Source organism: Pseudoxanthomonas kaohsiungensis, from assembly GCF_010211765.1.
Classification (GTDB): Bacteria; Pseudomonadota; Gammaproteobacteria; order Xanthomonadales; family Xanthomonadaceae; genus Pseudoxanthomonas; species Pseudoxanthomonas kaohsiungensis.
This window is the reverse complement of sequence record NZ_PDWO01000005.1, coordinates 112342-167832: the sequence shown is the minus strand read 5'-3', so window position 1 is coordinate 167832 and position 55491 is coordinate 112342. Positions and strand designations below refer to the sequence as shown.

The window sequence follows — 55491 nt, the reverse complement described above, 5'->3', positions numbered from 1 at the left end:
CATCCCTGTCCGTACTCGCGGCCGTGGCACGTCCCTGTGCCACTTGCCCCGGATAGCGGAGACACGGCGTCCTCTGCAACGTCGCGACCATCGCTTCTACCACTTGGGCGAAAAGCCGTTGCGCAACAACGTACGGCCATTGTCTTCGGAGCTCGGAAAGAAGCCCTGGCCCCACAGCCCGCAGAAGACGCGGCGGGCCGGGGGTGTCGTAGCAGCGGCCATGGATGGCCGCGGTAGCGAGTGCGTACAGGGATATACGCCCGATCGGCTACGACACCCCCGGCCTGCCGCGGCTCCACCCGAAGCCCGCCACACCAGCGCCGCTGCCTTGCCTTTGCCTTTACGCGAACGCTCAGAACGCGCAGCAAACACACCCCGTTCAATCCAGCCGCTTGCGGAACCGCAGGATCGCCGCGGTCATCATCACCGTGGTGAAGGCCACCAGCGCCAGCACGTCCGGCCACAGCTCCCACAGGCTGGCGCCCCGCAGCATGATCCCACGCACCAGGCGCAGGAAGTGGGTCAGCGGCAGCAGCTCGGCGAGCCACTGCACCACCACCGGCATGCCGGCGAACGGAAACATGAAGCCGGACAGCAGGATCGAGGGCAGGAACACGAAGAAGGTGATCTGCATGGCCTGGAACTGCGACCTGGCCTGGGTGGAGATCAGCAGGCCCAGCGCCAGGTTGGCCACGATCAGCAACGCGGCGGCCAGGTACACGTGCAGCACGTGCCCGACCATCGGCACCTGGAACAGCCACAGGCCCAGCAGCAGCACCAGCGTGGTCTGCACCAGGCCGATGACGACGTACGGCAGCACCTTGCCGACCATCAGCTCGGCGCTGCTGACCGGCGTGGCGATCAGCAGCTCCATGTTGCCGCGTTCGCGCTCGCGCACGATCGACACGCCGGTGAACAGGACCATGGTCATGGTCAGGATCACGCCGACCAGCCCCGGCACGATGTTCACCGCCGAGCGCCGTTCGGGATTGAAGAACGCGACCACGCTGATCGGCGCCTGCGACAGCAGCCGCGTCGCCGGCGAAGCCGCCCCTGCCGTGTCGGCCACGGGCACCTGCGCCAGCTGGGCGGCCGCGCTCTGCATGGCATTGTCGCTGCCGTCGACCAGGATCTGCACCTGTTCGCGGCCCTCGGCACGGCGGCGCTCGAAGTCGGCCGGGACCACGATCCCGATCCCGATCTCGCCGCGGCGGATGGCATCCATCAGCTGTTGCGGGGTCTGCTCGAAGCGCACCGGCTTCACCACCGTGGTCGCGACGATGTCCATCACCAGCGCGCGCGAGGCGGCGGTATCGGCCTGGTCGGCGATCCCGGCCGGCAAGTCGCGCAGGTTGGTGTTGATCGCATAGCCGAACAGCAGCAGCTGCATCACCGGGATGCCGACGATCATGGCCAGGGTGATCCGGTCGCGACGCATCTGCCGCAACTCCTTGAGCATCACCGCCCGGAGCCGACGCCCGTTCACGCCGCCGCTTCCTCCGCCAGGCGCCGGCGCGTCGCCGATACGAACACGTCCTCCAGGCTTGGCGCGACCGGTTCCACCTGCGCTTGCATGCCGGCCTCGTGCAGCGCCGCGTGCACACCGTCGGCGGCGCCGGCCGTGCCGTCCAGCAGCACCCGAAGGCTGTTGCCGATCTGGGCCACGCTGACCACGCCGGGCGCGCCGACCAGCGCGGCCCTGGCGCGCCGCGGCTCGGCGGCCTGCACCGCCAGCGTGCGCCCCGACAGCGCACCGGTCAGCTCGGCCGGCGAGCCGTCGGCGACGAGCACGCCACGGTCCAGGATCGCCAGCCGGTGGCAGCGCTCGGCTTCGTCCATGTAATGGGTGGACACCAGCAGCGTGGTGCCCGCGTCGGCCAGTTCGAACAGCTTCTCCCAGAAGTCGCGCCGCGATTCGGGATCGACCGCGCTGGTGGGTTCGTCCAGGAACAGCAGCTCGGGCTCGTGGATCACCGCACCGGCCAGGGCCAGGCGCTGCTTCTGGCCGCCGCTCATGGTGCCGGCCAACTGCTTCTGCCGGTCGGTGAAGTGGTACTGCTCGACCAGCTGATCGATCCGCCGGCGCGCGTGGTCCCTGGGCAGGTCCTGCACGGCGGCCAGGAATTCCAGGTTCTCGCGCACGCTCAGGTCCTCGAACAGCGAGAACTTCTGGGTCATGTAGCCGATGCGGCTGCGCAGTGCCTCGGCCTGCTCCGGGATGCGCAGTCCGAGCACCTCGATCTGGCCTTCGCTCGGCGTGAGCAGGCCGCAGAGCATGCGGATGGTGGTCGACTTGCCCGAGCCGTTGGGCCCGAGGAATCCGTAGACATTGCGCCGCGGCACCTGCAGGTCGACGTGGTCGACCGCGACCAGTGCGCCGAAACGCCGGGTGAGGCCGCGTGCGCGAATCGCGATGCCGTCGCCAGCGGACGCCGGCGGTGGCGCGGCTGGCACGTCAGGGGACGCCATCGAATTCCACCCGCACCGGCAGGCCGGCCGGCAGGCCCGCCGCCCCGGCCTCCAGTGCCACCTCGGCCAGGTAGCTCAGTCGCGCCGCGTCGCGCCCGGTCAGGGCGTAGTACGGCGTGAACACCGGCTCGCTGCGGATCATGCGCACGCGGCCGGCGTAGTCGGCGGGCCGGCCGCCTTCGACATGCACGCGCACCGTGTCGCCGACCTTCACCCGCGCACGCAGCGGCTCGGGCACGTAGATTCGCGCGTGCGGTGCTTCGCCGACCAGCAGCACCGCCAGCGGAGCCCCAATCGGCGCCTGGTCGCCGAGCCGGTACGGCAGGCTGTCCACGCGGCCGTCGCGCGGCGCGGCAACCTCAAGCTTGTCCAGCAGCGCTTCGAGGTCGCTCGCATGCGCCTGCGCACCCGCCAATGCCGCCTCGCCCTGCCCCAGTTGTTCCTTGCGGGTGCCACGCTCCAGTTCCAGCAACCCCTGCCGGGCGGCGGCCACCTGCGCTTGCGCGTTGTCCGCGTCTGCGCGAGCGCGATCGACCATCGCCGCCGAGACCAGTTGCTGGCGACCCAGCGGCTGCAGGCGCGTGTAGTAGGTGCTGGCGTCCTTGGCCTGCGCCTGGGCGGCGACCAGTTCGGCGCGCGCCCGGGCGATGGCTTCGGTGCGCGGACCGGCCTGCAGTTCGGCCAGCGCCTGGCCGCTTTGCTGCGCCTGGGCACGGGCGACTTCCAGCTGCGCCCGGGTACGCACCGGATCCAGCCGCAGCAGGACATCGCCGGCCTTCACCGCCTGCCCCTCGCGCACCTGCACCTCCACGATCCGCTCGACGACCGGTGCCGGCAGCGCGATCCGGTCCCACTCCAGCGTGCCCAGGGCCTGCGGCGCTTCGCGCCCGCACGCGGCCAGCGCAAGGCAGGCGAGCAGGGTCACGGGTCGGATCAGGCCGAAGCGGACCCGCTCAGGTCGGACCAGAGCGGGTCGGATCGGATCGGATCGCTTCAGTTCATGCATCGGGAAGCTCCAGGCCACGGTCGAGCAGCGCCAGCGCATGCCGGCGCAGATCGTCCACGCCGAGGTCGTCGGCGTCGAACAGCCGGCGCCAGATCGGCGCGCCGGCGGCGGGAAACAGGGTCAGGCCGATCAGCGACACCATCAGCAGGCGCGGATCGAGGTCGGGATTGAGCTCGCCGCGTTGCTGCGCGGCCGCGAAGCGGGTCGCCATGAGCTGGGCGATCGGCGGCGCCACGCGTTCGGTGAGCAGGCCGCGCAGTGCGCCGCCCTCGCTGACCACCTCGCGCACCCACAGCGGCGGCAACCACGGGTGGCGGGCGATCACCGCGGCCATGCCGTTGACGAACGCGGCCACGAGCGCGGCGATGTCGTCGTCGACGCGCTGCAGCGACTCGCGCAGCGGCGCGGTGGCCGGCAGTACGCGCTCATCCACGACCGCGTCGAGCAACTGGGCGCGGTCGCCGAAGTAGTAGTGCAGCAGCGCCGGGGTTACCTCCGCATGGCGGGCGATGTCGCGCAGGGAGGTGGCGGCGATGCCATTGGCCGCATAGCAGGCCAGCGCCGAATCGAGCAGGCGCGGACGCAGGTCGGGGGCATCGGGACCGGGGCGCCCGCGGGCGCGGCGCGGCGCGCGCGCCGGTGCGATGGGCTTGGCCGGCCGGTTGGCCGGGGCGCGCTTGCCGCGCGAAGGCGGTGGGGTCGTGGCTGGCATGGCGGCATATTTAATCCTACGATTAATTAATTGCAAGCACCGTTCGTCGGCCGCCTCGCTTGGCCCCCCGGCGCCCGCGCGCTACCCTCTCCTCCCCGCTCCCGCCGACATCCGCACGACCCACGCGTGCGAACCATGCCCGCCCTTTCCCGACGCGATTTCACCCTCGAACCCGCCGATACCGAGCGCCTGGCCAACCTGGCCGGCCCGTTCGACGAACACCTGCGCCAGATCGAACTGCGCCTGGGCGTGGAGATCGCCAACCGCGGCAACGTCTACCGCGTCAGCGGCGACGAGGACGCGGCCGCCAGCGCCGAGCACCTGCTGCGCGCGCTCTACGCCGAGACGGCCGAGACCACCTTCGACAGCCACGCCATCCACCTGCGCCTGAACGAGGCCAACGTCGACCAGCTCGACGACGACGGCTACCAGCCGCAGGACGTGGCCGTGCGCGTGCGCCGCGGCACGATCCGCGGCCGTGGCGCCAACCAGGCGCGCTACCTGCACGCCATCGCCAGCCACGACATCAACTTCGGCATCGGCCCGGCCGGTACCGGCAAGACCTTCCTGGCCGTGGCCATGGCCGTGGATGCGCTGAACGAATCGCGCGTGCAGCGGCTGGTGCTGGTCCGCCCGGCGGTGGAGGCCGGCGAGAAGCTCGGCTTCCTGCCCGGCGACCTCACCCAGAAGGTCGACCCCTACCTGCGCCCGCTGTACGACGCCCTGTACGAGATGCTCGGGGTGGAGAAGGTGGTCAAGCTGCTGGAGAAGAACGTCATCGAGATCGCGCCGCTGGCATACATGCGCGGACGCACGCTCAACGACGCGTTCGTGATCCTCGACGAAGCGCAGAACACCACCATCGAGCAGATGAAGATGTTCCTGACCCGGCTGGGCTTCGGCAGCACCGCGGTGGTCACCGGCGACATGACCCAGATCGACCTGCCCAAGCACGTGAAGTCCGGCCTGAAGGACGCGATCGACGTGCTGCGCGGCGTGGAAGGCGTGAGCTTCACCTTCTTCGAGGCACGCGACGTGGTCCGCCACCCGCTGGTGGCGCGCATCGTCAACGCCTACGACCGCCGCGACGCGCAGGACCGGGAGACCGGGCCGGCATGAATCCCCTACCCCCGCTGTCCGGCACCGGCAGGAGCCCGCCATGACCAAGGGTCCCGTGCGCCTCGACGTCTCCGTCAGCTACGCCGCCCCGCGCACCGGGGTGCCGGCGGCGACCAGTTTCCGCAAGTGGGTCGCCGCCGCGCTCAGGGGCCGCATCCGCGAGGCCGACCTGGCGATCCGCATCGTCGGCGCCAAGGAAGGACGCGCGCTGAACCGCCACTACCGCGGCAAGGACTATGCGACGAACGTGCTCAGCTTCCCGGCCGAACTGCCCGAAGGCGTGAAGATGCCGCTGCTGGGCGACCTGGTGATCTGCGCGCCGGTGGTGGCGCGCGAGGCGAAGGAGCAGCACAAGCTGGCGGTCGCGCACTACGCGCACCTGACCGTCCACGGCGTCCTGCACCTGCTGGGCTGGGACCACGACGACGACAAGGAAGCCGAGGCGATGGAGCAGCTCGAGCGCGACATCCTCGCCGAACTCGGCCTGCCCGATCCCTATGCGGAGGAATGAACCGCCCATGCTGCGCACCGCCCTGCTCGCCTTCGCCCTGTCTCCCGCCGTCGCGGCCGCCGCGGACGGCGCCGCCACGAAGGCAGCGGCCCCGGACCTGTCCGCACTGATCGAATGCCGCCTCGGGCACGCCGACTTCATGGCCTACATGCCGGTGCTGCAGGACCCGTTGAAGGCGGTGGCGCTGGGCTGGCGGCCACTGCCGCAGTCCAATCCGTTCATGGTCGAGTACCGCTTGAACGCGCCCGTGACCGTGTTCGGCCGCAGCAGCGACCACATCGCCTTCGCCGGCGAAGGCGTGGTGGCGGTGCTCGACCTGCCCGATCCGCGCGTGCTGGCGCGCGAGCTGCAGCTGGAAACGGCGATCGACACGCCGCAGAAGGTACTGGCGGGCAAGGAAGCGCGCGCCACCGTGCTCGACGGGCCGGATGGCAGCCCCGGCTGGGTCGAAACCGCCGTGATCACCGCCTCCAACGTCGACTCGCATCCGGGCCAGACCCTGGCCGGCTGCAGCTACAGCCTGGATGCCCCCGAACCGGCGGAACCTGCCGAGCCGGCCGCCGCTCCCGCCACCACCGCGGCGCCCTCGCCCGGCGGCGCCCAACCGCGCTAGACTTCCGTGACGACGCCCGGGTTGCCGGGTCGCCGCATTCCCACCGCGCAGTTCTCTCCAACGAATGTCCGAAGACGACAGTAGTCGCACCGCGCCGGAGCCGCATGAGCGCCGGCGCTCATGGCTGGAGCGGATCAGTTCCGCGTTCTCCGGCGAACCCGACACGCGCGAGGAACTCGTCGCGATCCTGCGCGATGCCCAGGGCGACGGCCTGATCGACGCCGACACGCTGCGGATGATGGAAGGCGCGATCTCGGTGTCGGAGCTGACCGTGGGCGACGTGATGGTCTCGCGCTCGCAGATGGTCTCGCTGCCGGCCAGCGCCCGGTTCCTCGACCTGATGAAGCAGGTGGTCGAGTCCGGCCACTCGCGCTTCCCGGTTCACGGCGACGACCGCGACGAGATCCTCGGCATCCTGCTGGCCAAGGACCTGCTGCGCGGCGTGGTGGCCGACAACGGCCCCGGCGACATCCACGGCCTGTTGCGCCCGGCGGTGCTGATCCCGGAATCCAAGAAGCTCAACCTGCTGCTGAAGGAATTCCGCCTCTCGCGCAACCACATGGCGATCGTGGTCGACGAGTACGGCGGCGTCGCCGGCCTGGTCACGATCGAGGACGTGCTCGAGCAGATCGTCGGCAAGATCGACGACGAGCACGACGACGCCGAGGACGACAGCGCGCTGATCGCCGCCCAGGCCGACGGCCAGTACGTGGTCGACGCGCTCACCCCGATCGGCGATTTCAACGAGCGCTTCGGCGCCGGTTTCCCGGACGACGAATACGACACCATCGGTGGCCTGGTCACCGAGGCGATCGGCCACCTGCCCGAGGTCGGCGAGGAGCTGACGCTGGACCGCTTCGAGTTCCGCGTGATCCGCGCCGATGCGCGCCGCGTGCGCGCGTTCCAGGTGGCGGTGATGGCGCCGGACCCGCAGGACGCCGACTGATGCGGCTGCACGACGGGCGCCGGCCACGTTGGCCGGCCGTGCTGGCCCGACCGCTCGCCTGGATGCTGGTGCTGGCGATGTTGCTGGCGATGCCACCGCTGGCGCTGGCCGCCGCCGCGCCGCGGATCGGGGTGATGACGATGCAACCGGGCGAGGTGTTCTTCGAACGCTTCGGCCACGACGCGATCGTGGTCGTGGACCCGGACAGCGGCGAGGCGGTCTCGTACAACTTCGGCTTCTTCGATCCGTCGGAGCCGGACTTCCTGTCGCGCTTCATCCGCGGCGAGATGATGTACCACCTGGTGGCGCTGCCGGCCACGCAGGACCTGGCGCAGTACCAGGCGGCCGGTCGCGGCGTGAGCATGCAGTGGCTGGACCTGGAACCGGACCAGGCGCGCGCGCTCGCCGCCCTGCTCGCCGAACGAGCCAGGCCCGAGAACTCGCGCTACCGCTACGACTACTTCACCGCCAACTGCGCCACCCAGGTACGCGACGCGCTCGATACCGCGATGGGCGGCGCGCTGAAGGCGCAGCTGGCCGGACGTTCGCGCGGCAATACCTATCGCAGCGAGGCGGTACGCCTGGCCAGTCCGGCGCCATGGATGTGGCTGGGCTTCGACCTCGGGCTGGGGCCTTACGCCGACCGCGCGCTGTCGCGCTGGGAGGAGGCGTTCGTGCCGATGCGCCTGGCCGACAGCCTGCGCGAGGCGCGCAACCGCCAGGGCCGGCCGCTGGTCCAGTCCGAACAGGAACTGCTGCCGCACCTGGTCGCGCCGGAGCCGGTCGAGGCGCCGCGGCGCTGGTGGCCCTGGCTGCTGGCCGGCCTGTCGCTCGCCGCGGCGATCTTCGCGGCGCGCCGCCGTCCTCGCCTGCTCGCCGGATTCGCGCTGCCGCTATGGCTGCTGTGCGGACTGGCCGGCGCGCTGCTGGTGTTCCTGTGGGGCTTCACCGCGCACCAGGCGGGCTGGGCCAACCGCAACCTGTTCCTGCTCAGTCCGCTGTGCCTGCTGCTGCTGCCGGGAGGGATCGCCCTGCTGCGCCGGCGCGTACCCGGGCGGCTGTTCCGCCCGCTGCTGTGGGCGGTGGCCGCGATCGCGATGCTCGGCTGGATCCTGCAGTGGCTGAGCCTGCAGCCGCAGTACAACCTGTCGTGGATCGCGCTGCTGCTGCCGGTCCACGTGGCCCTGGCGCTGGCCCTGGGGCGTCGCTCCCGGTAGGAGCCGATCCTCATCGGCGACCCGGCGCCCGTCGGCACGGGCGACGCCCTCGTCGGGCCGGCGTCCCGGTCGCCCATGAGGATGGGCTCCTACACGGGCGTCGACCGTCGCGGTTGTAGGAGCCGATCCTCATCGGCGACCCGGCGCCCGTCGGCACGGGCGACGCCCTCGTCGGGCCAGCGCCCCGGTCGCCCATGAGGATGGGCTCCTACGCGGGCGTCGACCGTCGCGGTTGTAGGAGCCGATCCTCATCGGCGACCCGGCGCCCGTCGGCACGGGCAACGGCCTCGTTGGGCCATCACCCCGGTCGCCCATGAGGATGGGCTCCTACAACACGGGGGAAGCGGGCCCACCGGCTTCCGGTACCGAATTGCTGGCACGGCTTGCCCGCCACAGCGACCCGGCGCAGGATTCGAAGCATGGACCATCCCCACGTTTCCGCCCTTTCCGCCAATCCCGCCTGCGTCATCAACTGCGTCTGGTACGACGGCGAGGGCCAACGCCACGACCTGCCGCTGGAGCAGCTCAGCGAAACGCTGCAGGAGGGCGCGCCCGGATTCGCCTGGGTCGGGCTCTACGAGCCGGCCAACGCGGTGCTGGCGCAGTTGCAGGAGGAGCTCGGCCTGCACCCGCTGGCGGTCGAGGACGCGCGCAACGCGCACCAGCGGCCGAAGGTCGAGGCCTACGGCGACACCCTGTTCCTGGCGGTGCACACCGCGCAGATGGTCGACGGCCAGATCCGCTACGGCGAAACCCATGCCTTCCTCGGCGCGCGCTTCCTGCTGACCGTGCGCCATGGCGGCTCGCTGTCCTACGCGCCGGCGCGCAGCCGGATGGAGCGCGAGCCGGAGCTGCTCAAGCTGGGCCCGGCGATGGGCCTGTACGCGGTGCTCGACCTGATCGTGGACAACTACGCGCCGATCGTCGACGAGCATCGCGACACCCTGCACGCGCTCGAGCGCGACATCTTCTCCGACACCTACCGGCGCGCGATCGTCGTGCGCCTGTACGACCTCAAGCGCGACCTCACCTATATGCGCGTAGCGGTGTCGCCGCTGCAGGACGTACTGGCGCAGGTGATGCGCAGCCAGGTGGCGCAGGGCCTGCTGATCCGCGAGGAAGTCCGCGTGTACCTGCGCGACGTCCACGACCACGTGCTGCGGATCAACGACACCATCGACACCATGCGCGACATGCTCGGCACCGCGCTGAGCGTGAACCTGTCGCTGGTGACGCTGGCCCAGGGTGAAACAGTCAAGCGGCTCGGCGCCTGGGCCGCGCTGCTGGCAGCCCCGACCCTGGTCACCAGCTGGTATGGCATGAACTTCGCGCACATGCCCGAACTGGAGCCGAAGATCGCCTATCCGTTGCTGATCGTTGCGGTCGCCGGGATCTGCGTAGTGCTGTACCGGCTGTTCAAGCGGGCGCGCTGGCTGTGAGGGCGCGCACTTCGGGGCACGCTCCTTCACGCCGTTTGTGATGCTGCAACCGCACATGCGACCAAAGTCTTAGCGCGCCGCGCGCGTGTTTGATTGACCTTCGCGGCGCACGGGACGACCCTTGTCCGATCCCCCTGGAGGCTCCCATGAAAGCTTTCTCCCAAATCGGCTGGGCCGCGCTCGCCCTGCTCGGCGCGTTCTGCCTGGGCACCGTGGCGCTGCGCCAGGGCGAACAGATCAGCGCGCTGTGGATCGTGGTGGCGGCGGTGTCGATCTACCTGGTCGCCTATCGCTACTACAGCCTGTACATCGCCAGGAACGTGATGGGGCTGGACCCGCGCCGGGCCACGCCCGCGCACATCCACAACGACGGCCTGGACTACGTGCCCACCAACAAGCACGTGCTGTTCGGCCACCACTTCGCCGCCATCGCCGGCGCCGGCCCGCTGGTCGGCCCCGTGCTCGCCGCGCAGATGGGTTACCTGCCCGGCATGCTCTGGCTGATCGCCGGCGTGGTCCTGGCCGGCGCGGTGCAGGACTTCATGGTCCTGTTCATCTCCAGCCGCCGCGACGGCCGCTCGCTGGGCGACCTGGTGCGCGAGGAGATGGGACCGGTGGCCGGCACCATCGCCCTGTTCGGCGCGTTCCTGATCATGATCATCATCCTGGCCGTGCTGGCCATGATCGTGGTGAAGGCCCTGGCCGAGAGTCCGTGGGGCATGTTCACGGTGATCGCGACGATGCCGATCGCGATCTTCATGGGCATCTACATGCGCTACATCCGCCCGGGGCGGATCGGCGAGATCTCGGTGGTCGGCATCGTCCTGCTGCTGCTGGCGATCTGGTTCGGCGGCAAGGTCGGCGCGCACCCGACCTGGGGCCCGGCCTTCACTTTCACCGGCACCCAGATCACCTGGATGCTGATCGGGTACGGCTTCGTCGCCGCCGTCCTGCCGGTGTGGCTGCTGCTGGCCCCGCGCGACTACCTGTCGACCTTCCTCAAGATCGGCGTGATCGTGGCCCTGGCCATCGGAATAGTGATAGCCAGCCCGGAAGTGACCTCGCTGAAGATGCCCGCGCTGACCCAGTTCGCCAGCACCGGCGACGGCCCGGTGTGGAAGGGCGGGTTGTTCCCGTTCCTGTTCATCACCATCGCCTGCGGCGCGGTGTCGGGATTCCATGCGCTGATCGCCTCGGGCACCACGCCGAAACTGCTGGCCAACGAAACCCACGCCCGCTACATCGGTTACGGCGGCATGCTGATGGAGTCGTTCGTGGCGATCATGGCGCTGGTGGCCGCTTCGATCATCGAGCCGGGCGTGTATTTCGCGATGAACAGCCCGGCCGCGGCGGTCGGCACCGAGGTGGCCGACGTGGCCGCCAAGGTCAGCAGCTGGGGCTTCGTGGTCACGCCTGAGGTGCTCACCCAGACCGCCAAGGACATCGGCGAGCACACCATCATCTCCCGTGCCGGCGGCGCGCCGACGCTGGCGGTGGGCATCGCGGTGATCCTGCACGACGCCCTCCCGGGCGGCGATGCGATGATGGCGTTCTGGTACCACTTCGCGATCCTGTTCGAGGCGCTGTTCATCCTCACCGCGGTCGATGCGGGCACGCGCGCGGGCCGCTTCATGCTGCAGGACCTGCTGGGCAGCTTCGTGCCGGCGCTGCGCCGGACCGAGTCGTGGGGCGCCAACGTGATCGGCACCGCCGGATGCGTCGCGCTGTGGGGCTACTTCCTCTACCAGGGCGTGGTCGACCCGCTGGGCGGCATCAACACCCTGTGGCCGCTGTTCGGCATCGCCAACCAGATGCTGGCAGGGATCGCGCTGATGCTGTGCACGGTGGTGCTGTTCAAGATGAAGCGCGACCGCTACGCGTGGGTCACGATCGTGCCGACGATCTGGCTGCTGATCTGCACCACCTGGGCCGGCCTGATCAAGATCTTCGACGCCAACCCCGCGGTCGGCTTCGTCGCCCAGGCCCGCAAGTACCAGCAGGCGATCGCCGACGGGCAGCTGCTGGGCACCGCCAAGACCGTGGGCCAGATGAACCAGGTGGTGGTCAACAGCTACGTCAACACCGCGCTGACCGTGCTGTTCCTGTTCGTGGTGTTCAGCGTGCTGGTGTATGCGATCCGCGCCATCGCCAAGGCCCGACGCAGCAGCGAGCGGACCGACCGCGAGACGCCGTTCGTCGCCCTCGGCGACGACCAGGTCAAGGCCTGGCTGTAAGGAGATCACCATGGGTACCCAGCTCGTCCCGCTCGACCACTTCGCCACGCACAGGCGCGTGTGGCGGAGGCTGGTCCAGACCGCCCGGCTGTGCTGCGGCGTGCCGGACTACGACAACTACGTCCGGCACGTGCTGGAGAAGCATCCGGACCGCGAGCCGATGGACTACAAGACCTTCTTCCGCGAACGCCAGGAGGCCCGCTTCGGCGGGCGCTCGGGCTTCCGCTGCTGCTGAGCGGAATGCCCCGCTAAAAAGGCAAAGGGGCGAAGCCGGTGGCTTCGCCCCTTCCTGCCTCCGGCGCCGCGCAACCGCGGGCCCGAGCGCACTCCCGCGCCGGTCAGCGCGGCGGCACCGGCAGCGATCCTAACCCGCCATGCCCCGCAGCACGATGCCCGTGATGTAGGCGCAGTAGGTCCCCAGCGCATACCCGAACACCGCCAGCAGCACCGCCACCGGCGCCAGCGAAGGATGGAACGCGCTGGCGACGACCGGGGCGGAGGCCGCCGCGCCGATGTTGGCCTGCGAGCCCACCGCGGCGAAGAAGAGCGGCGCCCTGATCAGCTTGGCCACGATGAAGAGCAGCAGGCCGTGGGTCGCGATCCAGATCGCGCCCAGCAGGAACAGCCATGGCCGGTCGACCAGCGCCTTCAGGTCCATGTGCATGCCGATGGTGGCGATCAGGATGTAGAGCATCGCCGTGCCGACCTTCGAGGCGCCGGCGCCCTCCATCTGCCGGGCCCGGGTGAAGCTGAGCAGCAGGCCGACCGTGGTGGCGATGACGACCATCCAGAAGAAGGTGGAGGTCAGGCTGAAGTCCTCGAGCCGCCATTCCGGCGGCAAGGTCTTGATCCATTCCACCAGCGGCGTGGCCAGGAAGTGCGCCAGGCCCGTCGTGCCCAGGCCGATGCCCAGGATGATCATCAGGTCGGTCAACGTGGGATTGCGCGCGTGCTGCGCCTGGTAGCTCTCCATGCGCTCGCGGAGCTCGTCGATCATGCGCGTGTCCGCCCCCATCCATCGGTCGATCTTCGCCGCGCGCGGGATCAGGAACAGCAGGAACGCCATCCATACGTTCGCGACCAGGATGTCCACCGCGACGAACTGGCCGAACAGCGTGGAGTCGACCGCGAACACCTCCTTCATCGCCGCCTGGTTGGCGCCACCGCCGATCCAGCTGCCTGCCAGCGTCGCCATGCCGCTCCAGGTGTCGCCGGCCACGGTCTCCGGGTGGATGACGCCTAGGGCGGTGAACGACACGACGGCGCCGAGCATGACGCCCACCGTGCCGGTGAGGAACATGATGATGGCCTTCGGCCCCAGGCGCAGGATCGCGCCCAGGTCGATGGCGATGCAGAACAGCGCCAGCGAGCTCGGCAGCATGTAGTCGCGCGCCATCGCGTAGAGGCCGGACGCATTGCCGTCGATCAGGCCGATGCTGTTGTAGATCGCCGGGAGCAGGTAGCACATCAGCAGCGCCGGCACGACAGCGTAGAACTTCTTCCACGCGCCGGCGGGGCGCGCGGCACCCCAGAAGACGAAGGCCAGCGTGGCGGCCAGCAGGCCCATCACGACGGCATCGTTCTGGATCAGCGCAGTGGACGGTGCGGCGGCTTCTATCGCCATCGGTCTGGATCTCCCTGGGTCATGGAAGGAGGGCCGGCGACCGCCGGCCCTCCCCGTATTTCACTGGCCGATGTGCTGCTTCAGCCAGGCGTTGACCGTGTCGTGCCACAGCGCGCTGTTGGCCGGCTTGAGCACCCAGTGGTTCTCGTCCGGGAAGTACAGCAGCTTCGATTCGATGCCCTTGCGCTGCAGCGCGGTGAACGTCGACAGGCCCTGGTCGACCGGCACGCGGTAGTCCTTCTCGCCCTGCACCACCAGCATCGGCACCTTCCACTTGGCGACATGGTTGACCGGGTTGAACTTCTCGTAGTTGCCGGGCTGGTCGAACGGGGTGCCCCGGTTTTCCCACTCGGTGAACCACAGTTCCTCGGTCACGTAGCCCATCGAGCGGGTGTCGAACACGCCGTCGTGGTTGACCAGGCACTTGAACGGCGCGTTGCCCTTGTCGTCGAACCAGTTGCCGGCGATCCAGTTGATCATGTAGCCGCCGTAGCTGGCGCCGAGCGCGCAGGCGCGATCGCCGTCCAGGAACGGGAACTGCGCCTGCGCCGCCGCCCAGCCCTTCTGCAGGTCGACCAGCGGCTTGCCGCCCCAGTCGCCGCTGATCGAGTCGGTGAAGGCCTGGCCGTAGCCGGTGGATCCATGGAAATCGATCATCACCACCGCGTAGCCCTGGCCGGCATAGGTCTGCGGATTCCAGCGGTAGCTCCAGCCGTCGCCGAAGCTGCCCTGCGGGCCGCCGTGGATCAGGAACGCCACCGGATAGGTCTTGCCCGCCTCGTAGTTCCACGGCTTGACCACGTAGCCGTGCACGGTCTCGCCGTTCCAGCCCGCGAAACTGAACTGCTGGTAGTCGCCGAACGCCACGTCCTGCAGCACCTCGCCCGCGGCCGGCGTGATCGCACGCAGCGCGCCGGTGTCGGACAGCGAAGTGGCGAACAGCTGGTCGCCGCTGGCCAGCGTGTTGCGCGTGAACACCAGCGTGTCGCCGGCGATGCCGAAGGCGGAGATGCTACCGTCGCCGACCACCTTCTCGACCTTGCCGGTGGCGATGTCGACCGCGAACAGCGGGTGCTGGCCCATGTCCTGGGCGGTGGTGTAGATCGTGCGTCCGTCGGCCGACAGGGTGATGCCGTCGGCGCTGCGGTCCCAGCCGGGCGCGATCTCGCGGGTGGCGCCTGTGGCCATGTCGCGCGCCATCAGCGCGAAGCGGTCGGCCTCGAAGCCGGGGCGCTTCATCGCGCGGTAGTACAGGGTCCTGCCGTCGGCGCTGAACACCGGGCCGGTGTCCCAGGCGCGGTTCTGGCCCTGCGGACCGGGCGAGGCCGCCTTCGGGCCGGTGCGGTCGTCGAAGGTGAGGCTCTTAAGCGGTTGGCCGACGCGGTATTCGTAGAGGTCGAAATCGGTCGACCACGCTTCCTTGCGGTCGGCGCGGCGCATCGCGAACACGATCGACTCGCCGTCCGGCGACCAGGTGTACTCGTCGTTGCCGCCGAACGGCTTGGACGGCACGTTGCCCGGGCCCGGCGAACCGGTCGACGAGTCGACCAGGAACACGCCCTGCGCATTCTTGCCGGTGGACGGCGTGGTCACGAACAGGCGGTTGTGGCGTCCGTCCTCCCAGGTGTCCCAGTGGCGCACGAACAGCTGGTCGTAGACCACGCCGCTGGACTGGGACGCCTTGCGCCGGTCGAGCCGCTTGACCGTGCAATCGAGGTCGGCGCCGCAATCGGGAAAGACTTCCATGCTGACCGCCAGCCGCCGGCCATCGGGCGCGACCTTGAAGCTGCCGACGTCGAGCGGCAGGTGCGTCGCCTGCCGCGGGGCACCACCCGTCGCCGGCATCACGTACACCTGCTGGCTGCCCGATTGCGCGCTGAGGAAGTACAGCCACTGGCCGTCGGCCGAGAACGCCGGCGAGTTGACGTTCCAGCCGACCGGGCTGAGGCGCTTGGGCGGGGCCAGGTCGCGGGTGCGGAGATCGCGGATCCAGAGCGAGGTGGAGGCCTTGCCCAGGTCCTGGCCGCTGCCGCCGAGCATCTCGCGCTTGGCGAACACCAGCAGGCTGCCATCGGGCGAGAGCACCGGCGAGGACACGCGGTCCAGCTTCTGCAGGTCGCGCACGTCGAAGCCGCGGGCGGCCTCGGCCGGGGCGGCATGGACCGCCCCGAGCGCGGCCGCCAGGGCCAGCGGCAGGATCGGGGCGATGGACTTGAAAGCAGGCTTCATCCGGGGCTCCAGCACGGGCAAACCCCGGATGGTAGGCGCTGGCGGTGGACCGGGCAAAGGCGGAAGGTCATGCCTGCCCGGCGCATCCGGACCGGTGCGGCGTCAGCCGCCCGGCGCGACCGCGGCCTTGCGCGTGGACACGCGGTACAGCAGCCAGCCCACCAGCGCCAGCACCACCAGGCCCAGCCATTGCGCGGCCGCCTCGCCCAGGTGCAGGTGCTGCGGCAGGGCCAGCACGTCGGCGCGTCCCGTCATCACGATCGGGACCGCGATGGCGATGCCCATCAGCGCCTCGCCGGTGATCAGGCCGGCCGCATAGAGCGTGCCGGGCCGGTGGATGCGGTCGCGCGCCTCCTCGTCGCCGGCGCGCAGGCCGTGGAAGCGCTCGACGAAATGCGCGATCAGGCCGCCGAGGAAGATCGGCACCATCAGCTCCAGCGGCAGGTAGATGCCGATGGCCGCGGCCAGCACCGGCACGCGGAAGCTCGAACCGCGCGCCTTGAGCCACTCGTCCAGGGCCACGATCAGCGCGCCGACCACCGCGCCGGCGCCGATCATGCCCCATGGCAGGTCGCCGCCGAACAGGCCGCGCGCGACCGCCGCCATCAGCGTGGCCTGCGGCGCGGACAGCGCATTGGGATGCTCGGCGGTCGGCGCGCCGATGCCGTAGGCCTGCGACAGCAGGTTCAGCACCGGGGCCATGACCAGCGCGCAGGAGAATGCGCCGATGCCCAGCATCAGCTGCTGCTTCCACGGCGTGGCGCCGACCAGGTAACCGGCCTTGAGGTCCTGCAGGTTGTCGCCGCCGACCGCCGCCGCGCAGCACACCACCGCGCCGATCATGATCGCGGCCACCGCGCCGATCGGGGAGTCGCGCCCGAGCAGCAGCATCAGCACTACCGAGGCGAACAGGATGGTGGCGATGGTGATGCCCGAGACCGGGTTGTTCGACGAACCGACCAGGCCGGCCAGGTAGGCCGACACCGACACGAACAGGAAGCCGGCCACGATCATGATCACCGTCATCAGCAGGCTGATGCCCCAGACCCCGACGATGGCGTGGTACAGCATCCACAGCGGCGCCACGAAGGCGACCAGCGCGACCAGCATCCACTTCATCGGCAGGTCGCGCTCGGTTTCGGCGACGGCCGCGCCGCTGCCCTTGCGCGCGGCGGCGAAGCCGCTGCGCACGCCCGACACCAGCGACTTGCGCAGCGAGAACAGGGTCCACACGCCGCCGGTGAGCATCGCGCCCACGCCCAGGTAGCGGATCTGGCTCGACCAGATGCCGAACGCGGCGTCCTCGGCGCTGGCCCCGGCCAGCGCGGCCGACAGCACCGTGTCGCCGGCCAGGAAGAACGCATGGTAGAGCGGAATGGCGATGTGCCAGGACAGGATGCTGCCGGACACCACCACGATGCCGATGTTGAGGCCCACGATATACCCCACGCCCAGCAGCGCCGGCGACAGGTTGGTGCCCATGTAGCCCAGGTACTTGCCGAGGAAGGTCGCGCCCGCGGCGGTGTCGGGGATCGCCCGCAGGCCGCTGGTGGCGGCCAGCTTGACCGCCGCGCCGATCGCGCCGGCAAGCGCCAGGATCTTCAGGCCGGGGCCCGGGTTCTCGCCGGCCTTGAGCACCTCGGCCGCGGCCTTGCCTTCAGGGAACGGCAACGGGTCCTCGACGATCATGGTGCGCCGCAACGGCACCGAGAACAGCACGCCGAGCAGGCCACCCAGGCCGGCGATGCCCAGCACCCACCAGTACTTGAACTCCGGCCAGTAGCCCATGATCACGAGGGCGGGGATGGTGAAGATCACGCCGGCGGCGATCGACGAGCCGGCCGAGGCACCGGTCTGGACGATGTTGTTCTCCAGGATGGTGCCGCCGCCGAGCAGGCGCAGCACGCCCATCGACACCACCGCCGCCGGGATCGCGGTGGCGATGGTCAGGCCGGCGAACAGGCCCAGGTAGGCGTTGGCCGCCGCCAGCACCACCGCCAGGACGACGGCCAGGACCACGGCGCGGAAGGTGAGCTGCGGAATTCCCTTGTTCCCGGCCATCGGCCAATCCCCCTGGTTACTGCTGAAATGAAGGGGGACACGCTATCGGCGACGGCGGGGCAAGTCCAGTACCGGCCCACGGGCCGGCGCCGCCCATTGCGGACCGAGGGCCTGCGGGCGCCGGCAGGGATCTGCGGGGTGCCAGCGCCGCGGAAGCGCTGCCTCAGAACGGAATGTCGTCGTCGGCGAAGTCGTCGGTGAAGCCGCCGCCGGCCTGGGGTGCGGCCGCCGCCGCGGCCGGGGCGCCGCCGCGCGGGGCGAAGTCGCGCCGGGGCGGCGCGCTGCGCTGCGGACGCTCGCCGCGGTCGGCATAGCCTTCGGCACCACCACCACCGCCACCGGCACGGCCGCCGAGCATCTGCATCTCGTCGGCGACGATCTCGGTGATGTAGCGGTCCTGCCCGTCCTGGCCGGTGAACTTGTCGTAGCGGATGCTGCCCTCGACATAGCACTGCGAGCCCTTGCGCAGGTACTCGCCGGCGATCTCGCCGAGCTTGCCGAAGAACTTCACCCGGTGCCACTCGGTGCGTTCCTGGGTGTTGCCGTCGCGGTCCTTGCGCACGCTGGTGGTGGCCAGGCGGACGATGGTGACCGCCATGCCGGACTGGGTGTACTTGGTTTCGGGATCGTCGCCGAGGTTGCCGACCAGGATCACCTTGTTGATGCCACGCGCCATAGTGTTGGGTTCCGATGCATGCCCGGGCCCGGGCAGAGGAGGCATTGGAGTATACCGGCGCACCCCGCGCCAGCGCTGAATCCCGCGCCGCGGGGTAGGGTTTGTACGGGGCCGCCCCTTATAATTCAGGCACTCCCCAGGCGGCCCGCATGGCAGACCACTCCAGCCCCCTCCCCCTGCCCCGGATCCAGGCCCTGGCGGCCGCGGACATGGCGTCGGTCGACGCGCTGATCCGCACTCGCCTGGCCTCCGATGTCGTCCTGATCAACCAGGTCGCCGAGCACATCGTCTCGGCCGGCGGCAAGCGCCTGCGGCCGATGCTGGTGGTGCTGGCCGGCCAGGCGACCGCCACCGGCGGTCGCACCGGCGCCGACCACCACCAGCTGGCGGCGATCATCGAGTTCATCCACACCTCCACCCTGCTGCACGACGACGTGGTCGACGAATCGGACCTGCGCCGCGGCCGCAGCACCGCCAACGCGATCTGGGGCAACGCGGCCAGCGTGCTGGTCGGCGATTTCCTCTATTCGCGCAGCTTCCAGCTGATGGTCGAGCTGGACCGGATGGAGGTCATGCAGGTACTGGCCGACACCACCAACCGGATCGCCGAAGGCGAAGTGCTGCAGCTGCTGCACGTGCGCAACCCGGACACCGACGAGGCCGCCTACCTGCGGGTGATCGAGCGCAAGACCGCGGTCCTGTTCGCGGCCGGCACCCGCCTGGGCGCGCTGGCCTCCGGCGCCGACGCGGCGACCCAGCAGGCGCTGTACGACTACGGCATGAACCTGGGCTACGCCTTCCAGATCGCCGACGACGTGCTCGACTACACCGCCGACGCCGCCGACCTGGGCAAGAACCTGGGCGACGACCTGGCCGAAGGCAAGGCGACGCTGCCGCTGATCCATGCGATGGCCGGCTCGGACGCGACCACCCGCGAGCGCCTGCGCGCCATCGTGCAGGACGGCGACAGCACGTCCATGCCGGAGGTGCTGGCGGCGATCCACGCCACCGGCGGCCTCGACTACAGCCGCCGCCGGGCGATGGATTACGCCGTCGCCGCCGAAGCCGCGCTCGCCGGCCTGCCGGAAAGCGAGGCACTGGCGGCGCTGCGTGGACTGGCCCGCTACGCGGTCGAGCGCACGCACTAGGCCGGTGGCGCGGTCGCCGCGCCGCGCCTGCCGTCACTCGCCGAAGCGTTCCTCGAAGAAGCCGTCCAGCATCCGGTACGCGCGCTTGGCCGCGCGCGCGTCGTAGCGGCAGTTGCTGCCCGGATCGTTGCCGGCATCGGCTTCGGCGAAGCAGTGCGCCGCGCCGCCGAAGTTGACGAACTGCCAGTCCGCGCCGCCGGCATCCATCTCCCTGCCGAAAGCGACGATGTCCTCGTTGGGCACCGCCTTGTCGGCGGCGCCGTTGAGCACCAGCACTGGCGCCTTGACCGCACCGGCCGGCGCCGGCATCGGCGTGCCCAGGCCACCGTGCAGGCTGACCGCGCCGGCCAGCGGCGCGCCGCCGCGGACCAGCTCCAGCACCGCCGTGCCGCCGAAGCAGAAGCCGAACGCGCCGATCCGCGCCGGATCCAGCGGCGCCTTGCCGGCCTGGGCCTTGAGCACGTCCACCGCCTTGGCCGTGCGTGCCCGCAGCAGCGGCCGGTCGTTGCGCAGGGCGGTGGCGACCGGCGCGGCCTCGGCATCGGTCTTCGGACGCACGTCCTTGCCATACACGTCGGCGATCAGCACCACGTAGTCGTCGCCGGCGACCTGGCGCGCCTTGGCGATCGCCGATTCGTTCACGCCCTTCCAGTTGGGCACCATCACCAGGCCTGGACGCTTGGCATCGCCCTCGTCGTCGTAGACCAGGAAACCACTGAACTGCTCGTTGCCGATGCTCCACTCCACCGGCTCGGCGCGCGGCTTCGCATCGACCGGCGCGGCATGCAGGGAGAGCAGCGCGGCGGCGAGGGCGCCGCCAAGGATGTGGGAAGTGCGCATGGCAGGGATTCCAGGCTCGGCCGAAGGAAGGCCGAGTGTAATCCGCGGCGCGTCGCCGCCGGCATCACGGCGCACGGCTGCTCCGCCGCGATGTCCGGTACCCCGGCAGAGCCACTGCTGCCGCCAGCGCATCGCGTTCGCCCAAGCCCGTCGGTCCAGGGTCGGGGAAGATCCGGCGATGGCTGCACGCCCGGTCGGGCGCCTCGCCGAAGCCGGACCAGCCGGCACCGCCTTCAGGCCACGCCGAGCCCCGGGATGGCGCTGATCGCGTCCGGATCGAAGCCGCCCAGCGCGGCGAAATGGCGGCCGCGCTCGGTGTAGTCGCGGTAGGCGCCGAAGCTGGGTGCGCCGGGCGAAAGCAACACCACGCCCTGACCGCCGAGCAGGCGACGGGCGCGGGCGACGGCATCGGCCAGGTCGTCGGCCGCTTCCAGCGCGAAGCGGCCTTCAGCGGCCAGCGGTGCCAGCAGCGCATGGATGCGCGGCCCGTTGCCGCCCATCGTGACCACCGCGTCCGGCGCGGCCTGGCGCAGGTGGTCGGCGAAGTCGTGCCAGTCCAGCCCGCGGTCGTGGCCGCCGAGCAGGATCGCCACGCGCCGCTCGCGATGGCAGTCCAGTGCGGCCAGGCTGGCGTGCGGCGTGGTGCTGATCGAATCGTTGACCCAGGCCAGCCCGTCGCGCTCGCCCAGCCATTGCAGGCGATGCGGCAGCGGGCGGAAATCCAGCGCGGCCGGCGCCAGCGGCGCGGCGTCCACGCCCAGCGCCTCGATCGCGGCCAGCACCGCGCACAGGTTGCCGCGGTTGTGCCGGCCCGGCAGCGGCACCGCCGCGGTGTCGAACACGAACGCATCGCCCCGGTACAGCGCCTCGCCACGCAGGTGCCAGCCGTCCTCGCGGTTGAACCAGACCACGCGGCTGTCGGGCAGGTCCAGCGCGGCCAGGCGCGGGTCGGCCGCGTTGAGCACGGCCGTGCGTGGCCGCGCCTCGGTCACCAGCTTCAGCTTGTCGTCGACATAGCGCGCCTCGCTGCCATGCCAGTCCAGGTGTTCGGGGAACAGGTTGAGCACCACCGCCACCTCCGGCCGCACGTCGCTGGAAGCGACGTCGCCGGTCTGGTAGCTGGACAGCTCGATCGCCCAGAACTCCGGGGCCGGTTCGTCCGGCACCTCCAGCAGCGGCAGGCCGATGTTGCCGGCCAGCGCGGCGCGGTGGCCGCCGGCGCGCAGCAGGTGCGCCAGCAGCGAGGTGGTGGTGCTCTTGCCCTTGGTGCCGGTGACGCAGACCGTGCGCGCCTGCGGATGGGCAGCGAACCACAGCGCGGTGCCGCCGATGAAACGCGTGCCTCGCGCGGCTGCGTCCAGCGCCTCGGGCCTGTACGGGCTGATGCCGGGCGACTTGACCACGACGTCGAACGCCGACAGCGCCTCGGCGTCGGCCACGGCGCGCGTGTCCAGCAGCGCGTCGCCCAGCGCGGCGGCTTCGGCTGCCTCGGCCGGATTGCAGAACAGGGTCAGCGGCAGCGCCGGCAGCGCTGCGCGGACCGCGCGCCAGGCGGCACGGCCCTCGCGACCCCAGCCCCATAGCGCGACGCGCCGGCCATCAAGCTGCGAAATTCGCACGCACCCGCTCCCAGACCGGCGCCGGCACCCGGTGCTCGCCGTCGATGTCGAACAGCGGTTCCAGCGCCAGTTCGCCCGGGTCCAGCTGCGGCTGGATCTCGCGGGCGAAACGCGCCACCAGCGCGTCCGCGCGCCAGTCCGCGCGCGCGGCCAGCACGGCCATGGCCGCGCGCGATTCGCGACCCTCGCCCACGCACTCGAACGGCTTGTGGTCCTGGTACTCCAGCAGCGCGTCGAAGCCCGGCGCCTGCGAAACGTCGTCGAGCAGGTTGCGGCCGAAGATCCGCACCAGCCGCGTCTTGGGCATGAACGGCGCCAGCGCCAGGAACACGAAATGGCATTTCGGGCACAGCCCGCACCAGCGCTGCGCCGGCTTCTCGCCGAGGATGTGGAAGTTGCGGTTGCAGCTGGAGAAGTGCGCGTCGTAGTGGTCGTTCCTGGCGAACTGCCGCGCCACCGCCAGCTCCGACAGCGGCCGCAGCAGCGAGTAGTAGTGCAGGTCGGCGGCCACGGTGCGCTCGACGTGCTCGCCGAATGCGCGCTCGAACGCCCAACCCTTGGACCACTGGTGGTTCACCTCGCCAGTGCCGGGAATGAGGCTGCCATAGCTGGCCGAGCGCTCGTTGGAGAACACCACCTGGTCGGCGCCGGCCAGCAGCGCGGCCAGCACCAGGATCGCCGAGTTCACCGCGGTGACCGGGATGTGGCCGTTGTAGGCGCCCTGCCGGTTGATATCGAACAGCGCCGGGGCCAGCGCGCGGCCGATGTTGAGCGTGGGCAGGCCGGTGCGCTCGGCGCAGGTGCGGATCAACTGCGAGCCACCGATCCAGGTGACGACCTGCTCCACGCCCGCCGCGCGCAGCGCCTCGATGCTGACCAGCGAATCCTTGCCGCCGCCGATGGCGACCAGCGCGTGTGGCGCCAGGCCCAGCGCCGGCGCGGCGCGCGGGGGCTCCTGCGCCTGCGCCGGGAAGCGGATGCGCCCGTGCAGGTCCAGGCCGTTGCGATAGGCGAACTCGCCCAGGCCGTTGAGGTAGATCTGCTCCAGCAATCCAGCGGTGGCCGCGTCGATGGCATAACCGTCGATGCGGATCTGCGGCGGCACGGCGGCCTTGTAGTAGCTGACGCCGGCGACCAGGTGCAGCAGCCGCAGCGCCTGCTCCACGGCCGCCGCGCGCGGGCCATCGAGGGCGAACGGTGCGCCGGGCACGGTGATGGTTTCCACCAGTTCCGGGCCGTCGTCGAAGGCATACGCCAGCTCGGCCACGCCGCTGTCCGCATCGAAGCCGCAGCGCACGAAGCGGAAGGCCTGGATGGCGTCTCGATCGAAAGTGCTCATGCAATACCTGTGGTGAAGCCGGTTTGCCGGCGCAGGTAGCGCCGGCACAGAAAGAAAGCGATGACGAACGCCGGAAGCGTGGCGATGAGAACGGCCGCGAGCGTGGCGCCCAGGACGATCGACGGCACCCAGGCCATCAGCTCGCGCAACGGCATGCCCGCCGAGGCGAAGCGCTGGTCGAGCCAGCCGCTGATCACGGTCCAGCAGGCGACGGTGAGCGGATACAGCAGCAGGGCCAACCCGGTCGCGCGCAGCGCCATCGCACGAGCGGTCCATGCACGTCCTGCCTCGCGGGCGCGTCGCTGCCAGGCACTGGCGATCCATGCCGCACCGAACGCCGCGGCAATGCCGGCCGGGCTCCACTGCGCGGCCAGGCGCAACGCTTCCACCGGCTGCAGCTCGAACACGAACGCCGACGCGAGCAGGTAGCCCAGCACGGCGACGATGCCGCCGGCCAGGGTCGCCAGCACGATGAACTCAGTCCGCGGCGCCATCGATCACGTCCTCGGCCGGCAGCCCGCGCAGGTTGTAGGTGCTGGTCATGGCACGGCCGTAGGCGCCGGCATCGGCGATGAGCATCACATCGCCCGGCGCGGTGTCCGACGGCAGGTGGCGCTGGCGGCCGAACACGTCGCTGGACTCGCAGATCGGGCCGACCACATCGAACACGCCGTCGGCCGCCGCGTCCAGGCGCTGCAGGTTGACGATGTCGTGCCAGGCGTCATACATCGCCGGGCGCACCAGCGTATGCATGCCCGCGTCCAGGCCCACGCGCAGCACGCCATCCTTCTCGATCACCTGGGTGGCATGGGCCAGCAGCACGCCGCACTCGGCGACCAGGTAGCGGCCCGGTTCGATCACCAGCCCGAACGCCGGATGCACCGCCTTGACCTCGGCCAGGCCGGCGGCCCAGGCATCGATATCGAACGGTTCGTCGTCGGCGCTGTACGGGATCGGCAGGCCGCCGCCGATGTCCAGCGTGGCCACCGTGCCGATGCGGCGGGCGAACCCGGCCAGCTCGTCGCACATCAGCCGCCAGTGGCCGGCGGTCTCCACGCCGCTGCCCAGGTGCGCATGCAGGCCGGTGATCGCGATGCCGAGGGCGCGCGCGGCGTCGACGAACTCGTCCACGCGCTGCGCCGACAGTCCGAACTTGGAGTCCCTGCCGCCGGTGTTGACCTTCTGGTGGTGGCCGTCGCCGTGGCCCAGGTCGATGCGCAACCAGATCTGGCGCCCGCGGAACACCTCGGGCCAGCGCCGCAGCGCTTCGACACTGTCCACGGTCACCGTGACGCCGAGCGCGAACCCCGCCTCGTACTCGTGCACCGGCGCGAAGCTGGGGGTGAACAGCACACGCGCCGGATCCAGGCCCGGCACCGCGGCGAACACATGCTGCAGCTCGCCCAGCGACACGCATTCCAGGCCGAAGCCTTCCTCGACCAGCGCGCGCAGGATCGCCGGGTGCGGATTGGCCTTGATCGCGTAGTAGCGCCGGTCGACCGCCGCCACCGACTTCAGCGCGCGCGCGCGTTCGCGCACGGTCGGCAGGTGGTAGACGTAGCGCGGCGTGCCTTCGGCGGCCATCGCCAGCAGCCGCCCGCGCTCGCCGTGCCACCAAGGCACCGGACGCGGACGCAGCGATCCGTCGATCTCGCGCCAGCGCGGACCGAACACGTCCTTCTCCAGCACCGGCATCGCGCCGCTGTCGATCAGCGCGGCGTGCAGGTCCGGCAGCAGCCCGTCGGCATCGGCCTCGTCGATGACGAAGGTCAGGTTCAGGTCGTTGGACGACTGCGAGATCATGTGCACCCGCTCGTGGCCGAAGCTGGAGAACACCTCCGACAGCTTGTGCAGCAGCGAGCGCATGCCACGGCCGACCAGGGTGACCGCGGCGCAGGGTACGATCACCTTGACCCGGCCGATCTTCTCCAGGTCTTCGGCCAGCGCCGCCAGCACGTTCTCGCTGAGCAGGTTCTCGCTCGGGTCCAGCGACACGGTGACGTTGGTCTGCGAGGTGCCGATCATGTCCACCGACAGGCCGTGCTTGCGGAACAGCGCGAACACCTCGGCCAGGTAGCCGACCTGCTGCCACATGCCGATGTCCTCCACCGACACCAGCACCACGCCGTTGCGGCGGCTGATCGCCTTCACCCCCGGCACCGTCGCCGCACTGCGGTCGATGGTGGTGCCGGGCAGTTCCGGGCGCTCGGTGTCCAGGATCGCCATCGGCACGCCGGCATCGCGGCACGGCTTGATCGAACGCGGGTGCAGCACCTTGGCGCCGGTGGTGGTGATCTCCTGCGCCTCGGCGTAGCCGAGCCGGCTGAGCAGGCGCGCGTCGGGCACCTCGCGCGGATTGGCGCTGAACATGCCCGGCACGTCGGTCCAGATCTCCACTTTCGAAGCGCCGAGCAGGGCGCCGAAATAGGCGGCCGAGGTGTCCGAGCCGCCGCGGCCGAGGATCGCGGTACCGCCGTCCTGGTGCCGGGCGATGAAGCCCTGGGTGATCAGCAGGCGCGTGGGCTGTTGCGCGAAGCGGGCGCGCCATGCCGCGTCCGCCTGCCACTGGCAGTTCACCGACAGCCGCCGCGACCACTCGCTCTGGTTGGCCTGCGGCGGCAGCGCGTCGAGCCAGTCGCGCGCGTCCATCCAGCCCATGTCCAGGCCCTGCGCGCGAAGGTAGGCGGCGCCGAGCGTGGACGAGAGAAGCTCGCCCTGGCCCAGCACTTCGGCCTGCCAGTCGAGCGGACGCGACGCCGCGCGCGGATCGTCGAGCAATGCGCGCAGCGCGGACAGGCGCCCGCCCAGGACCGCGTCGGCATCCAGGTCCAGCTCGGCGGCGAAGTCGCGGTGGCGCTGCTCCAGCGCAGCCATGCGCGCGCGCGCGTCCGGCGCGCCGTCGCCGGCCTTGCCTTCGGCGATCGCGGTCAGTTCGTTGGTGACGCCGGAAAGCGCCGATACCACCACCAGCACGCGCCCGCCCGTCTGTTCGGCACGCTGCCTGGCCAGTTTGCCGATCGTGTCCCAGCGGTGCCGGCGCGACACCGAGGTGCCACCGAACTTGAGGACGATCCAACCGCCGGAGGCGGCGTCTTGCGCAGGCGAAACTGGGGACATGGAGTGTGTTGTGGGGACCACCCGACCACCGGGCATGAACCGCCGATTCTAAGCGCAATCGGCTTGCGGCGATGGCCCGCGCACTGCGCCGGGCAGGCGTCGCGGATGCGCCCGGCGCGGTACCCGGTGCGCTGGTACGCTCGGCCATCCCGCTGCCCAGGCCCGCCCCGCCATGCCCACGCGCCGCTACCTGCAGGTCGATGTCTTCGCTCCCCGCGCCGGCGCGGGCAACCCGCTGGCGGTGGTCTACGACGCGCAGGGCATGGAGGCGGCAGCGATGCAGGCGTTCGCCGCCTGGACCAACCTGTCGGAGACCGTGTTCTTCCTGCCGCCGTCCGACGGCGGCGCCGATTATGCGATCCGGATCTTCACCCCGCGGATGGAGTTGCCGTTCGCGGGCCACCCCAGCGTGGGCGCGGCCTGGGCCGCGCTCGATGCCAGGCTGGTCCGCGAACGTGATGGCCAGCTGGTGCAGGAATGCGCCGCCGGACTGCTGCCGGTGCGGATCCGGCGCCAAGGCGAGCGCCTGCTGCCAGCGGTGCGCAGTCCCGCGGCCAGGCCGGTGGATGCACCGGCGCCGGGCTGGCTGGCCGGCGATCGGGTCTGGGGCGCCGCGCGCGGGGCCCTGCCGCCGGCGCTCTGGAACAACGGCCCGGACTGGTGGCTGCTGGAACTGGCCGACGAGGCCGCGGTGCGCACGCTGCGTCCCGACCAGGCCGCGATCGCCGCGCTGCCGGGCAGCGGCAAGCTGGCCGTGTTCGCGCGCGCGGACGCGGGCGACGGCGCGGACCTGGTGGTGCGGGCGTTCGCTCCGGGCGTGGGCATCGCCGAAGACCCGGCCACCGGCAGCGTCAACGCCAGCATCGCCGCCCTGCTTCACCGCCACGGCCGCCTGCCGGGTGCCGGCGGCCGCTACCTCGCCAGCCAGGGCCGCGAGATCGGTCGCGACGCGCGCCTGGAACTGGTCGTCGACGCCGATGGCGGGGTGTGGGTCGGAGGTGAAGTGCACGCGGTGATCCGTGGCACGGTGGACTGGTAACCTCGGCCCCCTTCCCCGACAGGATCGTCGCCATGGCCACCCGCCCCTTCGTCCAGGTGGACGTGTTCGCCGACCGCCCCGGCGCCGGCAACCCGCTGGCCGTGCTGCCGGACGCAAGCGGCCTGGACGAGGCGGCGATGCAGGCCATCGCCCGCTGGACGCGGCTTCCCGAGACGACGTTCGTGTTCCCGCCGACCCGCGAAGGGGCCAGCTACGGCATCCGCATGTTCAGCCCGAAGCGCGAGGTGCCGTTCGCCGGCCATCCCAGCGTCGGCACCGCCCATGTGGTGCTCGAGGCCGGCCTCGCCCAGGCACGCGACGGGCTGCTGGTGCAGGAGGGCATCGCCGGCCTGCTGCCGCTGCGGGTGGACGCCGACGGCGGGGTCCGGCGCATCGCGATCCGCACGCCACGCGCGCGCCTGGTGGAAACGGCCGACGGCCGCGGCTCGCGCATGGCCGAAGCGCTGGACTGGCTGCCGTTGGGCGAGCTTCCACCGGCGCTGATGGATGGCGGGCGCCGCTGGTGGATCGCCGAAGCGCGCGACGAGGCCAGCCTGCGCAACGCCATGCCGGACTGGGAAGCCATTGCCGGCCTGGCCCGCGGCACCGACAGCATGGGCGTGCTGGCCTTCGCCCGCTGCAGCGGCAGCGACTACCAGGTCGCCGCACGTGCGTTCGTCGGTGGCCCGGCGGTGTTCGAGGATGCCGCCTCGGGTGCGGCGAACGCCACGTTGGCCGCCTGGCTTTCGCTGCGCGATGCGCTGCCCGGCCGCGACGGCCGTTACCGCGTGAGCCAGGGGCGCGAAGTCGGCTACGACGCGCGATTGGACATGCAGGTCGATGCCGAGGGCGAGGTCTGGTCCGGTGGCCGCGTGGTCAGCGTGGTACGCGGCACCATCGACTGGCCCTGAGCGGTCGCCCGATCGAGCAGGCACTTCTTCGTGTAGGAGCCCATCTTCATGGGCGACCCGATGCCGCCGGCACAGGCGACGTTCCCGTGGCTCCGACGCCCGTGTCGCCCATGAGGATGGGCTCCTACAAGCGCAGCCACCACAGGGACACGACACCCGCGAGCAGGACCACGGCGCCGAGCCGCCGCAGCGCGCCGTCCGGCCGCTGCAGCAGCTGCTCCATCGTCCGCCGCCACAACCCCGGCGCGGCGAACAGGAACAACCCCTCGATCACCGCGACCAGGCACAGCGCCTGGAGCAGCGCGCCCGGCATCAGCGTTCGTTCTTGAAGTACTGCAGGAACGGGTCGTCCTTCTCCAGCACGATCACGCCCTTGCCGTCGGCGAACGCGGCCCGGTAGGCCTCCAGGCTGCGGTGGAAGGCGAAGAACGCCGGATCCTGGCTGGCCGCTTCCGCGAACAGCCGCGCGGCCTGGGCGTCGCCTTCGCCGCGCAGCTGCTGCGCGTCGCGCTCGGCCTCCGCCACCAGCACCGCCTGGTCGCGGTCGGCCTGGGCGCGCACCGTGCGCGCCTGCTCCTCGCCCTCGGCGCGCAAGGCGCTGGCCACCTGCTTGCGCTCGGCGCGCATGCGGTCGTAGACCTGCGTGATCACGTCGCTGTCGGTCGGCAGGTCGATCTGCTTGAGGCGGATGTCGACGATGCGCATGCCCAGCGTCTCGGCGCCCTTGTTGATGCCGTCCAGCTGCCGGGCGATCACCTCGCTGCGGTCGCCGGACACCAGCTGGGTCAGCGTGCGCGAGTTGATCTCGTTGCGCAGCGAGTCCTTGATGATCGGCGCCAGGCGGTCGGCGGCGGCCGATTCGACGCCGCCGGTGGCCCGGTAGAACGCGCGCGCGTCGTTGATGTAGCCGATCGCCACGAAATCGACGCTGACGTCCTTGCGCTCGGACGTCAGGTAGCGCTCCGGCGAAAAGTCGACCAGCGCGAAGCGACTGTCGAAGGTGCGCACGGTCTCCACCAGCGGCACCTTGAAGTGCAGGCCCGGGCCGATGTCGGTGCGCGCCACGCGGCCGAGGTTCAGCACGAGCGCGACCTGGCCCTCGCGGACCACGTAGACCGAACCGAGCAGGCCCAGCGCGGCGGCCACCGCCAGGGCGATCCAGAGGGAGTACTTCATCGGGCGGGATCCTCACGGCCGGTGCGGGCGGACTCGCGGCCGGTGCCGCGTCCCGCTTCGGGAGTGCTTTCGATCGCGGGCATCAGCGCCTCGGCGCCGATCGCCGGACCTACCGGGGCGTTCGTGGCCGCGCCGGCGGGCGCCATCGGCACGTAGATCAGCTGGCGTCCGTCGCCGCCGACCACGGTGCGGTTCTTCGCCAGCACGTCCTGCACGGTTTCCAGCCAAAGGCGCTTGCGGGTGACCTCCGGCGCGTTGCGGTACTCGTCGCGCAACAGGCTGAAGCGGGCCGCGTCACCCTCGGCCTGGGCGATCTTGGCCGCCTTGTAACCTTCCGCCACGGTGCGCCGGCGCGCGGCCTCGCCGCGCGCCTCCGGCACCACGCGCGCGGCATAGGCGCGCGCCTCGTTGATCAGCTGGTCCTTGATCTGCTGGGCGCTGTTGACCTCGTCGAAGGCCGGCTTGACCTCCTCCGGCGGACGCGCGTCCTGCAGGTTCAGCTCGGTCACGACCAGGCCGGTGCGGTAGGCGTCGAGCGAGGCCTGCAGCTGCTGCGCGGCGCTGGCCGACAGCGGGCCGCGCGCACCGAGCACGGTATCCAGGTCGGCGCGGCCGACCTGTTCGCGGACCACGCTCTGCGCGACCTGCTCGAGCATGCGGTCGGCGTCGCGGGAGCCGAACAGGTACAGGCGCGGATCGCCGACCCGGTACTGCACGTTCATGGTGACGTTGACGATGTTCTCGTCGCGGGTCAGCACCGGCACGGTGTTGCTGAAGGTCTTGATCTGGGTCGCGTTGACCTTGATCACCCGCTCCACCGGCCACGGCCACTTCAGGTTCGGGCCCGGTTCCATCACCCGCGCGAACTGGCCGAAGCGCAGGACCACGCCGCGCTGCTGCTCGCCGACCAGCTGGAAGCTGCTCAGCAGGACCAGCAGGGCCAGGCCCAGCAACACCCAGCGGCCGATGCTGCCGCCACCGCCACCGCCGCCGAACAGGTCGCGCAGCCGGGCCAGCAGGCCGTCCAGGCCGCCGCCGCCATTGCCGGGGGCACGGCGCGGGGGCCAGGGATTGCGGGGCGGGCTGTCGGGCGAATCGCCGTTCCTGCCGGGGCCGCCCTTACCAGGGGTGTTCCAGACCATGAAAGCTCCGTATCGAAGGGTCCCGGCCGTCGCCGCGGGCGCGGGCGGGGCATGGCCCGATTCTAGCAAGACCGCGCCGGCCGCCCCCGGGCCATTGGTATGTGCCGTTGGCGGTGCGCGGTTGCGGTACAGGAACCGACCCGGAACGGCAGGCGCGGTGGCTTCAGTCGTCCTGCCGCGGCGGCAGCATCGCGCGCAACGGCTCGCCATCGGCGCGGGCGGCCAGGCGCTCGACTTCGCTCCGCGGCAGGTCCACCTGCAGCAGCCAGCCGTGCTCGTCGGCCTGCTCGGCGCGGACCGCCTCCAGCTGGTGCAGGCGCGCCCGCAGCCGCCCGGCCTGCGGCGGCAGGCGCAGCTCGCCGAACACGCGCTGCAGGTCCAGGCGCCGGGCCAGCGCGGCCTGCAGCAGCTCCAGGCCGCGGCCGTCGCGCGCCGACAGCCATACCCGCTCGCGGTGGCCGGGGTCGTCGGCGTCGCCGCCGCTGTGGTCGTGGCGCGCCTCGGCGCCCTCGATCCGGTCGATCTTATTGAACACCAGCAGCTGCGGCAGGTCGCCGGCGCCGACTTCGGCCAGCACCGCGTCGACCTGGGCGATGCGGTCGTCGCGGTGCGGGTCGGCGGCGTCGATCACGTGCAGCAACAGGTCGGCCTCGCGCGCCTCCGACAGGGTCGAGCGGAACGCGGCGACGAGCTCATGCGGCAGGTCGCGCACGAAGCCGACCGTGTCGGCCAGGACCACGCTGCCGCCCGGCAGCGCGATACGGCGCACGGTCGGGTCCAGGGTGGCGAACAACTGGTCCGCCGCGTAGGCGTCGGCGCCGGTCAGCGCATTGAACAGCGTGGACTTGCCGGCATTGGTGTAGCCGACCAGGGCCACCCGCGGCAGCTCGCTGCGCACGCGCGCGCGCCGCATCTGGGTGTGCTGCACCTCGACCTTGTCCAGGCGCCGTTGCAGCTGCTCCAGGCGCTTCTGCAGCAGGCGGCGGTCGGTTTCCAGCTGGGTTTCGCCGGGGCCGCGCAGGCCGATCGCGCCGCCGCGCTGGCGCTCCAGGTGGGTCCAGCCGCGGACCAGGCGGGTGGCCATGTGCCGGAGCTGGGCCAGCTCGACCTGCAGCTTGCCTTCGTGGCTGCGGGCGCGCTGGGCGAAGATGTCCAGGATCAGCCCGGTGCGGTCGACCACCCGCCGCTGCAGCGCCCTCTCCAGGTTGCGCTCCTGGCCGGGGCTGAGCGGGTGGTTGACCAGGATCAGGTCGGCGCCGGTGGCCTCGGCCGCGGCCTTGACCTCGTCCAGCTTGCCGCTGCCGATCAGGGTGGCGGGATTGGGGCGGTCGATGCGCGCGGTGAGCGTGGCGGCCACGCTGGCGCCGGCCGAACGCGCCAGGTCGGCGAATTCCTCCAGCACGTCCTCGGGCACGGCCCCACCGGCGTGGGGCTGGATCAGCAACGCGTGTTCACCCTTGCGGGAACGTTCGAACAAACAGGACTCCGGGAAGCAACGGCACCGTCAACCTGCCCGGTCGCGGTGCGTGGTCATTCGGCCTCGTCGCCGCCTTCCTCGGGCTCGCCCGGCTGCTGCACGTAGCCGCCACCCGGTCCGACCCGGACATTGCGCGACGGCACGACGGTGGAAATGGCGTGCTTGTAGACCATCTGGCTGACGGTGCTGCGCAGCAGCACCACGAACTGGTCGAAGGACTCGATCGTACCCTGCAGCTTGATGCCGTTCACCAGGTAGACCGACACCGGGACGCGTTCGCGACGGAGTGCGTTCAGGAACGGGTCCTGCAGAGATTGCCCCTTGGACATTGGCTGGTTCCCCTTGTTCTTCTTATGGGTGACTGCTTGTCGGATGCGTCGGGCGCACCCGGGGCCTCCCCCGGCCCGTCCGGGCATGTTACACAACCGCGCGCTGGTGCAAGCCCGCGGGACGGGCGAGGAAACAGGCGACCGCCTGCCGGAGTTGACCGCCGTCACGTTCCGGATCGAACCAGCGCGCGTCCAGTTCGCCGCGCAGCCAGGTCAGCTGGCGCTTGGCCAGTTGCCGGGTGGCGTGCACGGCGCGGTCGCGGAACGCCGCCGCGTCGGTCGCCCCGTCCAGGTGTTCCCACGCCTGGCGGTAGCCGACCGCCCGCAGCGCCGGCAGGTCGAGCGGGCGCGGATGGGCACGCAGCGCCGGCCGCGCGCGCAGGGCGCGCACCTCGTCGAGGAAGCCGGCAACGAGCATCGCATCGAACCGGCGCGCGATCCGCGCGTGCAGCACGGCACGGTCGACCGGCGCCAGCACCAGCTTGAGCACCCGCAGCGGCAGCCGCGGCGGCGGCGGATCGCGCTGCCATGCGCTGATCGGGCGCCCGCTCAGGCGGTACACCTCCAGCGCGCGCTGGATCCGCTGCGCGTCGCCGGGCCGGATGCGCGCGGCGGCAGCCGGATCGACCCGTGCCAGTTCCTCGTGCAGCGCCGCCCAGCCGCGCTGCCCGGCTTCGGCAGCGATCGCCTCGCGCAGCACCGGATCGGCCTCGGGCATCGCGGCCAGCCCGCGCAGCAGCGCCTGGAAGTACAGGCCGGTGCCTCCGGCGAGCACCGGCAGCCGGCCGCGGGCGACGATGCCGTCGATCGCCAGGCGCGCGTCGCCGGCGAACTCGGCCGCCGAGTAGGGTTGCCACGGCTCGCGGATGTCGAGCAGGTGGTGCGGCACGCCGGCGCGTTCGCGTGCGTCCGGCTTGGCTGCGCCGATGTCCAGGCCCCGGTACACCAGCGCCGAGTCGACGCTGACGATCTCGCCACCACACTGCCGCGCCAGGTCGACCGCGAACGCGGTCTTGCCCGACGCGGTCGGGCCCATCACCGCGATCGCCAAGGGCCGGGCATCTACCGGCATGGCCAGCTCCCCCGACGCTGCGAGCCGGCAGGCTTTGCGGGCCGGCGCGGAGGCGGCAGCGCCGGCGCGCGGCGGAACGGGAATGGAAAAAAGGCGCTCACGTGGCGGGATGCCGGACCATCGACGGGCGCAAAGCTTACCGGAGCGCCGGCGGGCCGATCACCGCTACTCGTCCGGCCAGCGGATCGCCGGTGCGGCGTCGCGGCGCGGCGCCGGCACCGCGGCCACCGCTTCCCAGACCTTCAGCGCATCCACGGTGGCGGCCACGTCGTGCACGCGCACGATCGCCGCACCGCGCTGGGCGGCGAGCAGGTGCGCGGCGACCGAACCGGCGACGCGCTCGCCCGGCACCGCGCGCCCGGTCAGCTCGCCGATGCTGCGCTTGCGCGACAAACCGGCCAGCAGCGGCACGCCCAGTTCGGCGAACCGCTCCAGCCCGGCCAGCAGCAGCACGTTGTGCCCGGTGGTCTTGCCGAAGCCGAAACCCGGGTCGACGACGATGTTCTTCCTGACGATGCCGGCCAGCTCGGCGGCGAAGATGCGTTCGGCGAGGAAGCGGTGCACCTCGGCGACGACATCGTCATAGCGCGGATCGTCCTGCATCGAACCGGGCTCGCCGAGCATGTGCATCAGCACCACCGGCACGCCCAGCGCGGCTGCCGTTTCCAGCGCCCCGTCGCCACGCAGGGCACCGACATCGTTGATCATGCCGGCACCGGCCTGCACCGCCGCGCGCATCACTTCCGGCTTGCGCGTGTCCACGCTGACCGGCAGCGCGGTCTCGCGCGCCAGCCGTTCGATGACCGGCACTACCCGGCGCAGTTCCTCCTCCAGCGGCACCGGTGCCGCACCGGGCCGGGTGGACTCGCCGCCGACGTCGAGGATGTCCGCGCCCTGCGCCGCAAGCGCCAGGCCATGGGCGACGGCCGCCTCGGCGCTTGCGTGGGCACCGCCGTCGGAGAACGAATCGGGGGTGACGTTGACGATGCCCATCACCCGGGTGCGGTCGAGCTTCAGGACGCGGCCGGCGCAATCCAGGCTGGGGGACAGGTCGAACATCGGCGGCATCCGCGGGTCGGTTGCGCGCAAGTCTGAACCGAGGCCACGCCAGCGACAACCGGGACCCGTGGGCGTATCCGCATTGCAGCGCCGGGCACGACCTGCCGGCTGCCTTGGATGGGAGCCAACCTTCCCTCCGGCATCGACTGGACAGCCAGGACCGGCGGGAGCACGGCCCCGCTGGAGCGGGCGTCGGATATTCAATTGCCGGCCACGCCCGCCGGGCGGGCTCAGTGTCCGGGCGGGCCGTTGCCCAGGTCCGCGTCGAAGCGTTCCGCGCGGCGGCGCGCATACAGGCCGAAGCCGAACGCACCCGCCGCCAGCAGCACGGACAGGCCGACCAGCGGCAGCGGCAATCGCCCCAGCGCGTAGAACACGGCGGTGATCGTCAGCATCATCGAGGCGCCGGCGAATCCACCCGTGGCGCGGGTGCGCCACGGGTTGTGCACGAAATAGCTGCGCCGCGGTGGCGGCTCCTGCCGCGGCGGATCCTCCCGCGACGGCTCTGGCGGCAGCCCGGCCATGCGCCTGCAGGCTCAGGTCTGGGTGGCGGGACCGCCGACCGGCGGCAGCGGACGCGGACCGCTCTTGTTGTCGCCGTCCTTGCCGGACTTGCCCCAGCCCATCGGCGGCGGCGGCTCGCGGCCTTCCATGATCGCGTCGATCTGCGGCGCATCGATGGTCTCGTACTGCAGCAGCAGCTGCGACATCGCATGCAGCTTGTCGATGTTCTCGGTCAGCAGCGTCTTGGTCTTGGCGTAGGCGCGGTCCAGGATCGAACGCACGACCTCGTCGATCCGGCGCGCGGTGTCGTCGGAGACGTTCTTGTGCTGGGTGACCGAGCGGCCGAGGAACACCTCGTCCTCCTGCTCGCCGTAGGCGATCGGGCCCATCTCGTCGCTCAGGCCCCACTTGGTGACCATGTTGCGCGCCATCTTGGTCGCGCGCTCGATGTCGTTGGAGGCGCCGGTGGTGACCTTGTCCTCGCCGAAGATCAGCTCCTCGGCCACGCGCCCGCCGTACAGCGAGCACAGCTGCGATTCGATCGCCACCCGGTTCATCGAATAGCGGTCGCCCTCGGGCAGGTACATGGTCACGCCCAGCGCACGGCCGCGCGGAATGATCGTGACCTTGTAGACCGGGTCGTGCTCGGGCACCAGGCGGCCGACGATGGCGTGGCCGGCCTCGTGGTAGGCGGTCAGCGTCTTCTCGTCCTCGCTCATCGCCATCGAGCGGCGCTCGGCGCCCATCAGGATCTTGTCGCGGGCGCGGTCGAAGTGGTCCATGCGGACCTCCTTGGCGTTCTCGCGCGCCGCGAACAGCGCCGCCTCGTTGGCCAGGTTGGCCAGGTCGGCGCCGGAGAAGCCCGGCGTGCCGCGCGCGATCACCATCGGCTCGACGTCGTCGGCCAGCGGCAGCTTGCGCATGTGCACCTTGAGGATCTGCTCCCGGCCCTTCACGTCCGGCAGGCCGACCACCACCTGGCGGTCGAAGCGGCCGGGCCGGAGCAGCGCCGGGTCGAGCACGTCGGGGCGGTTGGTCGCCGCGACCACGATCACGCCCTCGCCGCCGTCGAAGCCGTCCATCTCCACCAGCAGCTGGTTGAGGGTCTGCTCACGCTCGTCGTGGCCGCCGCCCAGGCCGGCGCCGCGATGGCGGCCGACCGCGTCGATCTCGTCGATGAAGATGATGCACGGCGCGTGCTTCTTGGCCTGCTCGAACATGTCGCGCACGCGGCTGGCGCCGACGCCGACGAACATTTCGACGAAGTCGGAGCCGGAGATCGAGAAGAACGGCACCTTGGCCTCGCCGGCGATCGCCTTCGCCAGCAGCGTCTTGCCGGTGCCCGGGGGACCGACCATCAGCACGCCGCGCGGGATCTTGCCGCCGAGCTTGGTGAACTTGGACGGATCGCGCAGGAAGTCGACCAGCTCGCCGACCTCCTCCTTGGCCTCGTCGCAGCCGGCGACGTCGGCGAAGGTGACCTTCACCTGGTCCTCGCCCTGCAGCTTGGCGCGCGACTTGCCGAACGACATCGCGCCCTTGGCGCCGCCGCCGCCGCCCTGCATCTGGCGCATGATGAACAGCCAGAAGCCGATGATCAGCAGCACCGGCAGGAAGTTGAGGACGATGCCCCAGAACCCCGGGCCGGTCTTCGGCGGCTCGCGGGTGACCTCGATGTTCTTGCTCAGCAGCTGGTCGGTCAGCTTCAGGTCGATCGGGCCGACCACCTGGCCCTCGGTGCCGTCGCTGCGCTTGTAGCGGATGACGTTGCTGGTCAGGGTGCTGTCGTCGGTGATCACCACCGAGCGGATCCGGCCGGACTCCACGTCCTGCAGGAAGCGGGTGTAGGTCGGCGCCTCGCCGGCGGTGGCGGTCGCCCCGTCGCGCGGCGAGAAGCTCTGGAACACGACCATCAGCACGATGGCGACGACCACCCAGAGCAGCAGATTCTTGGTCAAGTCGTTCATCCTCATCGGCTCCGCGGTTCCCTGTACATGGCGTGTCGCACTGGCTTGGTCGGGTGGTCTTGCTTGGGTCGAGCTTACCGGATCGGGCTCAACGGGGCTGGGCGCGCTTGCCCTGGGCCAGGGCATACACTTCCGGCGAACGCTTGCGCGAGGCCGCCGGCTTGCGGATCGCCACCTTCTCGTAGCGTTGGCGCAGCTGGCGGACGTACTCGTCGAAACCCACCCCCTGGAACAGTTTGATCAGGAAGGTCCCGCCGGTGCGCAGGTGGTGGTCGGCGAACTCCATCGCCAGCTCGGCCAGGTGCATCGCCCGCGCCTGGTCGACCACGTCCACCCCACTCATATTGGGGGCCATGTCCGACAGCACAAGGTCGACGCGCTGGCCGTCCAGCCGTGCCTCCAGCTCCGATAAGACGGCGTCTTCCCTGAAGTCGCCATGAAGGAATTCGACCCCGGCCAGCGGCGGCATGTCGAGGATGTCCAGGGCGAGCACCCGGCCGCCGTCGCCCATCGCCTGGCGCACGTACTGCGACCACCCGCCCGGCGCCGCGCCCAGGTCGACCACGACCATGCCCGGCTTGAGCAGGCGGTCGCGCTCGATCAGCTCCTCGAGCTTGTAGGCCGCGCGCGAGCGAAGGCCCTCGGCCTGGGCCTTCTTCACGTACGGATCGGCGAAGTGCTCGCGGAGCCAGCGCTGGCTGCTCTTGCTGCGGGACATGCGGGGGAGGCCGGGCGGAACGCCCGTGGCGGTATGGACGGCCATGATACCCTGAACAACCCCATGCCCCGCCCCGGTATCCCGATGTCCGTCGTCCTCACCAACGCCCAGAACCGCTTCCTCCGCGGCCAGGCCCACGGGCTCAAGGCGCTGATGCAGGTCGGGGGCAAGGGCGTCACCCCGGCCCTCGTGGCCGAACTGGACGCGGTGCTGGAGCGCCATGAGCTGGTCAAGGTGAAGGTCGCCGCCGAGGACCGCGAGGCCCGCGACGCGATGATCGCCGAGCTGGCCGGGCAGACCGGCGCCGCGCTGGTCCAGCGGATCGGCCACACCGCCACCCTCTACCGCCCCGCCAGCGAAAGGCCGGCGATCGTACTGCCGCGCGCCTGAGCCGGGGCGGCCGGACCGGATCCCGAAGCGATGCAGCTGAGCCACGAACGCCCCGATTACGCCTGGGTGGTGCGCGGCGCCGATGCGCGCCATGTGCGCGTGAACGACCGCGTGCTGGAGCGCAGTTTCGCCCTCGCGCCGGACCACCTGCTCGAGGACTGGGCGCCGCCCGCCAGTGCGGTCGCCCTGGAGCCGGCCCACCTGCAGCCGCTGCTGGCGCTGTCCCCGGAACTCGTGGTGCTGGGCACGGGCGGCCGCCAGGTGTTTCCGCCGCCCGCGGTGCTGGCCGCCTGCCTGACCCGCGGCATCGGCATCGAGGTCATGGACAACGCCGCCGCCGCGCGCACCTACAACGTGTTGGCCGGTGAAGGCCGGCGCGTGGTCGTGGCCTTCCTGCTCGGCTGACCGGCGGCGGCACTGGCGCTTGGGCAGGTACAGCAGCGGATCGACCGGCTTGCCGTTGTAGCGGGCGAGGCCGCGCAGCCTGCGATCCACCGGATCGCGCGCGGACGAGCGCCCGGCGCGCTGCGCCGGGCCGGGGATCCGCCCACGGTCGCGATCGAGGGGGTCTGGCGCTTGGGCAGGTACAGCAGCGGATCGACCGGCTTGCCGTTGTAGCGGGCGAGGCCGCGCAGCCTGCGATCCACCGGATCGCGCGCGGTCGAGCGCCCGGCGCGCTGCGCCGGGCCGGGGATCCGCCCACGGTCGCGATCGAGGGATCTAGCGCTTGGGCAGGTACAGCAGCGGATCGACCGGCTTGCCGTTGTGGCGGATCTCGAAGTGCAGCATTTCGCGCTCGGCCCCCGTGCGGCCCATCTCGGCGATCTGCTGGCCGGCGTTCACGCTCTGGCCTTCGGCGACCAGCCGCTTGCGGTTGTGGCCATACGCCGACAGCCACTGCTCGTTGTGCTTGACGATGATCAGCTCGCCGTAGCCGACCAGGCCGGCGCCGGAATAGACGACCACGCCGTCGGCGGCCGCGGTGACCGGCTGGCCGCTGCTGCCGCCGATGTCGATGCCCTGGCGGGTGTTGTTGCCTGCCACGTAGGTGTTGAGCAGGACGCCCTGGGCCGGCCAGCGCCAGCTGAAACCGCTGCTGGCCGGCGCACTGGAGGCGGGCGCGGGGCTCGCCGGCCGGGCCGCGGGTTTCGGTGCGGTCACCGTGCGCGTGGGCGCGGTCGCCCCGCCGCTGCGGCCACCGCCCTGGCCCAGCGCCAGGCGCTGGCCGGGGTAGATCGTGTACGGCGGCTTGAGTCCGTTCCAGCGGGCGATGTCCTCGACCGCGACACCGTTCCGGCGGGCGATCGAATACAGGGTTTCTCCCTGCTTCACCACCACCGACGCGCCACTGCGGCCGCTGGAACCGGCTTGGCCCGCCTCGGCTTGCGGCGTGCGCACCACGGTGCTGCTGCACGCGGCCAGCAGCACGGCCAGTGCCAGCGCCAGGCCGCAACGAATCCGCACGCGTACGCTTGTTCCGGTCATCACCACTCCATCCATCGCGGCCGCGGGCCCCGGGCCGACAGCATGCCTGTCATCCTGTGAAATGCCGCAGCAACCCGTGCGCGGCCATGCCACCACCGCCGATCAGGATACCGAAGTAGACGATCGTGCCGATGTTGGCCAGGTGGCCGAGCAGGATCGCGGTGCCGTCGCGCTGGATCATGCCGATCGCGTAGAACAGCAGCGCCAGCCCGGGCAGCGTGTTGCTGAAGGGGATGAAGCCGAACGGCGCCATCAGCAGCAGCGCGGCGAGGATGAAGGCCAGGTTGTTGAAGATGTCCTGGGCACGCCCGTCGACCAGGCCGCGCAGCCGGTATGGCCGGCTGATCTTCTCCAGCCGGCGCACCCAGTGCAGGCCGCCGCTCAATGCCGGGCGCAGGCGCGCGGCGGGCAGCGCGCGTTCGCGCAGCTTCGCCGGCAGCCACAGCGGCCGCCGCAGGACGCGGCTGATGCCGACCAGCAGGATCGCCGCGCCGAATACCGTGCTCACGCCCGGGATCGATACCGGGATCAGGAACACGAGGGTCAGCAGGATGGTCAGCAGCAGCAGGCCTTCGTCGCCGAACACCTGCAGCAGCTCGCCCAGGGTGAGGCGGTCCGGGGGGAGCTGCTCGATGATGGCGGCGAGCTGGTCGCCCAGTGCGCCGGCTTCGTTGATCTTCGCGAACGCAGGTTCGGCCATGGGGCTCAGTCGATGGTGCCGGACAGCAGCGGCACGAAGCTGACCGCGGCCAGCCGCGTCTCCTCGACGCTGCCGTCCTCGCGGCGCAGCAGCCGGACCAGCGCCTGCGAGCCGCTGCCGCCGACCGGCGCCACCAGCACCCCGCCCGGGCGCAGCTGTTCGACCAGGGCCGGGACCACCGCCGGCGCGCCGGCGGTGACGATGATCGCGTCGTAGGGCGCGTGCTCGGGCCAGCCGACGCGGCCGTCGTCGTGCTTGCTGCGGATGTTCATGCCCAGCGTGCGGAAGCGCTTGCGCGCCTGGCGCAGCAGTTCGCCGATGCGCTCGACGGTGTAGACCTCCAGGCCCAGCGCGCCCAGCACCGCGGCCTGGTAGCCCGAGCCGGTGCCGACCTCCAGCACCTTGGACGGCGCATTCTCCAGCAGCAGCTCGGTCATCCGCGCCACCACCCACGGCTGGGAGATGGTCTGGCCGTGGCCGATCGGCAGCGCGGTGTCTTCGTACGCACGGCTGGCCAGTACCTCATCGACGAACAGGTGCCGCGGCAGCATGCGGATCACGTTGAGCACGCGCTCGTCGGCGATGCCCTGGCCGTTGGCGGCGCCGTCGCGCAGGCGCTCGACCAGGCGGTCGCGCACGCGCTGGGAGGTCATGCCCAGGCCGACCGCCTCCGGCTGCAGCCGCAGGCGCGGGGTCATGCGCCGCCTCCCGGACCGCCGCCCAGTGGCGTGGCCAGCGCGGCGGACAGGCCGCCCACCCAGCCGGCGACCTTCTCCAGCGCCTGGTAGCGGGTCAGGTCGACGTGGATCGGGGTGATCGAGATGTGGCCGGTGCGCACGGCATGGAAGTCGGTGCCGGGGCCGGCGTCCTGCTCCGGGCCGGCCGGACCGATCCAGTAGACCGTGCGACCGCGCGGATCGGGCTGCGGCACGCAGGGCTCGGAACGGTGGCGGTTGCCCAGCCGGCTCACTTCGAAGCCGCGGACCTCGTCCCAGGCCAGGTCGGGCACGTTGACGTTGAGGATGGTGTCGGCGGGCAGCGGATCGGAGGCCAGCCGCGCCACGATCTCCACCGCCGCGCGCGCGGCGGTGCCATAGTGCTTCGCCTCATGGTTGCGCGTGGCCAGCGACACGGCCACCGCCGGCAGGCCGAGGAAGCGGCCTTCCATCGCCGCCGAGACGGTGCCCGAATAGATGACGTCGTCGCCCAGGTTGGCGGTGTTGTTGATGCCCGACACCACGATGTCCGGCTCGAACTCGAGCATCCCGGTCAGCGCCAGGTGCACGCAGTCGGTGGGCGTGCCGGCGACCGAGCAGGTGTAGTGGTCCAGCCGCCGCACCCGGATCGGCAGGTCCAGCGTCAGCGAGTTGCTCGCGCCGGAACGGTCGCGGTCGGGGGCCACCACGTAGACCTCGTGGCCGGCCTCGCGCAGGCCTTGGGCCAGTGCATGGATACCGGGCGCGTCCACGCCATCGTCGTTGCTTACCAGTACGCGCATGGGCTTCCTCGAAAACACCGGCATGATACCGGAAGCGTCCCGGCGGTTCGCGCGCCGATGCGGCCGCAACGGCGGAACCGCCCCGCGCCGCGCTACCCTGTGGCCATGCACGAGCACGACGACGGCGAAGACGACGCCGGCCTGTTCCGCGCCGCGATCGGCAAGGTCGCGCCGCTGCGGACCGGGGCCGACGCGCCGCCGCCGAGGCCGAAACCGCGGCCGGCACGCCGGCCGCCGGGCGACGAGCCCCAGCCGGGTCGCACGCGCATCGCCGACCATCCCGACGCCGCGCTGGGACGCGGCGACGCCAGCGCGTTCCGCCGCGAGCGCGTGCCCGCGCGCGCCTGGCAACGGCTGCGCCGCGGCGAATTCGCCGTGCAGGACGAGCTCGACCTGCACGGCGCCAACGCGCTGCAGGCCGAGACCCTGCTGGCCCGGTTCCTGGCCGAATCGGCCGAGCATGGCTTCGGCTGCGTGCGCATCATCCATGGCAAGGGCGGCGGCGGCGACGGCACGCCGGTCCTGAAGAACCTGGTCGACCGCCTGCTGCGCCAGCGCGGCGAGGTCCTCGCCTTCCACTCCGCACCAACGGCGCAAGGCGGCACCGGCGCCCTGCTGGTCCTGCTGGCGCGCCGCTGACCCTACGCCCCGGTCCGGTAGCCGCTGCACGTCCGGCTAGAATGCGCGCCATGGACACGCCCGCCTTCACCGCCGCCGAACTGGCCGAGCGCTTCGCCCTGCAGCTGCATGGCGACGGCAGCACGCGCGTGAGCGGGGTCGCCACCCTGGCCCATGCCGGGCCGGCGCAGCTGGCATTCCTGGCCAACCCCCGCTACCGGCCGCAACTGGCCGGCTCCGCCGCCGGCGTGGTGGTCCTGCGCGCCGACGACGTGCCATCGGCGCCGGGCACGGCGCTGGTGGCCAAGGATCCCTACGTCGCGTTCGCCCGGATCTCGGCCCTGTTCGAACGGCTGCCGGCGCACGCGCCGGGCATCCACCCCAGCGCGGTCGTCGACCCGTCGGCCACCGTCTCGGCGGACGCCCACGTCGGCCCCTTCGTCAGCATCGGCGCGCGCACGAGCATCGGCCCCGGCTGCGTGATCGGCCCGGGCTGCAGCATCGGCGAAGACTGCAGCCTGGACGCGGGCTGCGAACTGCAGGCCCGGGTCACCCTGGTGGCGCGGGTACGCCTGGGCAAGCGCGTGCGGATCCTGCCCGGCGCGGTGCTCGGCGCGGCCGGCTTCGGCCTGGCGATGGACGCCGGCGCCTGGGTCAACGTGCCGCAGCTGGGCGGCGTGGTGGTCGGCGACGACTGCGAGATCGGCGCCAACAGCTGCATCGACCGCGGCGCGCTCGACGACACCGTGCTCGAGGAAGACGTGCGCATCGACAACCTGGTGCAGATCGGCCACAACGTCCGGATCGGCGCGCACACCGCGATGGCCGGCTGCTCGGCCGCCGCCGGCAGCGCGAAGATCGGACGCTACTGCCTGATCGGCGGGGGCGCCGGCGTGCTCGGCCACCTCGAAGTGGCCGACAAGGTGCTGGTCACCGCCATGTCGCTGGTGACCCATTCCATCCGCGAGCCCGGCGAGTACTCCTCGGGCACCCCCCTCACCGACAACCGCACCTGGCGGAAGAACGCCGCCCGGTTCAAGCAACTGGACGCACTGGCGCGCCGCGTCAACGCCTCCACCCAGGAAAGTCCCGAATGAACGAAACCGTGCAGCTTCCCGTCGACGTCAACACGATCCGCTCGCTGATCCCGCACCGCTATCCTTTCCTGCTGGTCGACCGGATCGTCGACCTGGACATCGAGGCCAAGCGCATCGTCGGCGTGAAGAACGTGACGGTCAACGAGCCGTTCTTCCAGGGCCATTTCCCCGGCCAGCCGATCATGCCCGGCGTGCTGATCATCGAGGCGCTGGCCCAGGCCGGCGGCGTGCTGACCCAGCTCTCGCTCGGTCGCGACGCGCAGTCCAAGCTGTTCTACATGGTCAAGGTCGACAATGCCCGCTTCAGCAAGCAGGTCGTGCCCGGCGACGTGCTCGAGCTGCACGTGCAGATCAAGCGCGTGATCCGCAACATGGCCGTGTACTACGGCGAGGCCAAGGTCGACGGCGAAGTCGTCGCCTGCGCCGAGGTGCTGTGCGCCGGCACCCGCGAATGACGCCCGCTCGACGGACTTCGAACCCATGAACGCCAATGCCCTGATCCACCCCACCGCGGTCATCGATCCCGGCGCGCGCCTGGGCGAGGGCGTGAGCGTGGGCGCCTTCACCCTGGTCGGCCCGGACGTGGAGATCGGCGACCGCTGCCAGATCGGCCCGCATTGCAGCTTCGCCGGCCCGACCCGGATCGGCCGCGACAACCGGTTCATCGGCCATTGCGCCATCGGCGGCGAACCGCAGGACAAGAAGTTCGCCGGCGAGCGCACCGAGCTGGTGATCGGCGACCGCAACGTCTTCCGCGAGTTCGTCACCCTCAACCGCGGCACCGGCAACGGCGGCGGCGTGACCCGCATCGGCGACGACAACTGGATGCTGGCCTACACCCACGTGGCCCACGACTGCATCGTCGGCAACCACTGCATCTTCTCCAACAACACCACCCTGGCCGGCCACGTCACCGTCGGCGACTGGGTGATCATCAGCGGCTTCGCCGGCGCCCACCAGTTCTGCCGGATCGGCGCCCACGCCTTCCTCGGCATGGGCGCGCTGGCCAACGGCGACGTCACTCCGTTCACGATGGTCGGCGGCAACTCGATCGGGCGGCCGCGCGGGATCAACAGCGAGGGCCTCAAGCGCCGGGGCTTCAGCCCGGAGCGGATCGCGGCCATCAAGCGCGCCTACCGCACGCTGTTCGTCGCCGGGCTGCCGCTGGCCGAAGCCCGCGAGCAGCTGGCGCAGCAGGCGCTGGACAGCGAAGACGTGCGCCTGCTGCTGGACTTCATCGGCAGCGGCGAACGGCCGCTGCTGCGTTGAGCGCACCGCGTCGGGCCGCCATGAACGAGCGCATCCGGGGACGGGAAGCGGCGCAGCGCACGGACGCGGGCGGCCTGCGCTTCGTGCTCGTCGCCGGCGAAGCGTCCGGCGACGCGCTCGGCGCCGGCCTGGTCGAGGAACTGCGCCGCCGGTTCCCCGACGCGCGTTTCGCCGGCATCGGCGGCGACGCCATGCGCGCGGCCGGCGTGGAGACCTGGCACGACGCCAGCGAACTGGCGGTGATGGGGCTGTTCGAGGTGCTGCGCCACCTGCCGCGCCTGCTGAAGCTGCGCCGGGAGTTCCGCGCGCGCGCGCTGGCCTGGCGGCCGGACGTGGTGATCGGCATCGATGCGCCTGACTTCAACCTGGGCGTGGAGCGCTGGTTCAAGCAACGCGGCGTGCCCACCGTCCACTACGTCAGCCCCTCGGTCTGGGCATGGCGCGAGAAGCGTGCCGAGAAGATCGGCGCCAGTGCCGACCGGGTGCTGTGCCTGTTCCCGATGGAGCCGGCGATCTACGCCCGGCATGGCGTCGACGCGCGCTTCGTCGGCCATCCGATGGCCGACGCGATGCCGCTGCATCCCGACCGCGAAGCGGCCCGCGCGGCCCTGGGCCTGCCCGCCGGGGCGCCGGTGCTGGCGGTGCTGCCGGGCAGCCGCCTGGGCGAGATCGAGCGGCTGGGCGAGGTCTTCTTCGAGGCCGCCTGGCAGGTCGCCGAGGAAATGCGTGCGTTGCACGTGGTGGTGCCGGCGGCCAACGCGCGCTGCCGCGAGCTGCTGCAGGCGCAGATGTCGCGCTCGGCGTTGCCGGTGATGCATTCGCACCTGCTCGACGGCCAGGCCCGCACCGCGCTGGCGGCCGCCGACGTGGTCCTGCTCGCCTCCGGGACGGCGACCCTCGAGGCGATGCTGTCCAAGCGGCCGATGGTGGTCGGCTACCGCGTGTCGCCGCTCACCTACCGCATCGTGCGGGCGCTGGGCCTGCTCAAGGTCGACCGCTACGCGCTGCCGAACGTGCTCGCCGGCGAGGACCTGGCGCCGGAACTGATGCAGGACGACTGCACCCCGGCGCGGCTGGCCGACGCGGTGCTGACCTGGTTCCAGTCGCCCGCGGCGGTGGCCGCCCTGCAACCGAAGTACCTGGCCCTGCACGAGCAGCTGCGCCAGGGTGCGTCGGCCTCGGCCGCCGCCGCGGTCGCCAGCCTGCCCGCGCTCGCCGGCGGGCGCCGGCCCGCGCCATGAAGCGGCCGGGCGCCGGCCCGGCGCAGGACCCGGGCATGGACATGTTCGCCATCGACCGCCGGCGGCTGCGCGTGACCGGGGTGGACGAGGCCGGCCGCGGTCCGCTCGCCGGCCCGGTGGCGGTGGCGGCGGTGATCCTCGATCCGCGGCGCCGGCTGCGCGGGCTGGACGATTCGAAGAAGCTGACCCGCGCGCAACGCGAGGCGCTCTACCCGCGCATCGTCGAACGCGCCCTGGCCTGGCACGTCGAGATGGTGCCGGTGGAGGAGATCGACCGGCTCAACATCCTGCACGCGACCCTGGAAGGCATGCGTCGCTGCATCCTGGCGCTGGGGCCGCAGGTCGAACTGGTTCGCATCGACGGCAACGCCGTGCCGCGGGCGCTGCCATGCCTGGCCGAGGCGGTGGTCGGCGGCGACGCGCTGGAGCCGGCGATCATGGCCGCCTCGATCCTGGCCAAGGTCGCGCGTGACCGCCTCATGTGCGCGCTGCACGAGGAACATCCGCATTACGGCTTCGACGTGCACAAGGGCTATCCGACCCCCGCGCACCTGGCCGCCCTGGCCGCGCATGGACCCTGTCCGCACCACCGGCGCAGCTTCGCCCCGGTGCGCGAGGCCTTCGCCCGCAGCGGCGAGCCGGTCCCGGCGTAACTGCCGGCGCGCCCGGCCGGCGGACCCGAAAGAACGAACGGCCCGCCGAAGCGGGCCGTCGCGTCAACGCCGGCGAAACCGCCTCAGTGGTGGTGGCCGCCGTCGCCGTGCACGTGGCCGTGCTCGATCTCCTCGGCGCTGGCCTCGCGGACCTCGACGATCTCCACGTCGAAGTGCAGGTCCTTGCCGGCCATCGGGTGGTTCAGGTCGACGTCGACCACGCTGTGGCCGACCTTCTCCACGGTCACCGCGCGCGGGCCGAAGTTGGTCTGCAGGACCACCTGCATGCCCGGCGCCAGCTTGGTATTGCCGAAGTGCTTCTTGGGGATGCGCTGGCCCATGCCTTCACGGCGCTCGCCGTACGCCTCGGCGGCCGGGACGTCGACGGCGAACTTCTCGCCGGCGGCCTTGTCCTGCATCGCCGCCTCCAGGCCCGGGATGATGTTGCCGTGGCCGATCAGGATCGCGATCGGCTCGCGGTCGGCCGAGCTCTCCAGCGGCTCCTGGCCGACTTCGGAGACGGTGTAGTGGAAACGGACGACGCGGTCTTTTTCGATCTTCATGCGCAACTCGGTATGGCTGCCCGTGGACCGGCAGCGGTTGGACGGCTTGTCGGCCGCAGGGGAGTGCGGCCATGATGGCCGCCGTGAGGAAAGGTCCGCATTATCCCGTCCCGCTTCCCCCGGTGCCAGCGCCGGGCCGGACAGGCGTCCTCGCGGCACTGGGCCTGGCCCTGCTGCTGGCCGCTTGCGGCCGGGAAGCGACCCGCCCCGAGACCCCGCAGGCGCGCCACTGGCCGCAGGTGGCACCGGACGACCCGGCCTCGGCCAACGCGGTCACCCTGCGCGCGCTGAGCCTGGTGGGCACGCCGTACCGCTACGGCGGCAATACGCCCGAATCGGGGTTCGATTGCAGTGGACTGGTCAACTACGTCTACAGCGACATGCTGGCCCTGCGCCTGCCCCGCAGTTCGCGCGAACTGGCCGGCGTGCAGGGCCCGCGGCTGGCGCCCGAGCGGCTGGCCAGCGGCGACCTGGTGTTCTTCGGCAGCAGCGGCAATGTCACCCACGTGGGCATCTACGTGGGCGAAGGCCGCTTCGTCCATGCGCCGAGTACCGGCGGGACGGTGCGCCTGGACCGCCTGGACGGCCCTTACTGGCGCGACCACTACAGCGGCGCCAAACGCGTTCTGCGCTGAAATGGGACACGGCGCACACGCGCCTTTACATAAATTTAACTTTTTGTGAACATCAAGGGACAGTGAAGGCGGCATGATCCGTCCACTGCCGTAGATGTGATGCCCGCGTGACGACCGACGACCTGCGTACAGGCCAGCCTGCCGCCACTACCACTGCCCGTTCCCGGGCGGTGCTCCGCCCCCTCCTCGCCCTCCTGCTCGCCGCGCCGGCCCTGCCTGCGCTGGCCGCGCCGGAACCGGCGCCGATCGTGCCCGAGGCCATCGCCCCGGCGGCCGAGGTGATCGTCCCGGTCGAACTGGAACTGGCGGCGCCGGTCGCCGCTTCCGCGGCGGCCAAGCCGGCGGCATCCCAGCTGGCCAAGCAACCCGTCGTCGCCGGCGCCAAGGCGCCCGCCGCTGCGGCCTCCGGCCTGCGGCAGAAGGCCGATGCCGCCGCCAATGCGACCCTCGCCGCGCTGCTGCCGCACCTGGCCGGCAACGACAGCCTCCCGCTGCTGGACCGCTCGGCGATGTTCGCCGGCGACGTCAGCCGCCTGCTCGCCGCCTACGACCTCACCCAGGGCGTCCCTGCGCAGAGCAGCCAGGCCCCCGAGGGCCGGGTGCAGCAGGTGCTCAAGGCCGCGATGTCGCTGGTCGGCACCCCGTACCGCTGGGGCGGCACCTCCACCGAGGGCTTCGACTGCAGCGGCCTGGTCGGCTACGTGTTCCGCAGCGCGCTGGGCGTGGAACTGCCGCGCGTGTCGCGCGAGATGGCCGCATCCGCGTCCGGCCAGCTGATCCGCGACCGCAGCGCGCTCACCCCCGGCGACCTGGTGTTCTTCGGCCTGCGCGGCCGGGTCAACCATGTCGGCATCTACGTCGGCAACGGCCAGTTCCTGCACGCGCCCAGCCGCGGCAAGGATGTGCGCGTGGACAGCATGGAAACCGGCTACTGGAGCAACCGCTTCATGCAGGCGCGCCGGGTCGAGATCTGACCGCGGCGCGATTGCCGGACCCTTCTTCGAGGCCGCCGCATGGCGGCCTCGTGCTTTCGGCACGGGCCCCGGGACGCGTCCTCAGTCGCCGGCAGGCGACTGGTAGGCGGCGGCGGTCTGCTCGATGCCCTTGCTCAGGTCCATCACTTTCAGGGCGTACTCGGCCATGCGCCGGTCCTCGTCGGACTGCGGCAGCCAGGGCGGCACCGCGACCGGCCGGCCCTCGACCGCGTCGAGCGCCACGAACACGATCACGCAGTGCGTGCACAGCCGCCAGTCACCCCCCATCGGGTCGCGCGCGCGCACCTCGATGGCGAAATGCATGCTGCTGTTGCCGGTGTGGATCAGCTTGGCCGATACCGCCACCAGGTCGCTGATCCGCACCGGCGCGACGAAGCGGATGCCGCCGACGGCCACGGTGACGCTGTAGCGACCGCTCCACCCCACCGCGGCGGCATAGCCGGCCTGGTCGATCCACTTCATCACGATGCCGCCGTGGACCTTGCCGCCGTAGTTGACGTCGGTCGGTTCGGCAAGGAAGCGCAGGGTCAGGTCGCGCTGTTGTCCCGGCATGGCGGGCCTCACGGGGTAAAGGGCGTCGCCGTCAGGGTACGCCGCCACGCGCAGCGCGGCACGCGGACCATGCGGCGCAGCAGCGTGACCGCCGGCGCCGCCATCGGTGATGGTATCGGCCACCCGCGGGGAAGGGAGCCGTAGATGCAGGCGACGCTGCTGACCAACCTGATGCTGCCCCTGGCCCTGGGCGTGATCATGCTCGGCCTTGGGCTCGGCCTGACCGTCGAGGACTTCCGCCGGGTGGCGCGCTACCCGCGCGCGGTGCTGGTCGGGCTGGCGCTGCAGACCCTTCTGCTCCCCTGGGCGGCGTTCGGGCTGGCGCTGACGTTCCGCCTGCCGCCGGAACTGGCCGTGGGCCTGATGTTGCTGGCCGCCTCGCCGGGCGGCGCCACCGCCAACATCTACAGCCACCTGGCGCGCGGCGACGTCGCCCTCAACATCACCCTGACCGCGATCAACAGCGTGCTGTGCCTGCTCACCCTGCCGCTGATCCTCAACCTGGCCCTGGAACATTTCCTGGGCGCGGGCCAGTACGTGCCGCCGCCCACGCGCAAGATCGTCGAGGTCGCGGTGATCATCCTGCTGCCGGTGCTGCTGGGCATGACCGTGCGCGGATCGTTCCCGGCGCTGGCCGCGCGCGCCGAAAAACCGCTGCGGGTGCTGGCGGTACTGGTGCTGGCACTGCTGGTGGCGGTGGCCGTGGTCCAGTCCTGGCAGGTGCTGGTCACCTACTTCGCCGCCGTCGGCGCGGCCTGCCTGCTGTTCAACCTCGCCAGCATGGCCGCCGGCTACCGGGCGCCGCTGGCGCTGCGCCTGCCGCGCGGGCAGGCGATCGCCATCGCGATGGAGATCGGCATCCACAACGGCACCCTGGCCATCTTCATCGCGCTCAACGTGCTGGAGAGCTCCACGATCGCGGCGCCGGCCGCGGTCTACAGCCTGCTGATGTTCCTCACCGCGGCGCTGTTCGCCGGATGGCTGGTACGGGCAGGCCGGCGCGAAGGCGCCGGCGGGCTGGCGTAAACGGCCAGTGACCGGCGATGCTGCACGCCCCGCCGGATGGATCTTGCAATGCGCCGTGGCTTCCTGGGTTGCCTGCTCCTGCTGTCCTCCACCGCCATCGCCACCGAGGCCACGCCGGAACGGACCATCTATCGCCACGCGGTACTGATCGACGGCACCGGCGCGCCCGCCAGGCCCGGCACCAGCATCGTCGTCGAGGGCGAACGCATCGTGGCGGTGCTGCCCGACGCGCAGGCCGATATGCGCGGTGCGCGGGTGGTTGACCTGCAGGGGCGGCATGTCATCCCCGGCCTGATCGATACCCACGTCCACCTGGCCACGCCGCCGGATGCGGACGCGGCCAGGAAGACGCTGCGACGCCAGCTGTATTCCGGCGTGACCGCCGTGCGCAGCATGGCCGACGACGTGCGTTCGGTCGGCGAACTTTCCCGCCAGGCCCTGGTCGGGGAGATTCCCTCGCCGGACATCCATTACGCAGCGCTGATGGCCGGGCCTGGGTTCTTCAAGGATCCGCGCACGATCGCGGTGACCCGCGGCAGGACGCCCGGACAAACGCCGTGGATGCAGGCTATCGACGAACGCACCGACCTGGTCCTGGCGGTGGCGATGGCGCGCGGCACTTCGGCCGATGGCATCAAGCTGTATGCCGACATGCCCGGGCCGCTGCTGGCCAGGATCACCGCCGAAGCGCACCGCCAGGGCATCCCGGTGTGGGCGCATGCGGCGGTGTTTCCCGCGATGCCGGCCGACGACGTGGCCGCCGGCATGGACGTGATCTCGCACAGCTGCCCGCTCGCCTACCAGGCCTCGGCACGCAAGCCGGCGAGCTACCACGAGCGCACGCCCGTGGACGAAGCGCCATTCAACGACGGGGCGATGCCGGCCCCGATCACCGACCTGTTCGCGTCGATGGCCGCGCGCGGGATCATCCTCGACGCGACCAACCTGGTGTACGTGCGCCACGTCGAGGAATACGCGCGGGACAGGAAGGCGCGCCGCCGCGCTGCTCGGCCGGACTGACCCTGCGCCTGACCGCGCAGGCGTTCAAACAGGGCGTGGCCATCTCCAGCGGCACCGACGGCGACAACCCGGACGATGCGCCGTTCCCGTCGCTGTATGACGAGCTGGACCTGCTCGCCGGCCCGGTCGGGATGCCGCCGATGGAGGTGATCCGCGCGGCGACCGCCACGGCCGCCCGCGCGCTGGGCCAGGAGAAGGCCATGGGCACGGTCGAGCCGGGCAAGCTCGCCAACCTGGTGGTGCTCGCGCAGGATCCGCTGGCCGATATCGACCACCTGCGCAGCGTGACCGAGACGGTGAAGCGCGGCGTGCGCTATCCGCGCGACGACTTCAGCGCCGGCGCGGCGAAAGCGTCCGCCGCGCCGGCCGACTGACGCTGCGGGCGGCCGGAAGCCCGCCGCCGGCTCAGTCGCCGACGCCCCCGTGCTCCAGGCCGACGTTGCTGGACGCGCGGTCGTAGACCTGCCGGTCCAGCAGCCCGGTCTCCTTGGCCACCAGCACCGGCACCAGCATCTGTCCGGTCACGTTGGTCATCGTCCGCATCATGTCCAGGATGCGGTCGATCGCCACCAGCAGGCCGATGCCTTCCAGCGGCAGGCCGGCCGCGCTGAGCACCAGGGTCACCATCACGATCGCCGTGCCCGGCACGCCGGCGGTGCCGAAGCTGCCCAGCACCGAGGCCAGCAGGATCACGAAGTACTGGTTCACCGACAGGTCAAGGCCGAAGTACTGGGCCACGAACACGCTGGTCAGCGCCGGGTAGATCGCCCCGCAGCCGTCCATCTTGATGCTCGCGCCCAGCGGCACGGCGAACGCCGCGTAGTCGCGGTCCACGCCCAGGTTGTGGGTGACGCTGCGCAGGGCCACCGGCATCGAGGCGAAGCTCGACGAGCTGACGAACGCGACCTGCATGCCCGAGGCCGCGCCGCGGAAGAACTTCAGCGGGTTGAGCCCGTGCGCCAGCAGCAGGCTGCCGTAGACGAACACGATGTGCAGGGCGCAGGCCAGGTACAGGGCGAAGACGAAGTTGCCGAGCGGCAGCAGCTTCTCGAAGCCGTAGCTGCCGACCAGGCCGGCGATCAGGCCGAAGGTGCCCAGGGGCGTGGTCTCCAGCACGAAGCGGGTGACCTGGATCATCGTCTCGCTGGCCTCGCCGGCCAGCGCGCGCAGGCGCGCGGTGCGCTCGCCGAGCTTGACCAGGGCGAAGCCGACCAGGCCGGCGAAAAAGATCACCTGCAGGATCTTGCCGTCCGCCAGCGCCTTGAACGGATTGGAGGGCACCACGTCCAGCAGCACCTGCACCGGCGTGGGCACCTCGCGCACGGTGTAGTCCGGCGCCATCTGCAGGCCGCTCAGGCCATGCCCGGGCTTGAGCACCAGGCCCACGACCAGGCCCACGCACACCGCCAGCGCCGCGGTCGCGGCGAACCACAGGAAGGTGCGGCCGCCCAGCGCGGCCACCGACTTCTGCCCGTGCAGCGAGGCGACGGCGTTGATGACCGCGAACAGCACCAGCGGCACAGCGATCATCCGGATCAGGGTGACGTAGATGGTGCCCAGCGGCCCGAACCAGGTCTGCGCGGCCGGCCCCATCAACCAGCCCGCCAGCGCGCCCAGCACGAAGCCGGCCGCCACGCGCTGCCAGAACGGGATCGCCAACCATGCCGAGACCAGCTTCATTCCATCACCGCGCGCCGGGAAAGGCGCACCTTAGCCCAGCCGGCCGGCGCTGGCGACGCCGGCGGTGGAACGCCATCGTGTCACCGGCATGACACCGTGCGCCGGGCATAATGCCGTTCCTCCGCGCGACGCCCGTGGCGTGGTTGCGCCGTTCACGGCGCGCCATGCCGGCAACGCGCGCCTTCCGAGCCACCCCACGCCATCGCCATGCCCCTGCCCGCCGTACGCCTTCCCGTCACCGTCGTGTGCACCGCCCTCGCCCTGGCCAGCGGATGCTCGACTTCTCCCGCAAGCACCACGCTCCGTTCGACGGCCGTCACCGTCGAAGTCCCGCCGGTGGACCGTCCGGGCGGGGAGTCCGCGCAGTGGTGGTACCGCAGCGGCGCGGCGCGCGCGGCAGGCAACGGCGCCATGGCCGGCCGGGCGAAGAACGTCATCGTGTTCCTGGGTGACGGCATGAGCCTGACCACGGTGGCGGCGGCGCGCATCCTGGAGGGCCAGCGCAAAGGACAGCCGGGCGAGGAGAACCTGCTCGGCTGGGAGGTCTTTCCGCACACCGCCCTGAGCAAGACCTACAACACCGATTCGCAGACGCCCGACTCGGCCGGCACCATGACCGCGGTGACCACCGGCGTGAAGACCCACATGGGCGCCATCGGCGTTTCCGCCGGCGATCGCGACGACTGCGCCGGCAGCCTCGGCAAGCACCGGCTGACCTGGCTGCAGCTGGCCGACAGCGCCGGCATGGCGACCGGCATCGTCAGCACCGCCCGGCTGACCCACGCCACCCCGGCGGCGACCTGGGCGCATTCGCCCAACCGCGACTGGGAGAACGACACCGACCTGCCGCCCGAGGCGGTCGCCCAGGGCTGCACCGACATCGCCCGGCAGATGGTGGCCACGCCCTATGGCCGCGGCCCGCAGGTCCTGCTCGGCGGCGGCCGTGGCGAGTTCATGCCGGTCGTCCAGCGCGACCCGGAGTACGACGACAAGGTCGGCCAGCGCCTGGACGGGCGCGACCTGGTCGCCGAATGGCAGCGCGCCCACCCGCAGGGCGCGTACGTCTGGAACCGCGCGCAGCTGCAGGCCGCCGGCGAGGCGCCGGCGCTGCTGGGCCTGTTCGAGCCGGACCACATGCAGTTCGACCACGACCGCGACCGCGATGCGGAGCCCTCGCTGGCCGAGCTCACCGCCATCGCGATCGAGCGCCTGTCGCGCGACCCGGACGGTTACGTGCTGATGGTCGAAGGCGCGCGCATCGACCACGCCAACCATTACGGCAACGCGTTCCGCGCGCTGGACGAGACCATCGCCCTGTCGGACGCGGTGCGCACCGCCGCGGAAATGACCTCCGCCGGGGACACCCTGATCCTGGTCACCGCCGACCACTCGCACACGCTGAACTTCGTCGGCTACCCGGAGCGTGGCAACCCGATCCTGGGCAAGGTCCGCGGCCGCGGCGGCGAGGACGACCTGGCCGGCGGCTACGCGCGCGATGCCACCGGCCTGACCTTCACCACGCTCACCTACGCCAACGGCCCGGGCAATACCGGCGAAAGCAACCGCCAGCCGGCCGGCCCGAAGCGCTTCCTGCACTCGCCGAGCACGTTCGCCCCGGTCGAGGGCCGGCCGGACCTGTCGAAGGTCGACACCACCGACCCGGACTACCTGCAGGAAGCCCTGGTGCCGCTGAAATCCGAGTCGCATGGCGGCGAGGACGTGGGCGTCTGGGCGCGCGGCCCCGGCAGCGATGCGA

The 55491-nt window shown here is 71.3% G+C and carries 55 protein-coding genes (1 of these 55 only partly in view); 25 read left to right on the top strand and 30 right to left on the bottom strand.

All coding sequences use genetic code 11. The features are described 5' to 3' along the window. Positions 1–379 precede the first annotated feature (379 nt). From CSC66_RS07580 to CSC66_RS07565, 4 genes are all read right to left on the bottom strand, one after another. On the bottom strand, positions 380–1486 hold the full coding sequence (locus CSC66_RS07580) for an ABC transporter permease (RefSeq protein WP_162376784.1): 1107 nt from the start codon (positions 1484–1486) through the stop codon (positions 380–382). Next, entirely contained in the window at positions 1483–2409 is a 927-nt protein-coding gene (locus tag CSC66_RS07575; protein ID WP_162376843.1) for an ABC transporter ATP-binding protein, read from the bottom strand. Before CSC66_RS07575 ends, CSC66_RS07580 begins: the two co-directional genes overlap by 4 nt. Positions 2410–2455: 46 nt before the next feature. Then, entirely contained in the window at positions 2456–3394 is a 939-nt protein-coding gene (locus tag CSC66_RS07570) for an HlyD family secretion protein (protein WP_238394325.1), read from the bottom strand. A 73-nt stretch (positions 3395–3467) separates the two neighbouring features. Continuing rightward, complete coding sequence (locus CSC66_RS07565) at positions 3468–4187, bottom strand: TetR/AcrR family transcriptional regulator (protein WP_162376782.1); 720 nt, start codon at positions 4185–4187, stop codon at positions 3468–3470. Between the two features lie 135 nt (positions 4188–4322). On the opposite strand from CSC66_RS07565, the gene CSC66_RS07560 reads away from it, so the two are divergent. The 8 genes from CSC66_RS07560 (at position 4323) to CSC66_RS07525 (ending at position 12501) form a co-directional block, all read left to right on the top strand. Then, complete coding sequence (locus CSC66_RS07560; RefSeq protein ID WP_162376781.1) at positions 4323–5306, top strand: PhoH family protein; 984 nt, start codon at positions 4323–4325, stop codon at positions 5304–5306. Between the two features lie 40 nt (positions 5307–5346). Further along, complete coding sequence (gene ybeY / locus CSC66_RS07555; RefSeq protein WP_162376780.1) at positions 5347–5817, top strand: rRNA maturation RNase YbeY; 471 nt, start codon at positions 5347–5349, stop codon at positions 5815–5817. A gap of 7 nt (positions 5818–5824) precedes the next feature. After that, entirely contained in the window at positions 5825–6430 is a 606-nt protein-coding gene (locus CSC66_RS07550; RefSeq protein WP_162376779.1) for a hypothetical protein, read from the top strand. 64 nt (positions 6431–6494) lie between these two features. After that, complete coding sequence (locus tag CSC66_RS07545; protein WP_162376778.1) at positions 6495–7376, top strand: CorC family transporter; 882 nt, start codon at positions 6495–6497, stop codon at positions 7374–7376. 62 nt (positions 7377–7438) lie between these two features. Then, positions 7439–8593, top strand: a complete 1155-nt coding sequence (locus CSC66_RS07540; RefSeq protein ID WP_238394330.1) for a lipoprotein N-acyltransferase Lnb domain-containing protein — start codon at positions 7439–7441, stop codon at positions 8591–8593. A 419-nt stretch (positions 8594–9012) separates the two neighbouring features. Beyond that, the gene (locus CSC66_RS07535) at positions 9013–10032 is read left to right on the top strand and encodes a magnesium and cobalt transport protein CorA (protein ID WP_162376776.1); all 1020 of its coding nucleotides are present in this window, start codon (positions 9013–9015) and stop codon (positions 10030–10032) included. A 146-nt stretch (positions 10033–10178) separates the two neighbouring features. Then, positions 10179–12266 carry a carbon starvation CstA family protein gene (locus CSC66_RS07530; RefSeq protein WP_162376775.1) on the top strand — a complete coding sequence of 696 codons (2088 nt, stop codon included), beginning with the start codon at positions 10179–10181 and terminating at the stop codon, positions 12264–12266. Between the two features lie 10 nt (positions 12267–12276). Beyond that, positions 12277–12501 (top strand): YbdD/YjiX family protein, encoded by a 225-nt coding sequence (locus tag CSC66_RS07525; protein WP_162376774.1) that lies wholly within the window; start codon positions 12277–12279, stop codon positions 12499–12501. A 129-nt stretch (positions 12502–12630) separates the two neighbouring features. Here the strand turns inward: CSC66_RS07525 and CSC66_RS07520 are convergent, their stop codons facing one another. The 4 genes from CSC66_RS07520 to CSC66_RS07505 form a co-directional block, all read right to left on the bottom strand. Further along, positions 12631–13890 (bottom strand): DUF819 family protein, encoded by a 1260-nt coding sequence (locus tag CSC66_RS07520; protein ID WP_162376773.1) that lies wholly within the window; start codon positions 13888–13890, stop codon positions 12631–12633. Positions 13891–13950: 60 nt separating this feature from the next. Next, a complete protein-coding gene (locus tag CSC66_RS07515; RefSeq protein ID WP_162376772.1) occupies positions 13951–16119 on the bottom strand; it encodes a dipeptidyl-peptidase 5 in 2169 nt (722 codons plus the stop codon). Between the two features lie 102 nt (positions 16120–16221). After that, positions 16222–18180 carry an OPT family oligopeptide transporter gene (locus CSC66_RS07510; RefSeq protein WP_162376771.1) on the bottom strand — a complete coding sequence of 653 codons (1959 nt, stop codon included), beginning with the start codon at positions 18178–18180 and terminating at the stop codon, positions 16222–16224. Positions 18181–18343: 163 nt separating this feature from the next. Further along, positions 18344–18856 (bottom strand): single-stranded DNA-binding protein, encoded by a 513-nt coding sequence (locus CSC66_RS07505; RefSeq protein WP_162376770.1) that lies wholly within the window; start codon positions 18854–18856, stop codon positions 18344–18346. A 149-nt stretch (positions 18857–19005) separates the two neighbouring features. Here CSC66_RS07505 and CSC66_RS07500 point away from each other — a divergent pair, with 149 nt between their 5' ends. Next, complete coding sequence (locus CSC66_RS07500) at positions 19006–20004, top strand: polyprenyl synthetase family protein (protein ID WP_162376769.1); 999 nt, start codon at positions 19006–19008, stop codon at positions 20002–20004. A 33-nt stretch (positions 20005–20037) separates the two neighbouring features. On the opposite strand, the gene CSC66_RS07495 is transcribed toward CSC66_RS07500, so the two are convergent. From CSC66_RS07495 to CSC66_RS07475, 5 genes are all read right to left on the bottom strand, one after another. Continuing rightward, positions 20038–20844: a dienelactone hydrolase family protein gene (locus CSC66_RS07495; RefSeq protein ID WP_162376768.1), complete on the bottom strand. Its 807-nt coding sequence runs from the start codon at positions 20842–20844 to the stop codon at positions 20038–20040. Between the two features lie 233 nt (positions 20845–21077). Continuing rightward, positions 21078–22463, bottom strand: a complete 1386-nt coding sequence (murD, locus tag CSC66_RS07490) for a UDP-N-acetylmuramoyl-L-alanine--D-glutamate ligase (protein WP_162376767.1) — start codon at positions 22461–22463, stop codon at positions 21078–21080. Beyond that, positions 22444–23802: a UDP-N-acetyl-alpha-D-muramoyl-L-alanyl-L-glutamate epimerase gene (gene murL, locus CSC66_RS07485; protein ID WP_162376766.1), complete on the bottom strand. Its 1359-nt coding sequence runs from the start codon at positions 23800–23802 to the stop codon at positions 22444–22446. Before murL ends, murD begins: the two co-directional genes overlap by 20 nt. Further along, complete coding sequence (locus CSC66_RS07480) at positions 23799–24296, bottom strand: hypothetical protein (RefSeq protein WP_162376765.1); 498 nt, start codon at positions 24294–24296, stop codon at positions 23799–23801. The genes murL and CSC66_RS07480 overlap by 4 nt, the downstream gene beginning before the upstream one ends. Beyond that, positions 24280–26919, bottom strand: coding sequence for a bifunctional aspartate kinase/diaminopimelate decarboxylase (locus tag CSC66_RS07475; RefSeq protein ID WP_162376764.1), 2640 nt, complete (start codon positions 26917–26919; stop codon positions 24280–24282). Before CSC66_RS07475 ends, CSC66_RS07480 begins: the two co-directional genes overlap by 17 nt. Before the next feature lie 172 nt (positions 26920–27091). Here CSC66_RS07475 and CSC66_RS07470 point away from each other — a divergent pair, with 172 nt between their 5' ends. Both CSC66_RS07470 and CSC66_RS07465 read left to right on the top strand, forming a co-directional pair. Next, positions 27092–27958, top strand: coding sequence for a PhzF family phenazine biosynthesis protein (locus tag CSC66_RS07470; protein ID WP_162376763.1), 867 nt, complete (start codon positions 27092–27094; stop codon positions 27956–27958). Positions 27959–27990: 32 nt separating this feature from the next. Beyond that, on the top strand, positions 27991–28869 hold the full coding sequence (locus CSC66_RS07465) for a PhzF family phenazine biosynthesis protein (protein WP_162376762.1): 879 nt from the start codon (positions 27991–27993) through the stop codon (positions 28867–28869). A 124-nt stretch (positions 28870–28993) separates the two neighbouring features. Here the strand turns inward: CSC66_RS07465 and CSC66_RS07460 are convergent, their stop codons facing one another. From CSC66_RS07460 to rlmE, 10 genes are all read right to left on the bottom strand, one after another. Beyond that, positions 28994–29182: a DUF2065 domain-containing protein gene (locus CSC66_RS07460; protein ID WP_162376761.1), complete on the bottom strand. Its 189-nt coding sequence runs from the start codon at positions 29180–29182 to the stop codon at positions 28994–28996. Beyond that, positions 29182–30045 (bottom strand): protease modulator HflC, encoded by an 864-nt coding sequence (gene hflC / locus CSC66_RS07455; protein ID WP_162376760.1) that lies wholly within the window; start codon positions 30043–30045, stop codon positions 29182–29184. Before hflC ends, CSC66_RS07460 begins: the two co-directional genes overlap by 1 nt. Next, a complete protein-coding gene (gene hflK / locus CSC66_RS07450) occupies positions 30042–31187 on the bottom strand; it encodes an FtsH protease activity modulator HflK (protein WP_162376759.1) in 1146 nt (381 codons plus the stop codon). The genes hflC and hflK overlap by 4 nt, the downstream gene beginning before the upstream one ends. A gap of 163 nt (positions 31188–31350) precedes the next feature. Next, positions 31351–32664, bottom strand: a complete 1314-nt coding sequence (gene hflX / locus CSC66_RS07445) for a ribosome rescue GTPase HflX (protein WP_162376758.1) — start codon at positions 32662–32664, stop codon at positions 31351–31353. 53 nt (positions 32665–32717) lie between these two features. Beyond that, a complete protein-coding gene (gene hfq, locus CSC66_RS07440; RefSeq protein WP_162376757.1) occupies positions 32718–32993 on the bottom strand; it encodes an RNA chaperone Hfq in 276 nt (91 codons plus the stop codon). Positions 32994–33081: 88 nt separating this feature from the next. Further along, positions 33082–34065 (bottom strand): tRNA (adenosine(37)-N6)-dimethylallyltransferase MiaA, encoded by a 984-nt coding sequence (gene miaA / locus CSC66_RS07435; RefSeq protein WP_162376756.1) that lies wholly within the window; start codon positions 34063–34065, stop codon positions 33082–33084. Between the two features lie 165 nt (positions 34066–34230). Beyond that, positions 34231–35124, bottom strand: coding sequence for a dihydropteroate synthase (gene folP, locus CSC66_RS07430; protein WP_162376755.1), 894 nt, complete (start codon positions 35122–35124; stop codon positions 34231–34233). 230 nt (positions 35125–35354) lie between these two features. After that, positions 35355–35648 carry a hypothetical protein gene (locus tag CSC66_RS07425; protein ID WP_162376754.1) on the bottom strand — a complete coding sequence of 98 codons (294 nt, stop codon included), beginning with the start codon at positions 35646–35648 and terminating at the stop codon, positions 35355–35357. 12 nt (positions 35649–35660) lie between these two features. Then, complete coding sequence (ftsH, locus tag CSC66_RS07420) at positions 35661–37595, bottom strand: ATP-dependent zinc metalloprotease FtsH (RefSeq protein WP_162376753.1); 1935 nt, start codon at positions 37593–37595, stop codon at positions 35661–35663. Between the two features lie 88 nt (positions 37596–37683). Continuing rightward, positions 37684–38313: a 23S rRNA (uridine(2552)-2'-O)-methyltransferase RlmE gene (gene rlmE, locus CSC66_RS07415; protein WP_162376752.1), complete on the bottom strand. Its 630-nt coding sequence runs from the start codon at positions 38311–38313 to the stop codon at positions 37684–37686. Between the two features lie 84 nt (positions 38314–38397). Here rlmE and yhbY point away from each other — a divergent pair, with 84 nt between their 5' ends. Together yhbY and CSC66_RS07405 are read left to right on the top strand one after the other, a co-directional pair. Then, positions 38398–38703 (top strand): ribosome assembly RNA-binding protein YhbY, encoded by a 306-nt coding sequence (yhbY, locus tag CSC66_RS07410; RefSeq protein ID WP_162376751.1) that lies wholly within the window; start codon positions 38398–38400, stop codon positions 38701–38703. Positions 38704–38733: 30 nt separating this feature from the next. After that, positions 38734–39108 carry an Mth938-like domain-containing protein gene (locus CSC66_RS07405; RefSeq protein ID WP_162376750.1) on the top strand — a complete coding sequence of 125 codons (375 nt, stop codon included), beginning with the start codon at positions 38734–38736 and terminating at the stop codon, positions 39106–39108. Positions 39109–39423: 315 nt separating this feature from the next. On the opposite strand, the gene CSC66_RS07400 is transcribed toward CSC66_RS07405, so the two are convergent. The 4 genes from CSC66_RS07400 to surE are packed head-to-tail and all read right to left on the bottom strand — an operon-like array spanning position 39424 to position 42386. Then, positions 39424–40188, bottom strand: coding sequence for a peptidoglycan DD-metalloendopeptidase family protein (locus CSC66_RS07400; RefSeq protein WP_162376749.1), 765 nt, complete (start codon positions 40186–40188; stop codon positions 39424–39426). A gap of 49 nt (positions 40189–40237) precedes the next feature. Next, entirely contained in the window at positions 40238–40888 is a 651-nt protein-coding gene (locus tag CSC66_RS07395) for an exopolysaccharide biosynthesis protein (RefSeq protein WP_162376748.1), read from the bottom strand. Between the two features lie 5 nt (positions 40889–40893). Then, positions 40894–41586: a protein-L-isoaspartate(D-aspartate) O-methyltransferase gene (locus tag CSC66_RS07390; protein ID WP_162376747.1), complete on the bottom strand. Its 693-nt coding sequence runs from the start codon at positions 41584–41586 to the stop codon at positions 40894–40896. After that, complete coding sequence (surE, locus tag CSC66_RS07385) at positions 41583–42386, bottom strand: 5'/3'-nucleotidase SurE (protein WP_162376746.1); 804 nt, start codon at positions 42384–42386, stop codon at positions 41583–41585. Before surE ends, CSC66_RS07390 begins: the two co-directional genes overlap by 4 nt. 105 nt (positions 42387–42491) lie before the next feature. On the opposite strand from surE, the gene CSC66_RS07380 reads away from it, so the two are divergent. Genes CSC66_RS07380 through CSC66_RS07355 form a run of 6 tightly spaced genes read left to right on the top strand, consistent with a single transcriptional unit; the run spans position 42492 to position 47264 of the window. Beyond that, positions 42492–43025: a Smr/MutS family protein gene (locus tag CSC66_RS07380; protein WP_162376745.1), complete on the top strand. Its 534-nt coding sequence runs from the start codon at positions 42492–42494 to the stop codon at positions 43023–43025. Between the two features lie 50 nt (positions 43026–43075). Next, positions 43076–44101: a UDP-3-O-(3-hydroxymyristoyl)glucosamine N-acyltransferase gene (gene lpxD / locus CSC66_RS07375; protein WP_202935612.1), complete on the top strand. Its 1026-nt coding sequence runs from the start codon at positions 43076–43078 to the stop codon at positions 44099–44101. After that, a complete protein-coding gene (gene fabZ, locus CSC66_RS07370; RefSeq protein WP_162376743.1) occupies positions 44098–44556 on the top strand; it encodes a 3-hydroxyacyl-ACP dehydratase FabZ in 459 nt (152 codons plus the stop codon). Before lpxD ends, fabZ begins: the two co-directional genes overlap by 4 nt. 25 nt (positions 44557–44581) lie before the next feature. Then, on the top strand, positions 44582–45370 hold the full coding sequence (lpxA, locus tag CSC66_RS07365) for an acyl-ACP--UDP-N-acetylglucosamine O-acyltransferase (protein ID WP_162376742.1): 789 nt from the start codon (positions 44582–44584) through the stop codon (positions 45368–45370). A 20-nt stretch (positions 45371–45390) separates the two neighbouring features. After that, positions 45391–46611 (top strand): lipid-A-disaccharide synthase, encoded by a 1221-nt coding sequence (lpxB, locus tag CSC66_RS07360; protein ID WP_162376741.1) that lies wholly within the window; start codon positions 45391–45393, stop codon positions 46609–46611. Continuing rightward, positions 46608–47264 carry a ribonuclease HII gene (locus CSC66_RS07355; RefSeq protein WP_162376740.1) on the top strand — a complete coding sequence of 219 codons (657 nt, stop codon included), beginning with the start codon at positions 46608–46610 and terminating at the stop codon, positions 47262–47264. The genes lpxB and CSC66_RS07355 overlap by 4 nt, the downstream gene beginning before the upstream one ends. An 83-nt stretch (positions 47265–47347) precedes the next feature. On the opposite strand, the gene CSC66_RS07350 is transcribed toward CSC66_RS07355, so the two are convergent. After that, positions 47348–47827, bottom strand: coding sequence for an FKBP-type peptidyl-prolyl cis-trans isomerase (locus CSC66_RS07350; RefSeq protein WP_162376739.1), 480 nt, complete (start codon positions 47825–47827; stop codon positions 47348–47350). A 74-nt stretch (positions 47828–47901) separates the two neighbouring features. On the opposite strand from CSC66_RS07350, the gene CSC66_RS07345 reads away from it, so the two are divergent. Next, positions 47902–48462, top strand: a complete 561-nt coding sequence (locus tag CSC66_RS07345) for a C40 family peptidase (RefSeq protein WP_162376842.1) — start codon at positions 47902–47904, stop codon at positions 48460–48462. Between the two features lie 107 nt (positions 48463–48569). Continuing rightward, positions 48570–49436, top strand: coding sequence for a C40 family peptidase (locus CSC66_RS07340; protein WP_162376738.1), 867 nt, complete (start codon positions 48570–48572; stop codon positions 49434–49436). Positions 49437–49517: 81 nt separating this feature from the next. Here the strand turns inward: CSC66_RS07340 and CSC66_RS07335 are convergent, their stop codons facing one another. Further along, the gene (locus CSC66_RS07335) at positions 49518–50009 is read right to left on the bottom strand and encodes an acyl-CoA thioesterase (RefSeq protein ID WP_162376737.1); all 492 of its coding nucleotides are present in this window, start codon (positions 50007–50009) and stop codon (positions 49518–49520) included. A gap of 144 nt (positions 50010–50153) precedes the next feature. Here CSC66_RS07335 and CSC66_RS07330 point away from each other — a divergent pair, with 144 nt between their 5' ends. From CSC66_RS07330 to CSC66_RS07320, 3 genes are read left to right on the top strand one after another with little or no spacing between them, the layout of a single operon-like run. Further along, a complete protein-coding gene (locus CSC66_RS07330) occupies positions 50154–51035 on the top strand; it encodes a bile acid:sodium symporter family protein (protein ID WP_162376736.1) in 882 nt (293 codons plus the stop codon). A gap of 48 nt (positions 51036–51083) precedes the next feature. Further along, on the top strand, positions 51084–52055 hold the full coding sequence (locus CSC66_RS07325; protein WP_162376735.1) for an amidohydrolase family protein: 972 nt from the start codon (positions 51084–51086) through the stop codon (positions 52053–52055). Positions 52056–52090: 35 nt separating this feature from the next. After that, positions 52091–52429 carry an amidohydrolase family protein gene (locus CSC66_RS07320; protein WP_162376734.1) on the top strand — a complete coding sequence of 113 codons (339 nt, stop codon included), beginning with the start codon at positions 52091–52093 and terminating at the stop codon, positions 52427–52429. 31 nt (positions 52430–52460) lie between these two features. Here the strand turns inward: CSC66_RS07320 and CSC66_RS07315 are convergent, their stop codons facing one another. Continuing rightward, complete coding sequence (locus tag CSC66_RS07315) at positions 52461–53735, bottom strand: dicarboxylate/amino acid:cation symporter (protein ID WP_162376733.1); 1275 nt, start codon at positions 53733–53735, stop codon at positions 52461–52463. Between the two features lie 207 nt (positions 53736–53942). Here CSC66_RS07315 and CSC66_RS07310 point away from each other — a divergent pair, with 207 nt between their 5' ends. Further along, on the top strand, positions 53943–55491 hold the 5' portion of the coding sequence (locus CSC66_RS07310; RefSeq protein ID WP_162376732.1) for an alkaline phosphatase family protein. The gene runs 152 nt beyond the window's last position; only the first 1549 of its 1701 coding nucleotides appear in the window; its start codon is at positions 53943–53945; its stop codon lies off the right edge, out of view.

Coding starts and splice junctions, on each gene's coding strand:
- CSC66_RS07565 (WP_162376782.1), bottom strand. CDS start 4,187: ATGCCAGCCACGACCCCACCGCCTTCGCGCGGCAAGCGCGCCCCGGCC.
- CSC66_RS07560 (WP_162376781.1), top strand. CDS start 4,323: ATGCCCGCCCTTTCCCGACGCGATTTCACCCTCGAACCCGCCGATACC.
- ybeY (WP_162376780.1), top strand. CDS start 5,347: ATGACCAAGGGTCCCGTGCGCCTCGACGTCTCCGTCAGCTACGCCGCC.
- CSC66_RS07550 (WP_162376779.1), top strand. CDS start 5,825: ATGCTGCGCACCGCCCTGCTCGCCTTCGCCCTGTCTCCCGCCGTCGCG.
- CSC66_RS07545 (WP_162376778.1), top strand. CDS start 6,495: ATGTCCGAAGACGACAGTAGTCGCACCGCGCCGGAGCCGCATGAGCGC.
- CSC66_RS07540 (WP_238394330.1), top strand. CDS start 7,439: ATGCTGGTGCTGGCGATGTTGCTGGCGATGCCACCGCTGGCGCTGGCC.
- CSC66_RS07535 (WP_162376776.1), top strand. CDS start 9,013: ATGGACCATCCCCACGTTTCCGCCCTTTCCGCCAATCCCGCCTGCGTC.
- CSC66_RS07530 (WP_162376775.1), top strand. CDS start 10,179: ATGAAAGCTTTCTCCCAAATCGGCTGGGCCGCGCTCGCCCTGCTCGGC.
- CSC66_RS07525 (WP_162376774.1), top strand. CDS start 12,277: ATGGGTACCCAGCTCGTCCCGCTCGACCACTTCGCCACGCACAGGCGC.
- CSC66_RS07520 (WP_162376773.1), bottom strand. CDS start 13,890: ATGGCGATAGAAGCCGCCGCACCGTCCACTGCGCTGATCCAGAACGAT.
- CSC66_RS07515 (WP_162376772.1), bottom strand. CDS start 16,119: ATGAAGCCTGCTTTCAAGTCCATCGCCCCGATCCTGCCGCTGGCCCTG.
- CSC66_RS07510 (WP_162376771.1), bottom strand. CDS start 18,180: ATGGCCGGGAACAAGGGAATTCCGCAGCTCACCTTCCGCGCCGTGGTC.
- CSC66_RS07505 (WP_162376770.1), bottom strand. CDS start 18,856: ATGGCGCGTGGCATCAACAAGGTGATCCTGGTCGGCAACCTCGGCGAC.
- CSC66_RS07500 (WP_162376769.1), top strand. CDS start 19,006: ATGGCAGACCACTCCAGCCCCCTCCCCCTGCCCCGGATCCAGGCCCTG.
- CSC66_RS07495 (WP_162376768.1), bottom strand. CDS start 20,844: ATGCGCACTTCCCACATCCTTGGCGGCGCCCTCGCCGCCGCGCTGCTC.
- murL (WP_162376766.1), bottom strand. CDS start 23,802: ATGAGCACTTTCGATCGAGACGCCATCCAGGCCTTCCGCTTCGTGCGC.
- CSC66_RS07480 (WP_162376765.1), bottom strand. CDS start 24,296: ATGGCGCCGCGGACTGAGTTCATCGTGCTGGCGACCCTGGCCGGCGGC.
- CSC66_RS07475 (WP_162376764.1), bottom strand. CDS start 26,919: ATGTCCCCAGTTTCGCCTGCGCAAGACGCCGCCTCCGGCGGTTGGATC.
- CSC66_RS07470 (WP_162376763.1), top strand. CDS start 27,092: ATGCCCACGCGCCGCTACCTGCAGGTCGATGTCTTCGCTCCCCGCGCC.
- CSC66_RS07465 (WP_162376762.1), top strand. CDS start 27,991: ATGGCCACCCGCCCCTTCGTCCAGGTGGACGTGTTCGCCGACCGCCCC.
- CSC66_RS07460 (WP_162376761.1), bottom strand. CDS start 29,182: ATGCCGGGCGCGCTGCTCCAGGCGCTGTGCCTGGTCGCGGTGATCGAG.
- hflC (WP_162376760.1), bottom strand. CDS start 30,045: ATGAAGTACTCCCTCTGGATCGCCCTGGCGGTGGCCGCCGCGCTGGGC.
- hflK (WP_162376759.1), bottom strand. CDS start 31,187: ATGGTCTGGAACACCCCTGGTAAGGGCGGCCCCGGCAGGAACGGCGAT.
- hfq (WP_162376757.1), bottom strand. CDS start 32,993: ATGTCCAAGGGGCAATCTCTGCAGGACCCGTTCCTGAACGCACTCCGT.
- miaA (WP_162376756.1), bottom strand. CDS start 34,065: ATGCCGGTAGATGCCCGGCCCTTGGCGATCGCGGTGATGGGCCCGACC.
- folP (WP_162376755.1), bottom strand. CDS start 35,124: ATGTTCGACCTGTCCCCCAGCCTGGATTGCGCCGGCCGCGTCCTGAAG.
- CSC66_RS07425 (WP_162376754.1), bottom strand. CDS start 35,648: ATGGCCGGGCTGCCGCCAGAGCCGTCGCGGGAGGATCCGCCGCGGCAG.
- ftsH (WP_162376753.1), bottom strand. CDS start 37,595: ATGAACGACTTGACCAAGAATCTGCTGCTCTGGGTGGTCGTCGCCATC.
- rlmE (WP_162376752.1), bottom strand. CDS start 38,313: ATGTCCCGCAGCAAGAGCAGCCAGCGCTGGCTCCGCGAGCACTTCGCC.
- yhbY (WP_162376751.1), top strand. CDS start 38,398: ATGTCCGTCGTCCTCACCAACGCCCAGAACCGCTTCCTCCGCGGCCAG.
- CSC66_RS07405 (WP_162376750.1), top strand. CDS start 38,734: ATGCAGCTGAGCCACGAACGCCCCGATTACGCCTGGGTGGTGCGCGGC.
- CSC66_RS07400 (WP_162376749.1), bottom strand. CDS start 40,188: ATGACCGGAACAAGCGTACGCGTGCGGATTCGTTGCGGCCTGGCGCTG.
- CSC66_RS07395 (WP_162376748.1), bottom strand. CDS start 40,888: ATGGCCGAACCTGCGTTCGCGAAGATCAACGAAGCCGGCGCACTGGGC.
- CSC66_RS07390 (WP_162376747.1), bottom strand. CDS start 41,586: ATGACCCCGCGCCTGCGGCTGCAGCCGGAGGCGGTCGGCCTGGGCATG.
- surE (WP_162376746.1), bottom strand. CDS start 42,386: ATGCGCGTACTGGTAAGCAACGACGATGGCGTGGACGCGCCCGGTATC.
- CSC66_RS07380 (WP_162376745.1), top strand. CDS start 42,492: ATGCACGAGCACGACGACGGCGAAGACGACGCCGGCCTGTTCCGCGCC.
- lpxD (WP_202935612.1), top strand. CDS start 43,076: ATGGACACGCCCGCCTTCACCGCCGCCGAACTGGCCGAGCGCTTCGCC.
- fabZ (WP_162376743.1), top strand. CDS start 44,098: ATGAACGAAACCGTGCAGCTTCCCGTCGACGTCAACACGATCCGCTCG.
- lpxA (WP_162376742.1), top strand. CDS start 44,582: ATGAACGCCAATGCCCTGATCCACCCCACCGCGGTCATCGATCCCGGC.
- lpxB (WP_162376741.1), top strand. CDS start 45,391: ATGAACGAGCGCATCCGGGGACGGGAAGCGGCGCAGCGCACGGACGCG.
- CSC66_RS07355 (WP_162376740.1), top strand. CDS start 46,608: ATGAAGCGGCCGGGCGCCGGCCCGGCGCAGGACCCGGGCATGGACATG.
- CSC66_RS07350 (WP_162376739.1), bottom strand. CDS start 47,827: ATGAAGATCGAAAAAGACCGCGTCGTCCGTTTCCACTACACCGTCTCC.
- CSC66_RS07345 (WP_162376842.1), top strand. CDS start 47,902: ATGGCCGCCGTGAGGAAAGGTCCGCATTATCCCGTCCCGCTTCCCCCG.
- CSC66_RS07335 (WP_162376737.1), bottom strand. CDS start 50,009: ATGCCGGGACAACAGCGCGACCTGACCCTGCGCTTCCTTGCCGAACCG.
- CSC66_RS07330 (WP_162376736.1), top strand. CDS start 50,154: ATGCAGGCGACGCTGCTGACCAACCTGATGCTGCCCCTGGCCCTGGGC.
- CSC66_RS07325 (WP_162376735.1), top strand. CDS start 51,084: ATGCGCCGTGGCTTCCTGGGTTGCCTGCTCCTGCTGTCCTCCACCGCC.
- CSC66_RS07315 (WP_162376733.1), bottom strand. CDS start 53,735: ATGAAGCTGGTCTCGGCATGGTTGGCGATCCCGTTCTGGCAGCGCGTG.